Below are 43,044 nucleotides of genomic sequence, written 5' to 3'. Positions count from 1 at the left end.
GCCCCACCTTCTCGCCGGCCCAGCAGCGGAGCAGGACCGCGGCGAGGCCGGCGAGAAGGTGGGGCTGTTCCAGTCGCACGCCTGGATGACCCCGGTGGTCGTGGTCGTCTCCATCGTCGTGCTGTTCGTGGCGATGGTGGTGCTGACCTGGGTCGCCGGCGGCGGGAACCTCTTCGGCTGACCCACCCGAGAAGCCGTGTCCGGACCGCCGCCACGGCCGTCGTCCGCGAGTAGCGTCCCCGCCAGAGCTGAGCACAGGCCCTGGCCCGGCCGTCCTCCGCGGGAGGCACGCGATGAGCACCCCCACCTCTGCCCGAGACACCGACCGCGTCGGGACGGCGGTCGTCCCGCGCCCACGGCGCCCGTCCGAGCCGCCGCTCCCGGCGACGGTCGACCGGCCTGCGGCGGCCGGCCCCGAGCCGGACGGGCCGGTCGGCCTGTTCGGCAGGTACTCCTGGCTGACCGCAGCGGCGGGGATCGCGTGCACCGTCGCCGTCTTCGTCGCGATGATCGTGCTGACCTGGGCAGCCGGCGGCCTCACGCCGTTCAACGACTGACCCTCAGGCGGGCGACCTCACTGCACGGTGTCGCGGTTCTGCGCGTGCTCGCTGAGCTGCGGGAACTCCAGCACCTCCACCCGGCTGGCGTGCACGGCGGCGGTGGTCCGTGCCCAGCAGACCCGGCACAGGTGGTGGGGCTCGGGCGGCAGCAGCGGCCGGCCGGCCAGCTCGCGCACCTCCACCCAGCCCACGGCGGAGGCCGGCTCGGCCACCTCGGCACACTCGTCGCAGCGGTAGAGCACGCTCATCGCACGGCCTCCCGGCATGAGGGACGTCGTCGGCCCTCGGCACCCAGGGTGCCCCCTGGACGGCTGACCCGCAGCGGGGTCAGGCCAGTGCCATCAGTGCGCCCGGCTCGGCCCCGGACCACGCGCGGCCAGCTCCCGCACGAGCTCAGGCGCCGCGGTCGACCTCGGCCTGGACCACGCCGAGCAGGCTGGTCTGCAGCGTCTGGTCGGAGTGCTCGCCGCGCTCCAGCGCCTCGCGGGCGGGGCCGGGCAGCGCGCTGACCTCGATGTCGTCCAGCCAGACGGTGTCCCCACCGACCTGCCGGCCCAGCCGCAGCGCGTCCCCCTCCCGCTGCACCAGGTACTCCTCGCCACCGAGCTCGATCGTCGTCGATTCGCTCATGGGCGGTGCCTTACCCTCGGTACCGGCCCGTTCACACGCTGGGGAAGCAGACCCGGCGGGCGGCCGGGCCTGCGCCTGTGACGTCCCACCCGATCCGGTCGCACCGGCGTGGCGGACGTGTCAGGAGCGCGACCGGTGCCGATGGTCACGGGGCACCGTCGGTGCCACCGAGGTCAGCGTCGAGAGGGGGAGCACGCGTGTCGCGAACGGTGGCGGGCCCCCAGCTCCCGCTCGACGTCAGCCACCGGGACGGCGGCGACCGGGAGAACGCCGACCTCGTCGCCGGGGTGCTCGACGCCCTGCCCTCGCCCACGGTGCTGATCGATGCCGACGGCACGATGCTGCTGGTCAACTCGGCCTGGGCCGCCGCGGCCGACCTGCTCGGCGACGACCGGCTCCGCGTCGGCGTCGGCGCCAACTACTACTCCGTGATCCTCAGCCTCTCCGCCGGGGCGGCCAACCACGAGCGCATCGCCGCGCTGCGGGAGCTCGCCGAGGGGAGGCGGGAGGCGGTGTCGGTCGACTACGCGCTGACCACCGCGCTCGGGCTGCGCTGGTTCCACCTGCAGGCCTCCCGCGCCGACCGGTCGGGCCGGGTCGTCGTCACCCACACCGACGTGACCTCCCGGGTCGAGGCCGAGCAGGCCTCCGCCTGGCAGGCCCGGCACGACCACCTCACCGACCTGCCCAACCGGGTGCACCTGCACGAGCTGATCGACGCCGAGCTGCGCCGCCGCGACCGCGGGGCGATGAGCGTGCTCTTCCTGGACGCCGACGGCTTCAAGGACGTCAACGACACCCTCGGCCACGACGTCGGGGACGCCCTGCTGCGGGAGCTGGCGTCCCGGCTGAGCAGCTGCACCCGGGCCGAGGACACCGTCGGCCGGCTGGGCGGCGACGAGTTCGTCGTGCTGTGCCGCAACTGCGACGTCGGCGGCGCCCTCCGGCTGGCCGAGCGCTTCCAGCGGACCTTCGACGAGCCCTTCGTCCTCGGCGACCGCCGCACCCAGCTGACGGTCAGCATCGGCGTCGCCACCGCGGCCGCCGACGACGACGAGACCCGCTCGACCGACCTGGTCCGGGACGCCGACCTGGCCATGTACGCGGCCAAGGGTGCTGGGCGCAACCGCGTCCGGGTGTTCCACCCCGACCTGCGCTGGGCCGTCGAGCAGAAGGTGCTCGTCGCCGGCGAGCTGCACGAGGCCATCGACTCCGGGCAGCTGGTGCTGCACTACCAGCCGATCCAGCACCTGCTCACCGGCGAGGTCTCCGGCGTCGAGGCACTGGTCCGCTGGCAGCACCCCGAGCGGGGGCTGCTCATGCCGGGTGACTTCATCCCCATCGCCGAGCAGAACGGTCTCGTCGTCCCGCTCACCCGGTGGGTGCTGCAGGAGGCCACCCGGCAGACCGCCGCCTGGGAGCGGGACGGCGTCCCGATGGTGACCGCGGTCAACATCAGCGCCGCCCACTTCGGCACCGGCACCCTGGTCGCCGACGTGCACGACGCCCTGGACGCCAGCGGTCTCGCGCCCGAGCGGCTGGTCCTCGAGCTCACCGAGACCAGCGTGGCAGAGGACCCGGTGCGGGCCGCGGCGCAGTTCGCCCGGCTGCGGGTCTCCGGGGTCGAGGTCTCCATCGACGACTTCGGCAGCGGCTTCTCCTCGCTCAGCCAGCTCGTCTCCATCCCCGCCGGGATCCTCAAGCTCGACCGCAGCCTGGTCGCCGGCACCGAGACGCGGCGCAGCGAGTCCGCTGCGGCGATCGCCGCGGTCGTCGGCCTGGCCACCGCCTGCGGGATGCGCAGCCTGGCCGAGGGGGTGGAGACCGCCGACCAGCTGACCCTGGTCCGGGAGCTCGGCTGCACCTTCGCCCAGGGGCACCACATCGCCCGGCCGATGCCGGCCGCCGACCTGCTCACCTTCCTCGAGGGACGGCGGCTCACCGGACGACGGCCGGCGCGCCGGCGGACGGGCTGAGCGACTCCCCGGTTTGCTGTCGACCGCCGGGGGGACGAGGGTCACCGGTCGTGCGCTCCCGACGCCCCCTGCTGCTGTCCGTGACCGCCGCCGTCCTGCTGGTCACCGGCTGCGGCACGGAGTCCGCCGCGGCGCCCGCCGTCAGCGATCCGCCGGCCCCGTCGGCCTCGACAGCGGAGGAGACGACGGCACCGCCCACCCCGACGCAGCAGGAGCTGCCCGGCGGCGGTACCCAGGTCTTCCCCGGCCATCGGCTGGTCGGCTTCTCCGGCGCCCCCGGCTCACCCGCGCTGGGGCCGATGACCGGTGACCTCGCCGCGGCCACCGAGCAGCTGCGCCAGCAGTCCGCCGCCTACGGTGCCGACCGCCCGGTGCTGCCGATCGTCGAGCTCATCGCCACCGTCGTGCAGTCCGTGCCCGGGCCCAACGGCGACTGGTCGATCGCCGCGGACGACGCCACCGTGCAGCAGTACCTGGACGCCGCCCGCGCGGCCGGCGGCATCCTGCTGCTGGGCATCCAGCCGGGCAGCGGGGACTTCCTGCCCGCCGTCCAGTACTACGAGAAGTGGCTGACCCAGCCCGACGTCGGCGTCGCCCTGGACCCCGAGTGGGCGATCGAGGCCGGCGAGGTGCCCGGCGACGTGTTCGGCTCCACCACCGGCGCCGAGCTGGACGGTGTCTCGGCCTACCTCGACGGGCTGGTCACCGCCGGGCACCTGCCGCAGAAGGTGATGCTCTACCACCAGCTGCACGCCGACATCGTCTCCGGCCAAGAGGCCCTGGTCGACCGGCCCGGGGTGGCCGTGGTGAAGAGCGTCGACGGCATCGGCGCCGCGGCCGACAAGATCGGCACCTACCTGCGGGTGATGGCCGGGACGCCGCCGTTCGTCCACGCCGGCTTCAAGCTCTTCTACGAGGAGGACACCCGCTCCGGGCCGCTGATGACCCCGGAGGAGGTCCTCGCGCTCGTCCCGCAGCCGGAGTACGTGCTCTACGAGTGACCGGTCAGCCCGGTTCGCCGCGCAGCTTCCGCCGGGCCACCACGACCAGGTCCACCAGGGCGATCGCGGCCAGCACGAACAGGACGAGCGGGAACACCAGCGGGACGTCCGCGCCCAGGGCGAGCACCCCGAGCACGGTGCACAGGACCAGCCCGAAGGCGGCCAGCACCAGCCGCAGGGTCAGCGCGCTGCGGGCGGCGGCGGCGCCACCCTCGGGCAGGGAGCGCGCGGAGGCGGGGACACCGTGCGGGAAGTCGGCGCGCTCGTACTCGGTGAGGTCGTCCGGCGTGGGTCGGTCGTCCGGCGGTGGCGTGCTCATGCTGCAGTGCGGTACCCCGGCGCCAGGCGCACTATCCTCGATCGCTGTGGCCGCTGACTTCTCCGTCGTCCTGGACGAACTCGACACGACCCTGAAGTCCATCGAGGCCGTGATGCGGGTCGACGACCTGCGCCGCGAGGTCGCCGAGCTGGAGCAGAAGGCCGCCGCGCCCGACCTCTGGAACGACGTCGAGGCCGCGCAGGCGCTCACCTCCCGGCTGTCCTACCTGCAGGGGGACCTGCGCCGGGTGGAGGAGCTGCGCAGCCGGCTCGACGACGTCGGGCTGATGCACGAGATGGCCGCGGAGGAGGGCGACGAGGCCACCACCGCCGAGACCGAGCGCGAGCTGGTGAGCATCCGCACGGTCCTCGACGAGCTCGAGGTGCGCACCCTGCTCTCCGGTGAGTACGACTCCCGCGAGGCGCTGGTGACCATCCGCTCGGAGGCCGGTGGCGTCGACGCCGCGGACTTCGCCGAGATGCTCATGCGGATGTACCTGCGCTGGGCCGAGCGGCACAAGTACCCGACCGAGGTCTACGACGTCTCCTACGCCGAGGAGGCCGGGATCAAGTCGGCCACCTTCGCCGTCAAGCAGCCCTACGCCTACGGCACCCTGTCGGTGGAGCAGGGCACCCACCGGCTGGTGCGGATCTCGCCGTTCGACAACCAGGGCCGCCGGCAGACCTCCTTCGCCGGGGTCGAGGTGCTGCCCGTCGTCGAGCAGACCGACCACGTCGACATCCCGGAGAACGAGATCCGGGTCGACGTCTTCCGCTCGTCGGGTCCCGGTGGGCAGAGCGTCAACACCACCGACTCCGCCGTCCGGATGACCCACCTCCCGACCGGCATCGTCGTCTCCTGCCAGAACGAGAAGTCGCAGATCCAGAACCGGGCCGCGGCGCTGCGGGTGCTGCAGGCCCGGCTGCTCGTGGTCCGGCAGGCCGAGCAGCGGGCCGAGATGGACGCGCTCAAGGGGGAGGGCAGCAGCTGGGGCAACCAGATGCGGTCCTACGTGCTGCACCCGTACCAGATGGTCAAGGACCTGCGGACCGAGACCGAGAGCGGCAACCCCTCCAACGTCCTCGACGGCGACATCGACGCCTTCATCGAGGCCGGGATCCGCTGGCGCCGCCAGCAGGAGAACGCCGAGCTGAACTGAGGGAGGACCTCGGTGCCCCCACGACTCGCACCCTCGTCGAGGGACCCTGCACCGAGGCCGAACGAGGTCCTCCTGTCGCGTGGCGCGGGGCATGATGACGCGGCGGGGAGGTACCGTCGTCCCTCGTGATCGAATTGCAACACGTCACCAAGGTCTATCCGTCGAGCCCTCGGCCGGCCCTGGACGACGTCTCGATGCAGATCGACAAGGGTGAGTTCGTCTTCCTCATCGGCTCCTCGGGTTCGGGCAAGTCGACCTTCCTCCGGCTGCTGCTGAAGGAGGACAGCCCCACCAAGGGCGTCATCAAGGTCAACGACAAGACCCTGAACACGATGAGCAAGTGGCAGGTGCCCAAGCTCCGCCGCACGATGGGCTGCGTCTTCCAGGACTTCCGGCTGCTGACCAACAAGACGGTGGCCGAGAACGTGGCCTTCGCCCTCGAGGTGATCAACAAGCCGCAGCGGACGATCAAGCGCGTCGTCCCCGAGGTGCTGGAGATGGTCGGCCTCGACGGCAAGGAGAACCGGCTGCCCGGTGAGCTCTCCGGTGGTGAGCAGCAGCGGGTGGCGATCGCCCGGGCGTTCGTCAACCGCCCGCTGGTCCTGCTGGCCGACGAGCCCACCGGCAACCTGGACCCGGAGACGAGCCAGGACATCATGCTGCTGCTGGAGCGGATCAACCGCACCGGCACCACCGTCGTGATGGCCACGCACGACTACCACATCGTCGACTCGATGCGGCGGCGCGTGATCGAGCTGAACGACGGCATCCTCAGCCGTGACCAGAGCCGTGGCGTCTACGGGCTCGGGCGCTGAGATGCCCCGCCCGCTGATCCACATGACAGGGAACTGATGCGCGTCAACTTCGTCCTCTCCGAGGTGGCCGCTGGGCTGCGTCGGAACCTGACCATGACGGTCGCGATGATCCTGACCACCGGGATCTCGCTGGGCCTCATGGGCACCGGTCTGCTGATCGCCAACATGATCGGCGACATGCGCGAGATCTACTACGACAAGATCCAGGTCTCGATCTACCTCGCCGACGGCATCACCGACCCGCAGCGGGACGCCATCGCCGCGCAGCTGGACTCCTCGCCGGAGGTCAAGGACTACCTCTACGAGTCCAAGGCCGACGCCTACGCCCGCTTCACCCAGCAGTTCCAGGAGCAGCCGGCGCTGATCGCCAACACCCCGCAGGACGCGCTCCCGGAGAGCTTCCGGGTGGAGCTGGTCAACCCGCAGCGCTACCCGGTGATCGCCGAGCAGTTCCCGAACGGGCAGAACGGCGTCGACGAGGTGCGCGACGAGGGCGACTTCCTCGACCGGCTGTTCAGCCTGCTGAACGGTGCGCGGAACGCCACCATCGCGGTGGCCGTCGTCCAGGCCCTGGCCGCGCTGCTGCTGATCTCCAACACCATCCAGCTCGCGGCCTTCAACAGACGCAACGAGACCAACATCATGCGGCTGGTCGGCGCCTCCCGCTGGTACACGCAGCTGCCGTTCATCCTCGAGGCTGCGCTGGCCGGGTTGATCGGTGCGCTGCTCGCGATCGGCGGGCTGGTGCTCACCAAGATCTTGTTCGTCGACAAGACGCTGGCCGGGCCGATCAAGGCGGGGATCATCCCGCCGGTCGACTGGTCGGCGATCGCGGCGATCAGCCCGGTCATCGCCGCGGCCGGCGTCGGGCTCGCCGCCGTCGCCGCCTACGTGACGCTGCGGCTCTACGTCCGCCTGTAGCCGCCGCTGAGTTCTGCGGTCTCGGGGCTTCCTCGTCGGGGGGAGCCCGAGACCGCAGAACTCACAGCCCGAGAGCGCGGCGCACGGCGGCGATCACCTCGTCCGGCCGGCCCAGGACGTCGGCCGAGCTGAACCGCAGGACGATCCAGCCCTCCAACACGAGCCGGTTCTGCCGCCGGTCGACCTGACTCCTTCGGCCCGCCTGCAGGGGCCCGCGGCGAGCCTGCGAGGCGTGGGGGCAGGCGGGCAGCGCGGCCGGCTCCAACACAGCGGCCAAGTCGCGCCACGTGCGGGCGGGGGTGGTCACCGGCATGCCCCAGCGCCGCTCGACGTCCTGCTGAGACAACTGAGCCCGGTGCAACCGCCGGTCGGCACGGTTGCGGGCCTTCGACGCGGCCGGGACGGTCAGATGGGCGAGCGGGTCGGGGGCGGCGAGCGGGATCTCCACCCGCCACAGCGCCGCCGCCGTCTGGTGGCTGACCACGGCACCGGGTGGCGCAGTCATCAGCACCGCCGGCAAGCGGGTGCGCAGGTCGGCGTCCTGAGCCCGGGGGAGGTAGGTGTCCCGGGACAGCCGGACGACGTCGGGATGACGGAGTTGCCAGTCCGAGATGTCTCCGGCCAGGGCGGCGGGGCGGGTCGCCGGACCAGTGAGTTGGGACGGCGCACGACGGCGGGGCACCGGGGGAGGGTGCCGTCCCGGGGTCCGTGTGCGCTGCGGCCGTCCACAGGCGCCGTGACTGCTGCGATCTCGGGGCTCCTCCGCGTGGGAAGCCGCGAGATCGCAGTTGTCGCGGGCGGTTAACCTGGGGGCATGCCGCGGGAACAGGGGCGCAAGTTCATCGCCCAGAACAAGAAGGCGCGGCACGACTACTCGATCCTGGACACCTACGAGGTGGGCCTGGTGCTCACCGGCACCGAGGTGAAGAGCCTGCGTGCCGGTCGCGCCTCGCTCGTCGACGGGTTCGCCACCGTCGACGACGGTGAGGTCTGGCTGCAGCACGTGCACATCCCGGAGTACACCGAGGGCACATGGAACAACCACACCCCGCGGCGCAAGCGGAAGATCCTGATGCACCGCAGCGAGATCGAGAAGCTGATCGGGAAGACGAAGGAGGGCGGGCTGACCCTGGTCCCGCTCGACCTCTACTTCAAGGACGGCAAGGTCAAGGCCACCCTGGCGCTCGCCAAGGGCAAGAAGACCTACGACAAGCGGCAGGACCTCGCCGAGCGCGACTCCCGGCGGGAGATGGAGCGCGCCTTCGGCCGCTACGTCAAGGGTCGCCGCTGATGCGGGGCATCGCCTACGACCGGTTCGGCGACGAGTCGGTCCTGCAGCTGCGCGACGACCTGCCCGAGCCACCCGTCGGACCCGACGCCGTGCTCGTCCGGGTGCGGGCTGCCGGGGTCAACCCGGTCGACATCGGCATCCGTGAGGGTCACCTCGCCGGCGCCTTCCCGCACCACTTCCCGATCGTCCCGGGCTGGGACCTCGCCGGCGTCGTCGAGCAGGTCGGTCCCGCGGTGGTCGACTTCGCCCCGGGGGACGAGGTGTTCGGCTACCTGCGCCGGGACGACGTCCAGTGGGGGACGGCGGCCGAGCTCGTCCCCGCCCCGCAGCGCTGCATCGCGCACAAGCCCGAGTCGCTGGGGTTCGCCGAGGCCGGCGCGCTGCCGCTGGCCGGGCTGACCGCGTACCAGGCGCTCACCGAGGTGCTGGACGTCGGCGAGGGCGACCGGGTGCTGGTGCACCGCGCGGCCGGCGGGGTCGGCTTCTTCGCCGTCCAGATCGCCGCCGCGCTGGGCGCCCACGTCATCGGCACCGCCAGCCCGCGCAACCACGGCTTCCTGACCGACGCCGGGGCCGCCGAGGTGCTGGACTACAGCGCCGGCCCGATCAGCGGGCAGCTGTCCGAGCCGGTGGACGCCGTCCTGGACCTGATCGGGGGGCCGGCGCTGGGCGACGCCCCCGACCAGGTGCGCGACCCGGCCCGGATCGCCAGCATCGTCGACCCGGTGGTGCGTGACCTGGGCGGCCGGTACGTGTTCGTCCGGCCCGACCAGCACGACCTCGAGGAGCTCGGCCGGATGGCCGACGCGGGCCAGCTGCGGGTGGCGATCGCCAAGGCGTTCCCGCTGGCCCAGGTCGCGGACGCGCAGCGGCTGGTCGCCGAGGGGCACGTCCGCGGCAAGGTCGTCGTCACGCTGTGACGGCGACGCCAGCGGTCCTCCCGCCGGTCGACGACGCCGACGTCCCGCGGTACTGGCGGGAGCTGGGGCTGCCCGGGCTGGTCGACGTGCACGTGCACTTCCTGCCCGAGCGGGTGCAGGCCAAGGTCTGGCAGTACTTCGCCGATGCCGAGTCCCACTACGGCGCGCCGTGGCCGGTCACCTACGCGCTCCCGGTGGAGGAGCGGCTCGCCGTCCTGGCCGGCCTCGGGGTGCGCGCCTTCCCGACCCTGCCGTACCCGCACAAGGCCGGGATGGCCGCCTGGCTCAACGACCAGGCCGCGGACTTCGCGCGGGCGCACCCGCAGGTGCTGCAGTCGGCCACCTTCTACCCCGAGCCGGGGGCGCCGGTCTACGTGGCCGAGGCCCTGGCCGCCGGGGCGCGGGTGTTCAAGGTGCACGTGCAGGTCGGGGACTTCGACCCGCGCGACGAGCTGTTGCTGCCGGTCTGGGAGCGGCTGGAGCAGACCGGGACCCCGGTGGTCATCCACTGCGGTTCCGGCCCGCTGCGCGGGGAGCACACCGGCCCGGCGCCGATGGCCGGCCTGCTCGAGCGGTTCCCCCGGCTGCAGCTGGTCATCGCCCACCTCGGGATGCCGGAGTACGGGGCATTCCTGGAGCTGGCCGAGACCTACGAGCGGGTGCACCTGGACACCACCATGTTCGCCACCGACTTCACCGAGCGGCTGATGCCCTTCGACCGCGCGCTGCTGCCCCGGCTGGCCGCGCTCCGGGACAAGGTCGTGCTCGGCAGCGACTTCCCGGCCATCCCGTACCCCTACGCCCACCAGCTCGCCGCGCTGCACCGGCTGGAGCTGGGGGAGGACTGGCTGCGCGCCGTCCTGTGGGAGAACGGCGCGCGGCTGTTCGAGGTGACCGCTTAGCCTCGGGTGCTGTGTCCCCGCTACCCGAAGGCCTGACCGCTCGCCCCATGCGCCCGGACGACGTCGTCGCCATCGTCGATCTGGAGGCCCTCGCGGAGCCCGTCGACCAGACCGGTGACCTCGCCAGCCCCGAGGACCTCACCGCCTGGTTCGTCAACGACCTGGTCGACCTGGAGCGCGACACCCGGGTGGTCTGCTCCGGCGACGAGCTGGTCGCCTGGGCCAGCGCGATCGCGCCGCCCACCTTCCGAGACGCCTACGGCGTGCACCTGGAGGGACGGGTCCGGCCGGACTGGCGCGGGCGCGGCATCGGCCGCTCGCTGCTGGCCTGGCAGCTCGAGCGCGGCCGCGAGCTGCACGCCGAGCGGCACCCCGAGGCGCCGGCCCGGTTGACGGCGACGGTCTGCACGACGATGCCCTCGCTGGAGGCGCTGGTTCGCCGGGCGGGGCTGCAGCCGGTCCGCTGGTTCTTCCACATGGAGCGCCCGCTCACCGACCTCCCGCCGCGCCGCCGCGTGGAGGACGTCGAGCTGGTCCCCTTCAGCTGGGACCGGGACGACGAGGTGCGCCGCGCGCACAATGCCGCGTTCACCGAGCACTACGGCTCCAGCGAGCGGGACGTCGCCTCGTGGCAGGTCATGTTCACCGGCCAGCCGTCCTTCCGCCCCGACCTGTCGGTGCTGGCCGTCTCCGACGGGGCGGTCGTGGGGTACGCGCTGTCCTACGTCTCCGAGGCGACCGCCGCCGCCACCGGGTCCCGGGAGAGCTACTTCGGCCAGATCGGCGTCGTCCCCGCCGCCCGGGGGCGCGGGCTGTCCAAGGCCGTGATCATCGAGGCGCTGCACGCCGCGGCGGCCGCCGACTGCCAGACCGCCGGGCTCGAGGTGGACAGCGAGAACGTCACCGGGGCGCTGGGCCTGTACGAGAGCCTGGGCTTCCACACCCACCGCACTCAGGTGTCCTGGTCGCACCAGCTGGCGCCGCTGACCTGACACCCCCGAGGGGCCATGCTGGCCAACATGGCCCCTCGGGGGCGGTGACGGGCGAGGTCAGACGGCCATCGCGGCGTCGGCGGGCAGGTCGTCCTTCTTCGCCGAGATGAGCACCGCGGCGATCACCAGGGCGACGGCGAGGAAGACGGCGCCCCAGAGGAAGGCCACGTGGTACCCGTGCACGAAGGCCTCACCGGGCGCCTCGCCGGGGTTGTCGGCCAGGTGACCGGTGACCGCCGAGGCGTAGAAGGTGCTCAGCAGGGCCAGGCCCAGCGAGCCACCGACCTGCTGGGAGGTGTTCAGCACCGCGGAGGCGATGCCGGCGTCGTGCTCGGCCACGCCGACCAGTGCGGTGCTGGACGCCGGGACGAAGACCGCCGCCATGCCGAAGCTGATCGCGATCTCGGCGGGGAGCACCTCGGTGACGTACGCGCTGGTCGACTCGATCTGGGTCAGCCAGAGCATCCCGAGCACCCCCAGGGCCAGGCCGGCGATGATCAGCGGACGCGGCCCGACGCGGGGGAGGAGCTGGGACACGATCCCGGCGCCCACGATGATGCCGCCGCTGAAGGGCAGGAACGCGAACCCGGACTCCAGCGGGCTGTAGCCCAGGGTCTGCTGGAAGTAAAAGGTCAGGAACAGGAAGATCGCGAAGATCCCGGCGCCGACGAGCAGGAAGACCAGGTACGAGCCACCCCGGATGCGGTCCAGGACGACGCGGAGCGGCAGCAGCGGGTGGCTGGCGCGGCGCTCGTAGAGCACGAACGACACGAGCAGCACGGCGGCGACGGCGAGCAGGCCGAGGGTGACCGGGTCGGACCAGCCCACGCCCTCCTCGGCGGCCTTGCTGAACCCGTAGACCAGGCTGACCAGGCCCAGGGTGGACAGCAGCACCCCGGGGACGTCGTAGCGCCGGTCACCGGTGGCCCGGCTCTCCTTCACCAGCACGACGGCGAGCACCATGGTGAGGGCGGCGATCGGCACGTTGATGCCCAGCGTCCAGCGCCAGGACGCGTACTCGGTGAGCACGCCACCGAGGATCAGGCCGATCGCGGCGCCACCGCCGGAGATCGCCCCGAAGACGGCGAACGCCCGGGCCCGCTCCTTGGCGTCGGTGAAGGTGACGGCGAGCAGCGACAGCGCGGCCGGCGCGAGCAGTGCGGCGAAGGCGCCCTGCAGACCGCGGGCGGCGAAGAGCAGCTCCTGGTTCGGGGCGATGCCGCCGAGCGCGGAGGCGCCGGCGAAGCCGGCCAGGCCGATCAGGAAGGCGCGCTTGCGGCCGATGAAGTCGGCGATCCGGCCGCCGAGCAGCAGCAGGCCACCGAAGGCGAGGGTGTAGGCGGTCACCACCCACTGGATGTTGGCGGCGCTGATGCCCAGGTCGATCCCGGCGTCGGGGAGGGCGATGTTCACGACGGAGACGTCGAGCACGATCATCAGCTGGGCGACGGCGATGACCGCCAGCGCCAGCCAGCGGCGGGGGTCGGGTCCGGTGTCGACGACCGGGGTGGCGTCGGACGACGTCGTCCCCGGTGGGGTGGTGAGGTTGTCTGCGGGCATGGCAGAGCTGTCCTTCCTGCGCGCAGCGCAGTGGAGAGGGGTGAGGGCGTGCGGGCACGGACGACCGGCGGCACAGCGCGGTCATCGGGCGGAGGAGCAGGAGGGCCGGCGGATCAGCGCCGGTCGGGGGTGGTGCGGGTCAGCTCACGGGGTGGGCGAGTCCTGCGCCGGCCCAGCGCAGGCAGTCTCGGACCGTGTCCAGGAGCTGGTCGAAGGAGTCGTCCGGTTCCCATGCCTCGACCGCGGTGATGAACGCGGCCATGGCGGTGTTGAAGACCAACGTGGTCCTCAGGTCGTCGCCGTCGGGGAGACGGCGGGCGATCCAGGCCTTCAGGTCGGGCGCGAAGCTGTCGCACGTGCCCCGGGCGGTGTGGACCAGCCAGGGGCACTGCTCGAGCACCCGCTTCTGCACGGGCAGCCACTCGGGCAGCAGCTTCGCCATGTCGACGACGAGGTCGGTCAGCGCCTCCCACAGCGGGGCGTCCCTCGAGTCGTCCTCCAGCAGCGCGCGCCACTGCGCGAGCTCCTCGGGGTCGAGGTCGAAGGCGACGGCCTCCTTGCTGGGGAAGTAGCTGAAGAACGTGGTGCGGGAGACCCCGGCCTCGGCGGCGATGTCCTCGACGCTGACGGCGTCGAAGCCGCGCTCACTGATCAGGCGCAGCGCGGTGGAGCGGATGGTGCGCCAGGCGGCGAGCTTCTTGCGCTCCCGCAGCCCCATGACGGAGTTCACGGCACAGCGCGGAACGCTCGCTGCCTTGGCTCTCCCCATCACGCGATCACCGTAGACCGAAAGCTGAACTGAGTACAAGTTCTTACTGCGTCAAGTTCTTGCACAGTTCACACCCCGGCTACGGTCTGCTCATGGTCAGCGTCGATCAGCCCTCTCCTGCCCTGCGGCTCGTGGCCCGAACCCACCGCCGGCTGGAGCCACTGCACTCGCACGTCTACTTCGCGCCGGAGACCGACGAGCAGCTGACGGCGATCGGCATCCGGCCCGGCCGGATGGTCTACTTCGCCGGCCGCGCGGCGGCGATGGGCGCGGTCGGCCCCGGCGTCGTGACCGCCACGTTCGGCAACTACGCGCCCGGCATCGTGGCCCGGCACATCCCGCGCGCCTGGACGCTGGCGGCACCCGAGCAGGTGCTCGCCGCACGGTCGGCTGCGGCGCGGGCGTCGCTCACCCGGCTGCTCGCCGACCCGCCGGCCGAGGACGTCGCCGAGCTCGCCGACCTGCTCCGCGAGGCGTGCACCGTGCTGACCCCCGAGGGGCGACCGCTGTACGCCGGGCACGCCGACCAGCCGTGGCCGGAGGACCCGCTGCTGCAGGTGTGGCACGGGGTCACCCTGCTCCGCGAGCACCGCGGCGACGGGCACGTGCTGACCCTGGTGCGGCACGGGCTCAGCGGCCTGGAGGCGCTGGTCACCCACACCCTCACCGGCCGCGGGTTCACCGAGCAGGCCGCCCAGGCCACCCGGGGGTGGTCGGCCGAGGAGTGGGCGGCGGCGGTCGCCGGGCTGACCGACCGCGGCCTGGTCGCCGACGGCGCGCTCACCGCGGACGGCGTCGCCCTGCGCGCGGCGGTCGAGCAGGAGACCGACGAGCTCTCCGCCGCGCCCTTCGTGCACCTGGGGGCCGAGCGGTCCGAGCGGGTGGCCGACCTCGGGGGCCGGCTGTCCGCGCGGCTGGTCGCCAACGGCGCCTATCCGGCCGGCGTCTTCGCCTCCCGCTGACCTCCGGTCGTCCAGCGCTCGCCGGGCCGGCCGCCTCTCACGCCCCGGGCCGGTGCAGGCGCAGGGAGTCGAGCTCTGCCTCCACCTGGGGGCAGAGCTCGACTGTGCCCAGACCTCACCGTCGGCGGCGGACTCCCGGCGGGTGCTGCCCGGGCGGACGGTCACCCGGCGTTCATCCCCCGGTCGGGTGGTCGGGATGCCCCGGCCCGCACTGCCATGTCACGATGGTCGACGGCCCCGCGGCGCTCCGCCGGGCATCCAGGGACGTGGGGAGGTGACCGGGCAGATGCGTGCCGAGCCCCCCAGTCACAGTCCCGAGGTCCCCTCCTGCTGACGCGCCCGGTCGACGCCTGACCCGCGGCGGTGCGGCGTGCGGGGACCGCTCCGGCGTCCCCGTCCCCGCGTCCTCCGGGAGTCCGTCGTGTCCGACCGCCGTCGCAGCGCGCCTCGCGCCGCTCTGTCCACCCTCACCCGCCGCCCCCGCGCGGCCGCTGCCGTGCCGCGGCTGCCCGACCGGCCGGCGACGCCGCTGACCTCGGTGGACCGCCCTGCCCGGATGGTGGACAACGCCGTCTACGCCGGCGGCCGGCGGATCGCCACGCCGGCGTCACCCGCCGAGAGCCACGAGTGGCTGACCGAGGGCTACGAGGACCGGATGGTGTGGCTGGGCCTCTACCGGCCGGACCCGGCCGCTCTCGGTGAGCTGGCCGAGCAGTACGACCTGCCCGAGCTGGCGGTCGAGGACGCGATCAAGGCGCACCAGCGGCCGAAGTTCGAGCGGTACGGCGACACGCTCTTCGTCGTCCTGAAGGCCGCCCGGTACCTCGACGACGCCGAGGAGGTCGACTTCGGCGAGCTGCACCTGTTCCTCGGCCGGGACTTCGTCATCACCGTCCGGCACAGCGAGTCGCCCGACCTCTCCCGGGTGCGCCGCCGGCTGGAGAGCGACCCGGGGCTGCTGGCGCAGGGCAGCGAGGCGGTGCTGTACGCGATCCTGGACGCCGTCGTCGACGGGTACGCGCCGGTCGTCGCCGGCCTGGAGAACGACATCGACGAGATCGAGGTCGAGGTCTTCCGCGGCGACCCGCAGGTGTCCCGGCGCATCTACGAGCTGTCCCAGGAGGTGGTGGACTTCCAGCGGGCCGCCCAGCCGCTCACCGGCATCTTGGCCGCCATCACCGCCGGGTTCGAGAAGTACGGCGTCGACGAGGAGCTGCGCAGCTACCTGCGGGACGTCGCCGACCACGTCACGCAGGTCACCGAGCGGGTGGAGGGCTTCCGGCTGCAGCTGCGGGACATCCTCACCGTGAACGCCACGCTGGTCGCGCAGCGGCAGAACGAGGAGATCCGCGAGCTCACCGAGACGTCGCTGGCGCAGGGCGAGGAGGTCAAGAAGATCTCCGCCTGGGCCGCGATCCTGTTCGCCCCGACCCTGGTCGGCACCGTCTACGGGATGAACTTCACGCACATGCCCGAGCTGGACTGGCGGCTGGGCTACCCGCTCGCCCTGGTGCTGATGCTCATGGTCAGCGTCGTGCTGTACCTGGTGTTCAAGCGGCGCGACTGGATCTGAGGACGCCGGTGGAACACTCCGGGTCCACCTGCCGTTACAGTCCTCGTACAACTCAACAGGGGGGCGATTGGTCTCGACTGCGGTCGGGTGACCAGGGGAAGCGAGCCGAGGAAGGCAACGATGAGCTCGTTAACCACGCGTTGCAAAAAACACAAGCGCCGACTCCAGTCAGCGCGACTTCGCTCTCGCTGCCTAACAGCAGCTAGGCGAGTCTGTCAGCCCGGGTTCGTCATCGATCCGGTTCCTGGCATCAGCTAGATGACTCACTGCACGCACCGGTCGCGGGTGCGTGTGGGACACCAAACAGTGACTGGGCCCGTCACACCGACTTGTTCGTGGGATCGGTGGGGTCGAGCAGAGACAGAGCGGACTGCGCTCGGAGAAGCCCTGGTGATGCGTCGCAGGACGCGGGTTCGATTCCCGCCGCCTCCACTCCACGTCAATCCCCCCGTTCCACCACGTAGGGCCCGGTCTGGAGACCGGGCCCTACGTGCGTTCCGAGGACTCACATGTCGCGGTAGCGCACTGCAGCGGCCAGCTTCTCCTGCAACGTCGCCCGGGTCACCTGCTGGCCGGGGCCGTTGGGGGCGTCGGGGCCGGGGACGGCGTAGATCATCACGTAGGCCGCGGTGTCCCGCTGGAAGCGCCAGCCCTCCGCGAGCGGGCCGACGTCGTGGGCGTCGTACCCGATCGAGTCGAGGAACCCGGTCACCGTCTGCTTGGCCGCCTCGTCGTCGCCGGCGATCGGGAGCACGGAGCGTTCCGGGTCACCCGCGGGCCGCTGCAGGGTGCCGAGCTGGGTGACGTAGATGCTGTTGAAGGCCTTCACGACCTGGGACTCGGGGAGGTGGGCCTGGAGCAGCTCGCCGGTCGTCGTCGACTCGTCGTCGAGTTCGGCGACGTGCCCGTCGCGCTCGGGGTAGTAGTTGTTGGTGTCGATGACGACCTTGCCGCGCAGCGGCTCGACCGGTACCTCGCGGTAGTTCTTCAGCGGCACGGTCACCACCACGATGTCGCCGGCCGCGGCGGCCTCCGCTGCGGTGGCGGCCCGCGCCCTCGGGCCGAGCTCGGCCACGAGCTCGGAGAGGGTCTCCGGTCCACGGCTGTTGCTGATCACCACGTCGTGGCCGGCGTCGACCGCCAGCCGCGCCACGGTGCTGCCGATGTTGCCACTGCCGATGAGTCCGATGGTCGTCACGTACCCGGCAAGTGCCGCCCCGCCTGCGGCATTCCCAGCCCGGAGTCGCGCGCCCGGGCCACCGCGGCCGCGCGGTCGGGCACCTGCAGCTTGGTGAGCACCGCCGACACGTGGTTGCGGACCGTCTTCTCCGACAGCTGGAGCCGGCGGGCCACCTCGTGGTTGCCCAGTCCGGCGGCGAGCAGCTCCAGCACCTCCCGTTCCCGGCCGGTCAGCTCGGGGAAGGTCTGTGCGCGGTAGTCCCGGGCGGCGCCGGTGTAGAAGTCCACGATCCGTCGCGCCACCGCGGGTCCGTACACGGCCTCACCCGCGGCGACCGAGAGCACCGCACGGACGATCTCGGTCCGGTCGGCGCCCTTGAGCAGGTAGCCGCGCACCCCGGCGCGCAGCGCGGCGAACAGCGACGCGTCGTCCTCGTGCATGGTCAGGACCAGGACGGCGACCTGCGGGTGCCGGACCGCGAGCTCCAGCGCGGCGGCGGTCCCGGTCATCCGCGGCATCGACAGATCGGTGAGGACGACGTCGGGGGAGTGCCGGCCGACCAGGGCGACCAGCTCGTCGCCGTCCCCGGCCTCGCCCACCACCTCCACCTCCGGGGAGGTCTCCAGCGCCGCCCGCAGACCGAACCGGTACATCGGGTGGTCGTCGGCCAGCGCCACGCGCACGGTCACCGGACGCCCTCCAGCGGCAGCAGCGCCTCCACCCGGGTCCCGCGCCGGTCGCTCTCCACCCGCAGGCTGCCGCCGAGCTCCTCCGCGCGGCGGGTCATCGAGGTCAGCCCCAGCCCGCCGGCGGGGGAGCCGTCCCCGGACGGCTCCGCCGAGCGGGGGGCGGCCAGACCGCAACCGTCGTCAGTCACCGCCACGGTGAGCCGGTCACCGCGCACGCCGAGGGACACGTCGGCCCGGCTCGCTCCGGCATGGCGCGCCACGTTGGTCAGCGCCTCGGCCGCGATGCGGTAGGCGGCGGCCTCGACGTCCGGGCGCAGCGGCGGCAGGTCGGCGGCGCGCACCCGCACCGGCACCGAGACCCGCAGCGCGTCGGCGTGCCGTCGGAGCGCCGGCAGCAGGCCGAGCTCGTCGACCGGTCCCGGCCGCAGGCCGTCGATGATCCGGCGGACCTCGTCGACGGCCGAGTCGGTCTCCTGACGCAGCCGGGGCAGCATGCCGGCCACGGCCGGTCCGGCGGTGCCGTCGAGCTGGGCCTGCACCGCCTGCACCCCGAGGCTGATCCCGGCGAGGGAGGGCCCCAGCCCGTCGTGCAGCTCCCGGCGGATCCGGTCCCGCTCGGCGTGGGTGGCGGCGAGCACGCGGTCGCGCTCCTGCTCCAGGGACCGCGCCAGCTGCAGCGCCCGCACGACCACGGCCACCTGCGGCGCCAGCGCCGCGAGCAACCGTTCGTCGCCGGCGGTGAACGCCTCACCGGGTGCCCGCGCGCCCACCTGGAGGTGGCCTACGTCGCGCCCGGCCACCCGCAGGGGGACCGGCGCCACCGGGGCGACGTCCCTGTCCCCCGCGGTGGCCAGCACCCGGCCGTCCAGGTCGGTGACCCATGCCCTGGGGGCCCGGAGCGCAGCGGTCACCGTGCTCAGCACGGCGGGGAGGAGGTCGGCCTCGTCGGCCTCGGCGACTCGGTCGCCCAACCGAGCGACCGCGGCCACCGGGTCTCGGCGCTCGCCGTAGACCAGCCGGTCGGCGGCGGCCTGCAGGCGGCTACGGGCCGGGCTCAGGCTGACCGCGATCAGCGCCGCGGCGACCGCACCAGGCACCGGGGAGATCGACCGGCCGAGCGCTGCGCCGGCCAGCACGGCGACGGTGAGGCAGCCGCCGACGACGGCCACGGTCAGCGTGGCGTAGACCAGCCCGCGGCTGACCACGATGCCCAGCATCCGGTAGCGCAGGACGCCGACGGCCACCGCGGCGGGCACCAGCAGCGCCAGCACGAAGCCGACCGCGGGCGCGTCCGGCAGCAGGAAGATGGCGACCGTCAGCGGCAGGACGACGCAGACCAGCCAGGCCAGCTGCTGGCGCTCCGGAAGCCGGGCCCGGAGCAGCCGGACGACGGTGCCGGCCCAGATCGTCAGGCCACCGAGGACCAGCGCGACGGCCCAGACGGCGCCCAGCGCGATGGTCCACCAGCCGGTGGGGAGCACGAGTGGCGCGCGGCCGGAGGCGATGTCGTCGTAGGCGCCCTGGCTGAGGGTCGAGCCGACGGTGAGCCCGGCCAGGCCGACGCAGACCGCTCCGACGGGCCACCGCCAGGCCCGTGACGGCAGCCGACCGGAGGGGTACACGGCCATCAGCACGGTGACCGGGAGGACCACGGAGGAGAACCACAGCATCGACCCGAGCTGCGCGGCCCAGGCCGCGAGCGGCCACGGCGGGACGGCGGAGTCCACGCCGTAGCCGCCGTAGGCCCCCGAACCGACGCTCGCGCCCTGCAGCAGCCCGCTGAGCACGAGGAGCCAGCCGATGGCGTTGCGCGGCCGCAGGTGGACCAGCAGTGCGCCGGTCAGCGCGTAGCCGACCGCGATCACGCCGCCGCTGACCGACCCGTCCGAGTCCTCCCCGATCCGGGAGCGCACCCAGATCGCCAGTCCCAGCGCCGCAGCACACAGCACCGTCGCCGCGACGGCGACGCCGGTGCCGATCAGGCGGGAGCGCACCGGCCCAGTGTGCGGCCGGTCGTGTCCCGGTGGACCCCGCTCGGGTCCCGGTCCGACCGGGAGCTCCTCCCGGTCGGAGCGGCCCGTGGGCTCATGCGGTGGGCCGGCCGGGACCGGCACGGTGGTCGGCGCCGGGACAGCCGGCGACCACCGACACGTGGAGGACCTGATGACCACGACCCGCGCCGAGCACCGGACCGGTGACCGGCGGACCCTGCTCACCCCCGACCCGTTCGTCGTCACCGGGGCGCTCGTGGCGCTCGGCTGCACGTTCGTGGGTCAGTTCGTCGACACCCCCTGGAGGCCCGGCAGCCCGGACTGGGGGTTCGACTTCGCCGACGGCGGGGGGCTCGGGGCCCTCGCCGTCCTGCTGGCCTTCGTGCTCGTCGCCGCCGTCGTGGTCAGCCTGGTGACCGCTGCGGCGCGGGCCGCGGGACCTGCGGCCGCCGGTCGGCGGGCGCTGTGGCTCGCGGCCATCGGCGTGCTCAGCCTCGGCGTCTTCTGGACCGGCGTCCCCGCGGTGGTCGCCGGCGGCGCGGCCGGGCTCGCCACCTCCGCACGCCGGTCCGGTGGACGGTCCATGGCCGCCGGGATCGCCGTCGTCCTCGCCGTGCTGACCGTGGCCGGCGCCGTCTACCTGGCCGTCGCCGGCTGATCGGAGGAGCACGCGATGACCACCCGCCGCACCCGCCGGGCCGCCACGACCGCCACCCTGGTCGCCGTCCTCGGCGGCTGCATCACCCTCGCCGCCACCACGGCGGCCGACGCCGACGACACCCTCCGGCTGACGACGGTCGTCGGCACGAACACCGACCTCGACCTCGGTGACGCCGGTCCGAGCGCCGGCGACGTGCAGGCCTTCCGTGACGACGTCCTGCGCAACGGACAGGTCGTCGGGTACACCACCGGGTCCTGCCAGGTCACCGAGTTCGGGGAGACCCGCCTGGTGGTGGCCTGCACCGCGACCGTCGTCTTCGCCGACGGGTCGATGATCACGACCCAGGGGGCCTCGCAGGAGGACCCGGCCGTCGGCCCGCGCGGCTTCGAGTGGGCCGTCACCGGCGGCACCGGCCGCTACACCGGCGTCGGCGGCACGGTCACCGGTGAGTTCGTGCCGGACACCGACCGCGTCGACCTGACGATCCGGCTGCGCTGACCGAGGACGACGGCGCCCCCCGCACCCGGCCGGGTGCGGGAGGCGCCGTCGCGTTCCCGCCTACAGCTCGGTGCGGAGCACCGCCGCCGCCTCGGCCAGGGCGCGCATCTTGCCCGCGGCCGACTCCCGCGGCAGGTACTTCAGCCCGCAGTCGCTGGACAGCACCAGCCGGTCGACGTCGACGTGGTCCAGCGCCCGCCGCACCCGGTCGGCGATCACCTCGGGCGTCTCGACCTCCGGCGTCGACAGGTCCAGCACGCCCAGCGCGACGCCCTTCCCGCGCAGCGGCCGCAGGGTCGCGGGGTCCAGGTGCGACTGCGCCGTCTCGACCGAGATCGCCGCGGCCGGCAGGTCGGCGAGCTCGGGCAGCACCGAGTAGCCCTCGGGACGCTCGGCGACCATCGCCGCGTAGCCGAAGCAGACGTGCACGTGCACCGGTCCCGGGGCATCGGCCAGGGCACGGGTCAGGACCTCGACGCCGTAGCGGCGGGCCACCTCCGGGCGGGCCTGCAGCCAGGGCTCGTCCAGCTGCACGATGTCCGCGCCGGCGGCGAACAGGTCGGCGATCTCGGCCCGGACGACGTCGGCGTAGGCCAGCGCGAGGACGCGGTCGTCGCCGTAGTGGTCGTCCTGCGCCTGCTGGGTCATCGTGAACGGCCCGGGGACGGTCATCTTGACCGCGCGGTCGGTGTGCGCCCGCAGGAACCGCACGTCCTGCACCTGCACCGGCTCCGGACGCCGGATCTCCCCGGTCACCCGCGGCACGGGGATGTCGATCCCGGACCGGTTCCGCACGGTGCCCGGGGAGTCGAGGTCGAGGCCCTCCAGCGCGGTGGCGAAGTGGTTGGAGTAGGACTCCCGGCGGATCTCGCCGTCCCCGACGATGTCCAGCCCGGCCAGCTCCTGCGCCCGGACGGCGGCCAGGGTGGCGTCGTCCTGGGCCTCCTGCAGGAACTCCGGCGGGACCCGCCAGAGCTCGCGCGCCCGGACCCGCGGCGGGAACTGGTGCCCGAGCCGGTCGCGGTCGATGAGCCAGTCCGGCTGGGGCAGGCTTCCGACGACGGTCGTGGGCAGCGGGGGGAGCGGTGACGCCATGGGTTCCTCCTGGAGGTGCGCGCCCGCATGATCCTCCACCACCCCGCCTGCGCCAGCGCCGCGGCGGGCTCCGTGCGCAGCGCGCGGCGGGTGGGCAGCTCGGTGGTCAGGACGCGATCAGCGCGACCGTGAGCGCGGTGGCCGGGACCAGCCACCACGGGGCCGCGGGCACCGGGCGGTGCTGCTGCTGGACGGCGTCGGGTCGGTGCGGTGGTCCGTCGGCGTCGGCGTGAGGGAGTGCTCCGGAGACGCCCGAGGTGGTCACGGCAGGCGGTCGTCCGGCGTGGTGGCCGCCGCCCGGGCCTGGGCCGGGGTGATCCGCGGCAGCTCGCTGGTCAGCCAGCGCACCGGACGACGCTGCGCCGGGCGCCGGGCGGCCAGGAAGTCCAGCGCGATCGCCGCCGTCCAGGACTGGTCGCGGCTGCCCAGCGTCTGACCGGTCACCGGCTGGTAGTACTCCGCGAAGTCGCAGTCGACGAGCTGGGACAACCCGGCCAGCCGCAGCTGGTTGGCCGCCTCCTGCTCCCCGGAGCGGTTCAGCGCCCAGGCCATCAGCCAGTTCAGCACCGGCCACTGCGGTCCACGCCAGTAGGTGTGCTCCCGGAACGCGGGGGACGCCGGGGACACCGACGGGACCACCGGCCAGCGCAGCCGGGAGTGCCCGCACCACCGCGGGCCGAGCAGCAGGTCCCGCTGCCGCCGGGTGAGCGCGTCGTCGCCGCCGCACAGCAACGGCGCGAAGCCCGCCGCGCTCTCCACCTCCGACCACTCGCCGGTGCGCAGGTCCAGGTCGCGGGCCAGCCCGGTCCGCGGGCTCACCGAGCGGAGCACGCCGGTGCGGAAGCGGCGGGCGATCGCCCGGGACTGCTCGACCCCGCCGGCGGCACCCAGGCCGATGCCGAGCTCCTCGCCCATGTCGGCGAGCAGGTCGCTGGCCGCGGCGAGCAGGGCGGACACCAGGACGTCGCCCATCACGAAGTCACCGCTGGCCCGGTACACCGCGTCGTCGTAGCGGGCCCGGACCTTCTGCTCCAGCAGCCACAGGTACTTCGTGTACTCGGCGTCGGTCGGGCGCTGCGAGGGGTCGGCGACGTGCGCGAGGTCGGCCCGGACGAACGGCGGCATGTCCGGCTGCGGGTGCACGCGGGCGTAGGGGGAGTCCCAGCGCGGGGAGTCGTCCATCCCGGACTCCCAGCCGTGGTGGATCTCCACCAGGCCGTAGGAGTACGGGTCGCGGGCGGTGGCCAGGTAGGAGTGCCAGGCCAGCCACTGGTCGAAGGTCTCCCGGACGAAGTCCTCGGCCAGCTCCTGGTCCGCACCGCCCTTGCGGCGGGCGTCGTGCAGGATCCGGGAGAGCGCGATGACGTGGATCGGCGGCTGGCAGATGCCCGAGGTCTGCACCCCGGCCGGGCGCGCGGCGGCGACCTGGGTGCGCCAGCGCTCCGGTCCGGGGAAGTAGTCGCTGGGCTGGTGGAACAGGATGTGCGGGATCATCCCGGTCGCCCACTGCCCGGACAGCAGGCTGCGCAGCTCGGTCAGCGCGCGGGGCACCGACACGGTGGCGATGCCCAGGGCGACGAACCCGGCGTCCCAGCTCCACATGTGCGGGTAGAGGGTCGGCGAGGCGACGGTGAACGCACCCCGGTCATTGGCCCGGAGCACGTAGCCGGCCCGGCCGGACATCAGCCCGATCTCCACGGCGCTGGGTTGGGACACGGTCATCTGCAGGGTCAGCTCCTCTCGCGGTCCCTGCATCCTCACCCGGTCACCGGCGCTGCGACCTCCTGTTCACCCAATCGTCATCGGGCCGTCCTTGACGCAGGCCCACCCGCGGCCGGCCGGGACCGGTCGCCCCGCCACCACGGCGCCTGGGCGAGCAGGTACAGCGCGACGCCGACCAGCAGCATCAGCCCCGAGCGCAGCCAGGTGGTGGCCTCCTGCTGCCACAGCAGCAGGCCGCAGGAGGCGATGGCCAGCACCGGCAGGACGACGGGCGCGGTGAAGTGGTCGGCCTCGACCCGGTCCCGGCGCAGCACCAGCACGGACACGTTGGTGCTCAGGAAGACCAGCAGGAGCAGCAGGACGACGATGTTGGCCAGCTCGCCGAGGTCGCCGACCGTGGTGAGCGCCATGGCGACGGCCGTGGTCAGCACGATCGCCACCCACGGGGTGCGGCGTCCCGGCAGCACCGCGCCCAGCGCCGGGGGCAGCAGCCGCTGCTCGGCCAGCCCGAACACCATCCGGCTGGCCATGATCATCGTCAGCAGCGCGCCGTTGGCCACCGCGATCAGCGCGATCGCGCTGAACAGCCGGTCCGGCACGCCGATGCCGGTGGCCTGCACGACGGTGAGCAGCGGGCCGGTCGAGGAGGCCAGCTCGCCGGAGGGCAGGACGATCGAGGCGACCAGCCCGATCAGCACGTACACCGCCCCCGCGGTGAGCAGCGCCCCGAACAGCGCCCGCGGGTAGACCCGGCGCACGTCCCGGACCTCCTCGGCGACGTTGGCCGAGGTCTCGAACCCGACGAAGGAGTAGTAGGCGAGGACCGCGGCGGCCAGCACCGCCGACCCGGCGGAGACCCCCTCCGGGAACTCCACCACCCGGCCCACGTCCCCGTCGCCCCGGCCGAGCACGACGGCGCCGAGCACCACCACCAGCAGCAGCCCGGACACCTCGATCACGGTCATCACCACGTTGGCCCGGACCGACTCCTTGATGCCGCGGGCGTTGACCAGGGCGACCACGAGCAGGAACACCACGGCAGCGGGGACGGCGGGCACGTCGAGGAAGACCGACAGGTAGTCGCCGGCGAAGGCCAGGGCCAGCCCGGCCGCGCTGGTGACACCGGCGGCGAGCATGCAGAAGCCGACGAGGAAGGACACCACCGGCCGGCCGAAGGCCCGTTCGGCGAACACCGCCGACCCACCGGCCCGGGGGTACTTGGTGACCAGCTCGGCGTAGGAGGCGGCGGTCAGCAGGGCCAGGAGCAGCGCGACCAGCATGGGAACCCAGATCGCGCCGCCCACCTCCCCGGCGATCTCGCCGACCAGGGCGTAGATGCCGGCCCCCAGGACGTCGCCCAGGATGAAGACGTACAACAGCTTCCCGCTGACCGCCCGGCGCAGGGCGGTGTCCTCGGAGTCGGGACCGGAGTCGGCGGTGGTGGGCTGCGGAGCCTTTGCTTGGCGCACCGACCGAGTCTGGGCGGGTGGTCGGGTGGCGGCAAACCGGACCCCGCCCGGTCACCCGGTCGGGTCAGTTCAGCTCGGGTGCCCGGTGGGCCTTGACGACGACGAGCACGTCACCGCTCTGCAGGGTGCCGATCAGCGGGTCGTCGAACCTCAGGTGACGGCCGCTGCGCTCCACGGACAGCACGACGTCCCGCAGCTGCCGGGCGCCGAGGCCGACCTCGGAGGGGGTGACCGTGCGCTGCTGCAGGTCCAGCCCCCGGCCGGCGGTGAGCAGGTCCTCCACGACGTGCACGACGCCGGGCTGGTCGGGGGAGAGCCCCAGCAGCCGCCCGGAGGTGGCCGAGGTGGTGATCACCGAGTCGGCGCCGGACTGCCGGAGCAGGCTGGCGTTCTCCTCCTCACGCACGCTGGCGGTGATAGGCACGCTGGGGTTCAGCTGCCGCACGGTGAGCACGATGAGCACCGCGGCGTCGTCCCGGTTGGCCGCGACCACGACCGCCCGGGCCTTCTCCACCGACGTCCGGCGCAGCACCTCCATCCGCCCGGCGTCGCCGAGCACCCCGGTGAGCCCGGCCGAGGTCGCCTCCTCGATCGCCCGCGGGTCGGGGTCGACGACCACGATGTGGGCGGCATCAGTGCCGGTGCTCAGCAGTGCTCGGATGGCGCTGCGGCCCTTGGTGCCGTAGCCGCACACGACGACGTGCTGGCGCACGCGAGACCTCCAGCGTCGGACCCGGAACTCCTCCCGCGAGCGCGCGGTGAGCGCCTCGAGGGTGGTGCCGATGAGGATGAGCAGGAACGCGATCCGCATGGGCGTGATCACGAGGATGTTGACCAGCCGGGCGCCGGGTGTCACCGGGGTGATGTCGCCGTAGCCGGTCGTGGAGAGGGTGACGGTGGCGTAGTAGGTGGCGTCCAGGACGCTGATCTCGCCGCCGCTGTTGTCCCGGTACCCGTCCCGGTCCAGGTAGACGATGAGCACGGTCAGCACCAGCACGACCGAGGCGATGACGACCCGCCGCCCGACCTGGCGGGCGGGGGACTCCTCGGTGTGCGCGAGGTGCACCCCGCTGTGGTCGTCGCTCAGCATCCCGACCGCGCTCCCGTCACCGACCGGACGATAGCGAGCGCCGGGGGCCGGGGTGCGCTCACCGCGCCCGGACCAGCAGCGGCTGGGCCACCTCGCCGAGGGTGCCGCCGGGGTCGGACAGCACGCCGGAGCACAGCCCCAGCCCGTCCTCGGCCAGCTGGGTGCGGCAGTCCAGGTGCACCCACTCGCCGACCGGTTCGCGCAGCAGCGTGGTCGCCATCCCCGGCGGGATGGACAGCCACCGGTCCAGCGGCAGCTCGGCGGACAGGCCGTTGGCCGCGTCGGCGGCGACCAGCGTGCGTGCCAGCGGGGTGATCGGCTGGCCGGCCACCAGCGGGATGCGCACCCGGGTCCACACCGCCGCCGGACCGGGCCGGTCGGCGGAGCCGGCGGTGTACCGCCAGTCCAGCGCCTGCCCGTACCCCCAGTCGGCCAGGTGCGGCAGGAAGACCGAGTCGCGCTCGGGCACCGGCGGCGGGAGGACGGCGGGCGTGCGCGCGGGCGGGGTGGGGCCGGTGGCCAGGTACCAGACCCGGGCGACGGCGACGGCGCGCCCGTCGACGGTCATCCGGGCCTCGCTCAGCGAGATCCGCCGCCCGGGCCGGACCACGGAGACCTCCACGGTCAGCTCCCGGCGCGGGATGGCGCCGAGGAAGTCCACCGACACCCGGGCGGCGCGCTGGTCAGGCTCGGCGGAGGCCCCGGCCAGGTGGGCCAGCAGCGCCGACGGTGGGCCGCCGTGCTGGGACTCCGCGTCCCAGGGGCTCTCGGTGGCCTTGGTGGGGGCGAACCGGCCCTCGCCCAGCGGCAGGTAGAAGGCCTCGGCGATCTCGGTCACGACGTCGTCCTCGGTCGGTCGGGGGTGTCCACGGTGGCCAGCACGCGCCCGAGCAGGGCGTGCAGGGTGTCCGCCTCCTCGGCGGTGAGGCCCATCGTCTCCGGGCGGCCGAGCTCGGCGAGCACCGGACCGGCATCGGCCAGCACCCGCCGGCCGGCCGCGGTGAGCCGGACGTCGATGCGTTGGCCGCGCCGCGCGCCCGACGGCCGCTCCACCCAGCCGGCGTCGACCAGGCCGGCCAGCAGCGCGCTCATGCTCTGCGGCGTCACGTCCAGCCGGCGGGCGAGCTCGGCGGAGGTGAGCGCGGGTTCGCGGGCGAGGTGCACCAGCACGGAGAGGGTGTGCGGCCGCAGGCCCACGGTGGCCAGCCGGCGGGTGAAGGCGGCGGTCATGGCGGCACCGGCGCGGGCCAGGGCGTAGGCCGGGATGCTCTCAGGACCCGCGGCGACCCAGCCGGGCACCGCCGGTCCCCGGTCGCATCCACCAGCTGGCTGCTCCACGAAGGGACACCGTAGGTTGTCGGCAGAGCATCAGTCTCCTGATGCTCGCTCGCGAGGGGGAGACGATGGGCCGACTGACCGACTGGGTGCTCGCCCACCGACGCCTGGTGGTGCTGGCCTGGCTGGCCGTGGCGCTGACCGGCGGGGCGTTCGCCCCGACGACGATCGACCGGCTCGGCTTCGACTTCTCCACCCCCGGCCAGCTCGCCTACGAGGCCAACGAGGCGATCACCGGGCAGTTCGGCAACGGCGGCGGCAACGACCCGCTGCTGGTCACCGTCGCGCTGCCCGAGGGCAGCACCGTCGAGGGCGCCCGACCGGAGCTCTCCGCGGTGTTCGACCGGTTCCGCCAGCCGGGCTGGCGGGTCGCCACGCCGTTCGACGGGACCCCCGGTGCCGAGGCGCTCGGCGCGGGGGAGGACCGCAGTGCCGTCGCGCTGGTCTGGCCGCCCGCGGTCGAGGGCCCGGCGCCCTACGTCGCCGCCCTGCCCCAGCTGGAGGGTGCGCTGTCCGGCGCCACCGTCGCGGGCGCCGCCCCGGTCGTCACCGGCACGACGGTGCTCGCCGAGGGCGGTGGCGACGAGCGGCCGATCATCGTCGAGATCGCCTTCGGCGCCGGCGGTGCGGTCGTCGTCCTGGTGCTGGTGTTCGGCTCGCTGCTGGCGCTGGTACCGCTGCTGGTCGCCGCCGTGGCGATCACCACCACGTTCCTGCTGGTGCTCGGGCTGACCGCGCTCACCGACGTCAGCTTCATCGTCCAGTACCTGGTCGGGCTGATCGGGCTGGGCGTGGCCATCGACTACTCGCTGCTGGTGGTGATGCGCTGGCGGGAGGAGCGGGCCGCCGGCGCCGACGACCGCACCGCCGTCCGGACGGCGATGACCACGGCCGGCCGCGCGGTGGTCTTCAGCGGCGTCACGGTCGCCGTCTCGCTGCTGTCGCTGGTGGTGCTCCCGCTGCCGTTCCTGCGCACCGTCGGCTTCGGGGGGCTGCTCATCCCACTGGTCAGCGTGCTGGTCGCGCTCACCCTGCTGCCGGTGGTGCTGTTCTCGGTCGGGCGCCGGCTGGAGTGGCCGCGCCGCCGGCCGCCGAGCGCGGAGAGCCGCACCTGGCACCGGATCGGGACGACGGTCGTCCGGCACCGCTGGGTCTCCGCGCTGCTGGCCACCGTCGTGCTGCTGCTGCTCGCCCTGCCGGTGCTCGGCATCCGGCTGGGCAGCCCGGAGGTGTCGGCCACCGCCACCGGGTCGACCCCGGCCGCGGCCGCGTTCCGGCAGCTCACCGCCGACGGGCTGCCCGCCGGGGCGGCTCGCCCGGTCGAGGTGCTCACCGCCGACCGGGCCGCCGCGGTGCAGACGTTGTCCGCGGTCGAGGGCGTCGCCGGCGTGCTGGCGCCGGCGGGGGAGACCTGGGAGGCCGACGGCACCGGGCTGGTCGACGTCGTCCTCGCCGACGACCCGTCGTCCACCGCCGGCCGGGACGCGCTGACCGCGGTCCGCGACGCGGCCGCCGGCCTGGACGGCGCCCGGGTGGGCGGCACCGCGGCCGGGGACGCGGACTCGGTGCGCGCGATCTACGGCAACGCCTGGTGGGTGCTGCCGCTGGTCTGCCTGATCACCTTCGCGCTGCTGGCGCGGGCCCTGCACTCGGTCTGGCTGCCGGTCAAGGCGCTGCTGCTCAACGTCGTCTCGATCGCCGCCGCGTACGGCATCACGGTGTGGATCTGGCAGGAGGGGCACCTGACCGAGGCGCTGTTCGGCGCGACGGCCACCGGCACGATCACCTTCTGGGTGCCGGTCGCGGCCTTCTCGTTCCTGTTCGGGCTGTCGATGGACTACGAGGTGTTCATCCTCAGCCGGATCCAGGAGGGCCACGACCAGGGCATGGGCACCGACGCGGCGACCGTGCACGGCGTGGCGTACACCGGCCGGCTGGTGACCTCCGCGGCGCTGATCCTCTTCCTCGCCTTCGTCGCGCTGTCGACGGTGCCGGTGGTGGACGTGAAGATCTTCGCCACCACGCTGGCCATCGGCATCCTGCTGGACGCCACGGTGGTCCGCGGCGTGCTCACCCCGGCGCTGGTGGCGGCGCTGGGCCGGGTCAACTGGTGGTGGCCTGCGCGGCTCTCTCGCGGGCGCTGAGCTCGCGCTTGAGCACCTTGCCGGCCGGGGACACCGGCAGCGCGTCGACGAAGACGACGTCGCGCAGCCGCTTGTACGGCGTCACCTGCTCGTTGATCGTCGCCATCACCCCCTGCGCGGTCAGCGCCCTGCCGGCGTCGTCCGGGCGGCGGACCACGTAGGCCACCGGCAGCTCGCCGGCCTCCGGGTCGGGTCGGCCGACCACCGCGGCCGCCACCACGCCGGGCGTGGCGAACAGCAGCTCCTCCAGCTCGCGGGGGAACACGTTGTAGCCCTTGTAGAGCAGCATGTCCTTGGTCCGGTCCACGATCGACAGGTAGCCGTCGGCGTCCAGCACCCCGATGTCACCGCTGTGGAACCAGCCGTCGGCGTCGATCGCCTCCGCCGTGGCGTCGGGGCGCCCGGCGTAGCCGCGCATCACCTGCGGGCCGCGGATGCACACCTCGCCGCGTTCCCCGACCGGCAGCGGGTCGCCCCCGCCCAGCGGGCGGATGCTGATCTCGGTGTCGGGCAGCGGGACGCCGACCGTGCCGGCCTTGCGCACGCCGCTGGTGTGCGGGGGGTTCCCGGTGGCCTGCATGGTGACCTCGGTGAGGCCGTACCCCTCGCCGATCACGGCGCCCGGCACCAGCGCGCTCAGCCGCTCGATGAGCGGCACCGGCAGCGGAGCCGCGCCGCTGGAGATGTCGCGCACGCTGGACAGGTCGGCGTCGGCGATGCCCGGGACCTGGAGCAGCGCGACGAAGACCGGCGGTGCTCCGCCGATGCGCGTCACCCGGAACCGGACCGCGTCGGCCACGTAGCGCGCCGGGTCGAAGCGGTCGTGGAGGATGACGGTCGCCCCGACCATCACCTGGCCGTTGAGGTAGCCGATGACGCCCATCGCGTGGAACCACGGGGTGAGGTTGATCAACCGCGCGCCGCCCAGCCGGATGGGGTGTTCCGTCTCGCTGCCCACCTGGTCGAGCGTCACGTCGCCCTCGTGGTCGAGCACCGGGACCGAGCCGCTGCTCAAGCACGACGACTGCAGCACGTTGGCGACCACGGCCCGGTGCGGCAGCTCCACGCCCTTGCTCACCCCGGTCGTGCCACCGGTGTACGCCAGGTGGGCCAGGTCGGTGACCGGATCGAGGGCGGCGTCCCGGTGCGCGTCGGTGGGGTCGGCGGCCAGCAGGTCGGCGAGGGAGACCGCGCCGGGGAGCCCGTCGAGGTCCACCGGCGCCTGCGGGTCGGCGATCTGCTGCGGCCCGGTGACGACGACGGTCTGCACCCCGGTCCCGGCCAGCGCGGCCCGCACCACCGGCAGCACCGGCTCCCAGGTGACCAGCGCGCGGGCGCCGGTGTCGGCGAGCTGGTGCGCCAGCCCGGCCGGCGGCAGCAGCGGGTTGGTGGGGGAGAAGACGGCGCCGGCCAGCAGGACGCCGTAGTAGACCGCCGGGTACTGCAGGCAGTTGGGCAGGTGGACCGCGACGACGTCCCCCCGGCCGATGCCCCGCTCGGCCAGCCCGGCGGCGACCGCGTGCGCGCGGCGGCCGAGCTCGGTGAAGGAGAGCTCCACGTCGTGGTGCACGAACGCCGTCCGGTCGCCCCAGCGGCGCACCGCGGCCCGCAGCACCGAGCCGACCGGCACCAGCGGGTACTCCAGCGAGCGCGGCAGCCCCGGCGGCCAGGTCGTCGGCGCCGTCGTCCTGATGGGGTCCTGCGTTGCCGTCATCCGTCGTCCTCCCGGCAGCGTCGTTGCTGGACCTCAGAGTGGCCCACGTCACCCGCTGAGTCGACACCGACCCCGTGCGTCAGGATGGCCCGATGAGCGAGCAGCGCACGGCCCTGGTCCTGGGAGGCGGCGGCATCACCGGCATCGCCTGGGAGATCGGCGTCCTGGCCGGTCTGGCCGACGCCGGGGTCGACCTGAGCAGCGCGGACCTGGTGATCGGCACCTCGGCCGGGTCGGTCGTCGGCGCCCAGCTGCGCAGCGGGGTCGACCTGGCCACGCTGTACGAGCGGCAGCTGGAGCCGGCCGGCACCGAGCAGGTCGCCCGGCTCGGCCGGGGCACGCTCGCCCGGTACGGCATGGCGATGCTGCTCGCCCGCCGCGACGACACCGCCTTCCGCCGCCGGGTCGGCGCGGTCGCGCGTGCCGCCGCCGACAGCGGGCGCACCCCTCCCGAGGCGGAGCGCCGGGCCGCGATCGCCTCCCGGCTGCCGGACCCCGAGTGGTCCGACCGGCCGCTGCTGGTCACCGCGGTCGACGCCGGGAGCGGGGAGTTCACCACGTTCACCCGGGAGTCCGGCGTGGAGCTGGTGGCCGCGGTCGGCGCCAGCTGCGCCGTGCCCGGCGTCTACCCACCGGTCACCATCGCCGGGCGCCGCTACATGGACGGCGGGATGCGGTCGCCGGCCAACGCCGACCTGGCCGCCGCCTCCGACCGGATCGTGGTGATCGCGCCGCTGCCGCGCGGCATCGGTCCGATGACCAGCGTCGACGCGCAGGTCACCGGGCTGGTCAGCCGGGTGGCCGTGGTCAGCCCGGACCAGGCCAGCCTGTCCGCGATCGGGAAGAACGTGCTCGACCCGGCCGCCCGTCCGCCGTCTGCCCGGGCCGGCCGGGCGCAGGCTGCCGCCGTGGCCGCCCGGGTCGCCGAGGTCTGGCAGGGCTGATCGGAGTCCCAGCGCTCGGTTCCCGATGCGCTGGGACTCCACTCGACGAGGAGGACGCGAGATGACGGAACCGGTGCTCACCGAGGTGGCCGACGGGGTCGGCGTGCTGACCCTGAACCGGCCGGCGGCGAGGAACGCGGTCGACCTGGCGACCACCGAGGCGCTGGCCGCCGCGCTGGACGACCTCGAGGCCCGGGACGACGTCGCCGTCCTGGTGCTCACCGGCGCCGGGGGCACGTTCTGCGCCGGGATGGACCTCAAGGCCTTCGCCCGCGGCGAGCGTCCGCGGATCGAGGGTCGCGGGTTCGCCGGGCTCACCGAGGCGCCGCCGGCCAAGCCGCTGATCGCCGCCGTCGAGGGCTGGGCGCTCGCCGGGGGCTGCGAGCTGGCGTTGAGCGCGGACCTGATCGTCGCCGCCCGCGACGCCCGGTTCGGCATCCCGGAGGTCAAGCGCGGGCTGTTCGCGGCCGGCGGCGGGGTGCTGCGGCTGGCCAAGGCACTGCCCTACCAGCGGGCGATGGAGATGGCGCTCACCGGGGACCCGCTGCCGGCGGAGGAGGCGCACCGGTTCGGGCTGGTCAACGTGCTCACCGAGCCCGGCGGCGCGCTGGCCGGCGCCCGCCAGCTGGCCAGCCGGGTCGCCGCGAACGGACCGCTGGCGGTGCGGGCCAGCAAGGCCCTGATCGCTGCCTCGGTGGCCTGGACCGACCGTGCGGCACTGGACGCGCAGCAGGCGCTGGCCGACCAGGTGTTCGCCTCCGCCGACGCCCTCGAGGGCGCCCGGGCCTTCGCGGAGAAGCGCACTCCCGTCTGGCGGGGCGTCTGATCCGCGTCGAGTGACAGCTCAACGTGGACGGGAGGCCCGTCCGTCCACGCGGAGCTGTCACTCGGCGAGCGCCGCGGAGATCCGGGCCAGCAGCGCGCCGGGGGAGCGCAGGTCGGCGGCGGTCACGAACAGCACCCGCCACCCGGCTGCCTGCAGCGCCTCGATCCGCCGCCGGTCCTCGCCGATGCGCGTGGTGTGCCAGGCGCCCTCGTACTCCAACCCGACCCGGCGCTCGGGCCACGCGAAGTCGAGCCGGGCCACGAACCGGCCCTGCTGCCGGACGACGTGCTGGGGTACCGGCGTCGGCAGGGGCGAGCGGTGCAGCAGCAGTCGCAGCCGGGTCTCCTGTGGTGAGGCGGCCAGCCCGTCGGCGAGCGCGGCCGCCTGCCGGGCTCGGCGGCAGCCCCGACCGGTGAGCTCGGCCGCGTCCATCCGCAGCGTCGTCAGCGTGGTGAGCTTCGCCGCGACGAAGCGGTCCAGCAGGACGACGCCGTCGTCGAGCGGGAGCCGCGCGGCCAGCTCCAGCGCGGTGGTGGCCGGCGCGGTCGCCCGCACCCCTGTCACGGGGCGAAGGCAGTCGCCGGGCAGCACCCGCCGGCGGACCAGCACCCCGGGCGCTGCGCCGCGGTGAGCGCCGGGCGGCACGGTCAGCTCCACGTCGTCCGCGGGGCCGGCGAGGTCGTCCAGCCCCCAGAGGACGGCGGCGCTCGCCCCGGAGACGACGGCGTGCGGCAGCAGCAGCCGGGCCGCGGTCCGGGCGCGCAGCAGGTGGGTGACCTCGAGGGCGGAGTCGGCGTAGACGTCGGGGAAGAGCCGTTGCCAGCCGGGTCCGCGCAGCTGGTTCGCGGTCAGCCACCCCCGGCGGACGGCGGTGCTGCCGCGGAACACCCGGCCGCGGAGCTGCTCAGGACGGCGCACCGGGGGCACCGCGACACTCTGGCGGCTCCGGCACTGTCGCTGCTGGCGCCGTCCACAGGCCGCCGAATGGCAGCTGAGCGTGGTCGCAGCTGCCCGCCGACCACGCTGAGCTGTCAGTCGACGGTCAGACCGCTGGGTCGGAGACCAGGGCGCCGGCCGAGTGCAGGGTGCGCAGCTCGGTCTTGAGCACCTTGCCGCTCGGGTTGCGCGGCAGCGCGTCGCTGATCGACCACTCCCGCGGGCACTTGTAGTGCGCCAGCCGCTCCCGGCACCAGGCGGTCAGCTCGGCCGGCGTCGGGGGCGCGGCGGGGTCGCGCGGGGTGACGACGGCCAGCGGCGCCTCGCCGTAGCGGGTGTCCGGCACGCCGATCAGCGCGACCTCCGCAACGCCGGGGTGGGCGGCCAGCACGTCCTCGACCTCGGCGCAGTACACGTTCTCACCGCCGGTGATGATCATGTCCTTCTTGCGGTCGACGACGTAGAAGTAGCCCTCGGGGTCCTGTCGCACCAGGTCCCCGGAGTGGAACCAGCCCCCGGCGAAGGCCTCCTCGGTCGCCTCGGGCTTGCCCCAGTACTCCGTCATGACCATCGGCGAGCGGTAGACGATCTCACCCACCTCGCCCCGCGGGACGTCGTCCATCGCGTCGTCGACCACCCGGACCTCGACGTTGAGCATCGGGGTGCCGACCGAGCCGATCTTGCGCACCGAGTCCTCGCCGCGCAGCAGGCAGGTGACCGGTGAGCACTCGGTCTGGCCGAACGCGGAGACCACCTCGGCCTGCGGGAAGGTGGCCATCATCGTGCGCAGCAGCGTCGTCGACGCCGGTGCGGCTCCCCAGACGATCCGGCGCAGCGGGGACAGGTCTCGGTCGGCGATCCCGGGGACGGCGCAGATGGCCTGCCACTGCGCGGGCACGAAGAAGGCGTTGGAGACCCGCTCCCGCTCGAGTTCGTCGACCGTCGCCACCGGGTCGAACGCGCCGGACCGGGTGAGCACGAACGTGCCTCCGACAGTCAGCGTCGTGACCATCCCGGAGACCGCGGCGATGTGGAACAGCGGCGCCCCGCTCAGGCCCACCCGGTCGTCGGGGGCCACGCCCAGGTGAGTCACCTGGCTCAACGTGTGGACCAACAGGTTGCGGTGCGACAGCACCGCGCCCTTCGGCTTGCCCGTCGTCCCGGAGGTGTACATCAGGAACACCGGGTCGTCATCGTCGACCGCGTGGTCTACCTGGGCAGGCGAGGCGGCGGCCAGCGACTCCTCGTACTCCGGGCCGACGGTCAGCACGATCTGCAGTTCGGGCGCGGCGTCCCGGGCCTTCGCCGCGGTGTCGGCCAGCACCGGGTCGACGACGAGCGCCGCCGCGCCGCTGTCGGAGAGCGCGTAGCCGACCTCGTCGGCGACCAGCCGGAAGTTCAACGGGACGGCGATCGCGCCGAGCCGGGCCGCGGCCAGGAACGTCTCGACGCCCTCCAACCCGTTGAGGGTCAGCACCGCCACCCGGTCACCGCGCCGCACACCGCGCTCGACCAGCGCTGCGGTCAGCCGGGTCACCCGTTCGTCGAGCTCGGCACAGCTGCGGCCGGTCCCGGCGAACCGCAGCGCGGTCGCGTCGGGGGTCGACCGGGCATGCCGGGCCACCTGGTCGGCGATCGTCATGCCGCGCCACCGGGCGGTGCGCTGGTCGGTCATGGGACTCCCCCCGACACTTCATGTGACCTGGGTCATGCTGTTCGTGACGGCCCGACCGGTCAACGGGTTCCGCCGAGGAGAGGCGCACGCATGGACTTCGACGACACCCCCGACGAGGCGGCCTTTCGCGCCCGGGTGCGTGCCCTGCTGGAGGAGCACGCCGCGGAGCTGGTGCACCTGGACGCCGGGGAGGAGGCCGCCGACGCGGGCGAGCAGGAGCAGGCGCTGCGCCGCACCCAGCGGGTGCTCGCCGACGCCGGCCTGGTCGGGGTCAGCTGGGCCAGGGAGCACGGCGGGCAGAGCGGCACCCTGGCCCAGCAGGCCATCGTCAACCAGGAGCTGGCCCGTGCGCGGGTGCCCACGCTGATCAACCACATCGGCCTGGGCATGTGCGGGCCGACGGTGGTCGCGCACGGCACCCCCGAGCAGCACGAGCGGTACCTCGCCCGGCTGCTGCGCGCCGAGGACGTCTGGTGCCAGCTGTTCAGCGAGCCGGGGTCCGGCTCCGACCTCGCCGCGCTGCGCACCACCGCCGTCCGGCACGGCGACGAGTGGGTGGTCAACGGCCAGAAGGTGTGGACGACGCTGGCCCACGTCGCCGACCACGGCATCCTGCTCACCCGCACCGACGCCGACCGGCCCAAGCACGCCGGGCTGACCATGTTCATCGTCGACATGCACGCCCCCGGCGTCACCGTGCGGCCGCTCAAGCAGCTCGGGGGCCAGTCGGACTTCAACGAGGTCTTCTTCGACGACGTGCACGTCCCGGACAGCGACCGGCTCGGCGAGCCGGGGGAGGGCTGGCGGGTCGCGCTGACCACGCTGCTCAACGAGCGGGTCGCCGTCGGTGGCGGCGGCAACGACCTGGGCCTGTCGGTCGAGTCCCTCGCCGCGCTGGCCGCCGAGCGGGTGCCGCAGCTGAGCGCCGAGCGGCAGGTGCTGGCCCGGCAGGCGCTCGGCCGGGCCGCGGTCGCCGCGCTGGCCAACCGGTACACCGGCTACCGGCGCTACACCGCGATCAGCAAGGGCGGCCTGCCAGGACCCGAGGCAAGCGCCGGCAAGCTGGCCGGCACCACCGCCGCGAAGCTCGTCGCCGACGCCGGGGTGCGGCTGCTCGGCGACGACGCCGTCTACGGCCGCGGACCCGACGGCGACGATGGCCGCTGGCAGCGCAACCAGGCGTGGCTGCCCGGCATCGCCATCGCCGGCGGCACCAACGAGGTGCTGCGCAACATCATCGGTGAACGCGTGCTGGGGCTGCCGCCGGAGCCGCGGGAGGACAAGACCGCGCCGTTCGACGGAGTTCGTAGGTGAACTCCGTGGAGGGGGTCCGGTCATGAACTTCGAGTTGGACGACGACCAGCGGGCCGCGGCCGCCGGCGCCCGCGACTTCTTCACCGGCTCGGCATCGGCCGCCGACGCCCGCCGCGCGCTGGACGGCGGCCCGGTCACCCCCGGCCGCAAGGCCTTGGCCGACATCGGCTTCCTGGGCATCACGGTGCCGGAGGACGCCGGTGGTGCGGGCAGCAACGTGCTGGACCTGGCCGTCGTCGCCGAGCAGGCCGGAGCGGTGCTCGCCGGTCCGTCGCTGGTGACCGCCGCCCGCGCCGCCGTCCTGCTCGCCGACCACCCGGACCTCCTCGCGGCGCTGGCAGACGGTTCCACCGGCTACGCGGTGCTCGACGGGGCGGCGCCCTCCATCGACGCTGCCGCGGCCGACACCTTCCTGGCCCTGGAGGACGGTGCGTTGGTGCTCGGGTCCGGCGAGGTCACCGCCGGCACGCCGATGGACGCCACTCGCGGGCTGGCCTCGGTCCGGCTCACCTCGCGCAGGGTGCTGGCCGAGGGCGCCCAGGCGCTGTGGGCCCGGGCACGGGACGTCGCCCTGGTGGCCCTGGCCGCCGAGGACCTCGGCGCAGCCGGCCGGGCCGTGCAGCTGGGCGTCGAGTACGCGGGGGTCCGCACGGCGTTCGGCCGGCAGATCGGCTCCTACCAGGCGGTCAAGCACGCCCTCGTCGACGCCTGGGTCGGGGTCGAGCAGCTGCGCTCGCTGGTCTGGTGGGCGGCATGGGCTGCCGACTCCGCACCGGACGAGCTGCCGCTGGCCGCCGCGTCGGCGAAGGCGTTCGCGGCCGAGACGCTGGAGCGGGCCGCCGAGACCTGCATCCAGGTGCACGGCGGGATCGGGTTCACCTGGGAGCACGACGCGCACCTGTACTGGCGGCGGGCGAAGGTCGACCGATTCCTGCTCGGCGACGAGGCCGAGCACCTCGACACCGTGGCGGGGCTCGTGCTCGCCGGGGCGCTGAGCCGGTGAGCTGGACCCAGGTCCGCTACGAGGTCGCCGACGGGATCGGCACGCTGACCCTGCACCGACCCGACCGGCTCAACGCCTTCACCGCGGAGATGGCCCGGGAGCTCGCCGAGGTCTGCGGACAGGTGGACGCCGACGACGCCGTCCGGGTGCTGGTGGTGACCGGCGCCGGCCGGGCGTTCTGCGCCGGGGCCGATCTCTCCGGCGGATCGACGTTCGACCCGGACCGTCCCGACCGGCCGACCGCGCCCGAGACCATCGGCGGGGTGCCCCGCGACTGGGGCGGGGTTGCCTCGCTGCCGTTCGCGGCGCTGCGCAAGCCGGTGATCGCCGCGGTGAACGGCCCGGCGGTCGGCATCGGGGCGACGTTGACGCTCCCGATGGACGTCCGGATCGCCGCCGAGTCGGCCCGGTTCGGGTTCGTCTTGACCCGGCGCGGGATCGTCCAGGAGGCGGCGTCGAGCTGGTTCCTGCCGCGGGTGGTGGGGATCAGCCAGGCGATGGAGTGGGTCGCCACCGGGCGGGTCCTCGACGCGGCGGAGGCGCTCTGCGGGCGGCTGGTGTCCCGCGTGGTGCCGGACGACGAGCTGCTGCCGACGGCCTACGCGCTGGCGCGGGAGATCGCCGACCACACCTCCGGGTCGGCTGTCGCCGCCGCCCGGCAGCTGATGTGGTCGATGCTCGGCGCCGCGTCGCCGTGGGACGCGCACCGCGCCGAGTCCGCCGCGCTGGCCGCCCTGGGCGCGGGGGAGGACGCCGCGGAAGGGGTCCGGTCGTTCCTGGAGAAGCGCCCCGCGCGGTTCCGGGCGCCGGTGACCGAGGTCCCCGGCGTCCCGCCCTGGCCGGGCAGGCCGGACGACCTGCGCTGAGCCGGCTGCCTGCGCGCGCAGGCAGCCGGCTGCCCACAGCCGGCACCCAGCTGTTGCTCAGCCGACTGCGCTGGGTCACCGACCCGCGAGGCCAGACCTCCGTTCACCAGGTGTTCGGCCGCCGGCCGTCGTCGGAGGGCCTTCGGGGGGTTGAGATCGCCTCGGGCCGACGGCGAGGGTCGTCGTCCGGGCCCGTGGGGGAACCGTGCACACCGTCCTCCGGCCGCGTGCGGCCGCCACCGTCCTCGTCCTGCTGCTGTCACTGCTCGTGCCGGGGTCGCTGGCCGCGACCGCCTCCGCGTCGTCCGGGCAGGACGAGGAGCGGCTGCTGGTGATCGGCCACCGGGGGGCGTCGGGCTACCGGCCCGAGCACACCCTCGCCTCCTACGCGCTCGCCGCCCGGATGGGGGCGGACTACATCGAGTGCGACGTGGTGAGCACCTCCGACGGCGAGCTGGTGTGCCGGCACGAGAACGAGATCTCCGGGACGACCGACGTCGCCGACCACCCGGAGTTCGCCGACCGGCGCACGACCAAGACCGTGGACGGCGTCGAGCTGACCGGCTGGTTCACCGAGGACTTCACGCTGGCCGAGCTGGAGACGCTGCGCGCCGTCGAGCGGCTGCCCGAGGTGCGGCAGGAGAACACCCTCTACGACGGGCTGTTCCAGATCCCCACCGTCGACGAGTACCTGGAGCTGCGGGCGCAGCTCAGCGACGAGCTCGACCGGGAGGTCGGGGCCTACATCGAGACCAAGCACCCCACCTACTTCGAGTCGGTGGGCCTGCCGCTGGAGGGAGCGCTGCTGGCCGACCTGCGCCAGGCGGACCTGACCCACCGCGGTGACCCGGTCTTCCTGCAGTCGTTCGAGACGACGAACCTGCGCGTGCTGGACGCCGCCGGGGTGCAGCTGCCGCTCGTCCAGCTCCTCGGCGCCACGGGCGCGCCGGCCGACCTGGTCGCCGCCGGTGACCCGCGCACCTACGCCGACCTGTCCACCGCCGCCGGCCTGGCCTGGGTGGCCGGCTACGCCGACGGCGTCGGCCCGGACAAGACCCAGGTGATCCCCACTGCCCCCGACGGGACGCTGGGGCAGCCGACGTCCTTCGTCGCGGACGCCCACGCGGTCGGTCTGCTGGTGCACCCCTACACGTTCCGCAACGAGAACACCTTCCTGCCGCCGGCGCTGCAGAAGGGGGACGACCCGGCCGACTACGGCGACGCGATCACCGAGCAGCTGCGCTTCTGGGAGGCCGGTGTCGACGGGCTGTTCACCGACAACCCGGACACCGGTGTGCTCACCCGCGACCTGTTCCTCACCGAGGACGCCGACGTCGCCGCCTGACCCGCTCGGGCCCTCCGCGCCGGGGAGCGCGGAGGGTCAGTCGGAGTCGGCGAGGTGGTGCAGGAGAGTCTCGCCGATGTCGCGCAGCGCCTCGACCTGCTCGGGGCTCAGCTGGTCGAACAGGTGCGTGCGCACGCTGTCCACGTGGACCGGCGCTGCCGCCTCGAGCGCGGTGAAGCCCGCGTCGGTGAGGACGGCGAGCTGCCCGCGGCCGTCCTCGGCGCAGACCTGGCGGCGCACCCAGCCGCGCTCCTCCAGCCGGGACACCGCGTGGGAGAGCCGGCTGCGGGAGGACAGGCAGCGGTCGGCGAGCTCGCTCATCCGCAGCGACCGGCCCTCGGTCTCCGACAGCTGGACCAGGATCTCGTAGTAGGCGTGCGAGATGCCGGTCTCCCGGACCAGCTCGCGGTCCAGCCGGTCCTCCAGCAGCATCCAGCCGTACATGGCGGCCCGCCAGGTGCGCTGCTCGTCGGCGTCCAGCCACCGGGTCGTCCCCTGCGCTCCCGACGACGACCGCGGGGCAGCACCACCCAGGGGCCCGGGACACGCGTCACTGCTCATGTCGGCGAGGGTACTAGCGGAATACTCAAGCCTTCAACTACGCTACGGCCCAGCGAAGCAGTCAAACGCTCAACCAGATGGAGGGTCACCATGACCAGCACCACCCAGATCCCCGGCTACGTCGTCGGCACATGGGACATCGACGCCTCGCACTCGACCGTCGGCTTCTCGGTCCGCCACATGATGGTCAGCAAGGTCCGTGGCTACTTCCGTGAGTTCTCCGGCGAGATCGTCACCGCCACCGACCCGGCGGCCTCCACCGTGCACGCCACCGTCGACATGGACTCGATCGACACCCGGCAGGAGCAGCGGGACGCGCACATCAAGTCCGCTGACTTCTTCGACGTCGGCAACCACACCGTCATGGAGTTCCGCTCGACCGCCGTGCGCGCCCACGGCGAGGACTGGGTCGTCGAGGGCAACCTGACGATCAAGGGCATCACCAAGCCGGTCACCCTGGCCCTGGAGCTCAACGGCTTCGGCCCGGACGCCTACGGCGGCACGCGCGCCGGCTTCTCCGGCAAGACCGACATCTCCCGCAAGGAGTTCGGCGTGGACATCGACATGCCGATGGACGGCGGCGGCGTCGTGGTCGGCGACAAGATCTCCGTCGAGCTCGAGATCGAGGCCGTGCTCCGCGCGGCGTAACAGCCCGCTCAGCCCAGCAGAGCCCCCGCCCTCCTCGGGTGGGGGCTCTGCTGCGTCCGGGGTCCTCAGCGCGGGGGGAGCCGCTGGTGGCCGGTCAGCCGCCGGCCCTCGGCGAGCAGCGCCGCGAAGCGGTCGGCCGGCAGCGGTGGGGAGAGGTGGTGCCCCTGCCCGTACTCGCAGCCCACGGCGCGCACCCGCGCCAGCTGTTCCGGTGTCTCGATGCCCTCGGCGAGCACCCGCATGTCGAGGGCGGTCCCGAGCGCGGTGACCGCGGCGAGCACCGCGTCGGGCGCGGCCGAGCGCGCCGGCAGCGGCCCGGCCACCAGGGTGCGGTCGACCTTCAGCACGTCGGCCGGCAGCGAGGCCACCGCGGACAGCGAGCTGTACCCGCTGCCGAAGTCGTCGATCGCCAGCCGCACGCCCTGCGAGCGGAGCGCCGCGAACTGCTCCGCGGCGCGGTCGGAGTCGCGGGCGAGCGCGGTCTCGGTCAGCTCCAGCACCAGCCGCCGGGGTGGGACCCCGGTCCGCGCGACCGTCCCGAGGACGTCGTCCACGAGTGTGCCGGTCGACAGGTGCACCGCGCTGATGTTGACCGCGATGACCAGCTCGAGCCCGGCCCCGGCCCAGGCCGCTGCCTGGCTGAGCGTGGTCTCCAGCAGCCACCGGGTGACCGGCACGATCAGCCCGTCCTCCTCGGCGACCGGGATGAACTCCTCCGGCCCGACCAGGCCCCGCTGGGGGTGCTGCCACCGCAGCAACGCCTCGCAGCCGCGGACGTCCCCGGTGGCCAGGTGCACCACCGGCTGCCAGTGCACCACCAGCTGGTCGAGCGCGGCCGCGTCGCGCAACCGGCTGGCGATCTGCCACCGGTCCTCCAGCGTCGCGCGCAGGGCCGGGGTGAAGACCAGGTGCTGGTTGCGCCCCTTGGCCTTGGCCGCGTACATCGCGGCATCGGCGTCGCGGAGCAGCTCGTCGGGGCGGGTGGGGA

The 43,044-nt window shown here is 73.9% G+C and carries 44 protein-coding genes and 1 other RNA gene; 24 read left to right on the top strand and 21 right to left on the bottom strand.

Annotation, left to right across the window (positions count from 1 at the left end; genetic code table 11):
- Both FHL79_RS25150 and FHL79_RS15565 read left to right on the top strand, forming a co-directional pair.
- Window positions 1–181, top strand: a 181-nt coding sequence (locus tag FHL79_RS25150) for a hypothetical protein (RefSeq protein WP_171058181.1), incomplete at its 5' end; no start/stop codon positions are given.
- Between the two features lie 112 nt (window positions 182–293).
- A complete protein-coding gene (locus FHL79_RS15565; protein WP_138759496.1) occupies window positions 294–557 on the top strand; it encodes a hypothetical protein in 264 nt (87 codons plus the stop codon).
- 17 nt (window positions 558–574) lie between these two features.
- On the opposite strand, the gene FHL79_RS15560 is transcribed toward FHL79_RS15565, so the two are convergent.
- Together FHL79_RS15560 and FHL79_RS15555 are read right to left on the bottom strand one after the other, a co-directional pair.
- Window positions 575–808, bottom strand: a complete 234-nt coding sequence (locus tag FHL79_RS15560; protein ID WP_138759495.1) for a hypothetical protein — start codon at window positions 806–808, stop codon at window positions 575–577.
- 145 nt (window positions 809–953) lie between these two features.
- Window positions 954–1,190, bottom strand: coding sequence for a hypothetical protein (locus FHL79_RS15555; protein ID WP_138759494.1), 237 nt, complete (start codon window positions 1,188–1,190; stop codon window positions 954–956).
- A 197-nt stretch (window positions 1,191–1,387) separates the two neighbouring features.
- On the opposite strand from FHL79_RS15555, the gene FHL79_RS15550 reads away from it, so the two are divergent.
- Both FHL79_RS15550 and FHL79_RS15545 read left to right on the top strand, forming a co-directional pair.
- Window positions 1,388–3,166: a putative bifunctional diguanylate cyclase/phosphodiesterase gene (locus tag FHL79_RS15550; protein ID WP_138759493.1), complete on the top strand. Its 1,779-nt coding sequence runs from the start codon at window positions 1,388–1,390 to the stop codon at window positions 3,164–3,166.
- Window positions 3,167–3,216: 50 nt separating this feature from the next.
- Window positions 3,217–4,167, top strand: coding sequence for a hypothetical protein (locus FHL79_RS15545; RefSeq protein WP_138759492.1), 951 nt, complete (start codon window positions 3,217–3,219; stop codon window positions 4,165–4,167).
- A 4-nt stretch (window positions 4,168–4,171) separates the two neighbouring features.
- On the opposite strand, the gene FHL79_RS15540 is transcribed toward FHL79_RS15545, so the two are convergent.
- Window positions 4,172–4,486 (bottom strand): DUF6343 family protein, encoded by a 315-nt coding sequence (locus FHL79_RS15540; protein WP_138759491.1) that lies wholly within the window; start codon window positions 4,484–4,486, stop codon window positions 4,172–4,174.
- A gap of 46 nt (window positions 4,487–4,532) precedes the next feature.
- Between FHL79_RS15540 and prfB the strand changes: the two genes are divergently transcribed.
- The 3 genes from prfB (at window position 4,533) to ftsX (ending at window position 7,381) form a co-directional block, all read left to right on the top strand.
- The gene (gene prfB, locus FHL79_RS15535) at window positions 4,533–5,645 is read left to right on the top strand and encodes a peptide chain release factor 2 (RefSeq protein WP_138759490.1); all 1,113 of its coding nucleotides are present in this window, start codon (window positions 4,533–4,535) and stop codon (window positions 5,643–5,645) included.
- Between the two features lie 125 nt (window positions 5,646–5,770).
- The gene (gene ftsE / locus FHL79_RS15530) at window positions 5,771–6,460 is read left to right on the top strand and encodes a cell division ATP-binding protein FtsE (protein ID WP_138759489.1); all 690 of its coding nucleotides are present in this window, start codon (window positions 5,771–5,773) and stop codon (window positions 6,458–6,460) included.
- A gap of 36 nt (window positions 6,461–6,496) precedes the next feature.
- Entirely contained in the window at window positions 6,497–7,381 is an 885-nt protein-coding gene (ftsX, locus tag FHL79_RS15525) for a permease-like cell division protein FtsX (RefSeq protein WP_138759488.1), read from the top strand.
- Between the two features lie 61 nt (window positions 7,382–7,442).
- Here the strand turns inward: ftsX and FHL79_RS15520 are convergent, their stop codons facing one another.
- Complete coding sequence (locus tag FHL79_RS15520; protein WP_138759487.1) at window positions 7,443–8,063, bottom strand: putative endonuclease domain-containing protein; 621 nt, start codon at window positions 8,061–8,063, stop codon at window positions 7,443–7,445.
- Window positions 8,064–8,195: 132 nt separating this feature from the next.
- On the opposite strand from FHL79_RS15520, the gene smpB reads away from it, so the two are divergent.
- Genes smpB through FHL79_RS15500 form a run of 4 tightly spaced genes read left to right on the top strand, consistent with a single transcriptional unit; the run spans window position 8,196 to window position 11,486 of the window.
- Window positions 8,196–8,672 carry an SsrA-binding protein SmpB gene (gene smpB, locus FHL79_RS15515; RefSeq protein ID WP_014739293.1) on the top strand — a complete coding sequence of 159 codons (477 nt, stop codon included), beginning with the start codon at window positions 8,196–8,198 and terminating at the stop codon, window positions 8,670–8,672.
- Window positions 8,672–9,592: an NADP-dependent oxidoreductase gene (locus FHL79_RS15510; RefSeq protein WP_138759486.1), complete on the top strand. Its 921-nt coding sequence runs from the start codon at window positions 8,672–8,674 to the stop codon at window positions 9,590–9,592. Before smpB ends, FHL79_RS15510 begins: the two co-directional genes overlap by 1 nt.
- Window positions 9,589–10,494: an amidohydrolase family protein gene (locus FHL79_RS15505; protein ID WP_138759485.1), complete on the top strand. Its 906-nt coding sequence runs from the start codon at window positions 9,589–9,591 to the stop codon at window positions 10,492–10,494. Before FHL79_RS15510 ends, FHL79_RS15505 begins: the two co-directional genes overlap by 4 nt.
- Before the next feature lie 47 nt (window positions 10,495–10,541).
- Window positions 10,542–11,486 carry a GNAT family N-acetyltransferase gene (locus tag FHL79_RS15500; RefSeq protein WP_138759484.1) on the top strand — a complete coding sequence of 315 codons (945 nt, stop codon included), beginning with the start codon at window positions 10,542–10,544 and terminating at the stop codon, window positions 11,484–11,486.
- 57 nt (window positions 11,487–11,543) lie between these two features.
- Here FHL79_RS15500 and FHL79_RS15495 read toward each other — a convergent pair whose 3' ends face one another.
- Both FHL79_RS15495 and FHL79_RS15490 read right to left on the bottom strand, forming a co-directional pair.
- The gene (locus FHL79_RS15495; protein WP_138759483.1) at window positions 11,544–13,046 is read right to left on the bottom strand and encodes an MFS transporter; all 1,503 of its coding nucleotides are present in this window, start codon (window positions 13,044–13,046) and stop codon (window positions 11,544–11,546) included.
- 139 nt (window positions 13,047–13,185) lie between these two features.
- On the bottom strand, window positions 13,186–13,776 hold the full coding sequence (locus FHL79_RS15490) for a TetR family transcriptional regulator (protein WP_171058180.1): 591 nt from the start codon (window positions 13,774–13,776) through the stop codon (window positions 13,186–13,188).
- A gap of 131 nt (window positions 13,777–13,907) precedes the next feature.
- Here FHL79_RS15490 and FHL79_RS15485 point away from each other — a divergent pair, with 131 nt between their 5' ends.
- The 3 genes from FHL79_RS15485 to ssrA all read left to right on the top strand — a co-directional run bounded on the left by FHL79_RS15485 (window position 13,908) and on the right by ssrA (window position 16,785).
- Window positions 13,908–14,777: an SCO6745 family protein gene (locus FHL79_RS15485; protein ID WP_138759481.1), complete on the top strand. Its 870-nt coding sequence runs from the start codon at window positions 13,908–13,910 to the stop codon at window positions 14,775–14,777.
- A 421-nt stretch (window positions 14,778–15,198) separates the two neighbouring features.
- Entirely contained in the window at window positions 15,199–16,350 is a 1,152-nt protein-coding gene (locus FHL79_RS15480; protein ID WP_138759480.1) for a magnesium and cobalt transport protein CorA, read from the top strand.
- 59 nt (window positions 16,351–16,409) lie between these two features.
- Window positions 16,410–16,785: a transfer-messenger RNA gene (ssrA, locus tag FHL79_RS15475) on the top strand.
- 70 nt (window positions 16,786–16,855) lie between these two features.
- Here the strand turns inward: ssrA and FHL79_RS15470 are convergent.
- From FHL79_RS15470 to FHL79_RS15460, 3 genes are read right to left on the bottom strand one after another with little or no spacing between them, the layout of a single operon-like run.
- A complete protein-coding gene (locus tag FHL79_RS15470; RefSeq protein WP_138759479.1) occupies window positions 16,856–17,548 on the bottom strand; it encodes an NADPH-dependent F420 reductase in 693 nt (230 codons plus the stop codon).
- Complete coding sequence (locus FHL79_RS15465; protein WP_246080842.1) at window positions 17,545–18,219, bottom strand: response regulator transcription factor; 675 nt, start codon at window positions 18,217–18,219, stop codon at window positions 17,545–17,547. Before FHL79_RS15465 ends, FHL79_RS15470 begins: the two co-directional genes overlap by 4 nt.
- The gene (locus tag FHL79_RS15460) at window positions 18,216–20,213 is read right to left on the bottom strand and encodes a sensor histidine kinase (RefSeq protein WP_138759478.1); all 1,998 of its coding nucleotides are present in this window, start codon (window positions 20,211–20,213) and stop codon (window positions 18,216–18,218) included. The genes FHL79_RS15465 and FHL79_RS15460 overlap by 4 nt, the downstream gene beginning before the upstream one ends.
- Window positions 20,214–20,382: 169 nt before the next feature.
- Between FHL79_RS15460 and FHL79_RS15455 the strand changes: the two genes are divergently transcribed.
- Window positions 20,383–20,868 (top strand): hypothetical protein, encoded by a 486-nt coding sequence (locus FHL79_RS15455; protein WP_138759477.1) that lies wholly within the window; start codon window positions 20,383–20,385, stop codon window positions 20,866–20,868.
- Window positions 20,869–20,883: 15 nt separating this feature from the next.
- Window positions 20,884–21,369, top strand: a complete 486-nt coding sequence (locus FHL79_RS15450; protein WP_138759476.1) for an allene oxide cyclase barrel-like domain-containing protein — start codon at window positions 20,884–20,886, stop codon at window positions 21,367–21,369.
- Window positions 21,370–21,429: 60 nt separating this feature from the next.
- Here FHL79_RS15450 and FHL79_RS15445 read toward each other — a convergent pair whose 3' ends face one another.
- The 7 genes from FHL79_RS15445 to FHL79_RS15420 form a co-directional block, all read right to left on the bottom strand.
- A complete protein-coding gene (locus tag FHL79_RS15445) occupies window positions 21,430–22,464 on the bottom strand; it encodes a uroporphyrinogen decarboxylase family protein (protein WP_138759475.1) in 1,035 nt (344 codons plus the stop codon).
- 106 nt (window positions 22,465–22,570) lie between these two features.
- Window positions 22,571–22,729, bottom strand: coding sequence for a hypothetical protein (locus tag FHL79_RS25145; RefSeq protein ID WP_171058179.1), 159 nt, complete (start codon window positions 22,727–22,729; stop codon window positions 22,571–22,573).
- Window positions 22,726–24,186 carry a glucosylglycerate hydrolase gene (gene ggh, locus FHL79_RS26175; RefSeq protein ID WP_138759474.1) on the bottom strand — a complete coding sequence of 487 codons (1,461 nt, stop codon included), beginning with the start codon at window positions 24,184–24,186 and terminating at the stop codon, window positions 22,726–22,728. The genes FHL79_RS25145 and ggh overlap by 4 nt, the downstream gene beginning before the upstream one ends.
- Window positions 24,187–24,263: 77 nt before the next feature.
- The gene (locus tag FHL79_RS15435; protein WP_138759473.1) at window positions 24,264–25,655 is read right to left on the bottom strand and encodes an APC family permease; all 1,392 of its coding nucleotides are present in this window, start codon (window positions 25,653–25,655) and stop codon (window positions 24,264–24,266) included.
- A 64-nt stretch (window positions 25,656–25,719) separates the two neighbouring features.
- Entirely contained in the window at window positions 25,720–26,745 is a 1,026-nt protein-coding gene (locus tag FHL79_RS15430; RefSeq protein ID WP_138759472.1) for a potassium channel family protein, read from the bottom strand.
- A 58-nt stretch (window positions 26,746–26,803) separates the two neighbouring features.
- Complete coding sequence (locus FHL79_RS15425; RefSeq protein ID WP_138759471.1) at window positions 26,804–27,583, bottom strand: thioesterase family protein; 780 nt, start codon at window positions 27,581–27,583, stop codon at window positions 26,804–26,806.
- Complete coding sequence (locus tag FHL79_RS15420; RefSeq protein WP_138759470.1) at window positions 27,580–28,044, bottom strand: MarR family winged helix-turn-helix transcriptional regulator; 465 nt, start codon at window positions 28,042–28,044, stop codon at window positions 27,580–27,582. The genes FHL79_RS15425 and FHL79_RS15420 overlap by 4 nt, the downstream gene beginning before the upstream one ends.
- 80 nt (window positions 28,045–28,124) lie before the next feature.
- On the opposite strand from FHL79_RS15420, the gene FHL79_RS15415 reads away from it, so the two are divergent.
- Window positions 28,125–30,224 (top strand): MMPL family transporter, encoded by a 2,100-nt coding sequence (locus tag FHL79_RS15415; protein ID WP_246080840.1) that lies wholly within the window; start codon window positions 28,125–28,127, stop codon window positions 30,222–30,224.
- Here FHL79_RS15415 and FHL79_RS15410 read toward each other — a convergent pair.
- Window positions 30,184–31,938, bottom strand: a complete 1,755-nt coding sequence (locus FHL79_RS15410; protein WP_138759469.1) for a class I adenylate-forming enzyme family protein — start codon at window positions 31,936–31,938, stop codon at window positions 30,184–30,186. The two genes, FHL79_RS15415 and FHL79_RS15410, sit on opposite strands and share 41 nt — an antisense overlap.
- Window positions 31,939–32,030: 92 nt before the next feature.
- On the opposite strand from FHL79_RS15410, the gene FHL79_RS15405 reads away from it, so the two are divergent.
- Both FHL79_RS15405 and FHL79_RS15400 read left to right on the top strand, forming a co-directional pair.
- The gene (locus FHL79_RS15405) at window positions 32,031–32,882 is read left to right on the top strand and encodes a patatin-like phospholipase family protein (protein ID WP_138759468.1); all 852 of its coding nucleotides are present in this window, start codon (window positions 32,031–32,033) and stop codon (window positions 32,880–32,882) included.
- A 61-nt stretch (window positions 32,883–32,943) separates the two neighbouring features.
- A complete protein-coding gene (locus tag FHL79_RS15400) occupies window positions 32,944–33,708 on the top strand; it encodes a crotonase/enoyl-CoA hydratase family protein (RefSeq protein WP_138759467.1) in 765 nt (254 codons plus the stop codon).
- Window positions 33,709–33,765: 57 nt separating this feature from the next.
- Here the strand turns inward: FHL79_RS15400 and FHL79_RS15395 are convergent, their stop codons facing one another.
- Together FHL79_RS15395 and FHL79_RS15390 are read right to left on the bottom strand one after the other, a co-directional pair.
- Window positions 33,766–34,626, bottom strand: a complete 861-nt coding sequence (locus FHL79_RS15395; protein ID WP_246080838.1) for an endonuclease domain-containing protein — start codon at window positions 34,624–34,626, stop codon at window positions 33,766–33,768.
- 124 nt (window positions 34,627–34,750) lie between these two features.
- Window positions 34,751–36,319, bottom strand: coding sequence for a long-chain-fatty-acid--CoA ligase (locus FHL79_RS15390; protein ID WP_138759466.1), 1,569 nt, complete (start codon window positions 36,317–36,319; stop codon window positions 34,751–34,753).
- Window positions 36,320–36,409: 90 nt separating this feature from the next.
- Here FHL79_RS15390 and FHL79_RS15385 point away from each other — a divergent pair, with 90 nt between their 5' ends.
- The 4 genes from FHL79_RS15385 (at window position 36,410) to FHL79_RS15370 (ending at window position 40,847) form a co-directional block, all read left to right on the top strand.
- Window positions 36,410–37,633 carry an acyl-CoA dehydrogenase family protein gene (locus FHL79_RS15385; RefSeq protein WP_138759465.1) on the top strand — a complete coding sequence of 408 codons (1,224 nt, stop codon included), beginning with the start codon at window positions 36,410–36,412 and terminating at the stop codon, window positions 37,631–37,633.
- 22 nt (window positions 37,634–37,655) lie between these two features.
- On the top strand, window positions 37,656–38,636 hold the full coding sequence (locus FHL79_RS15380) for an acyl-CoA dehydrogenase family protein (protein WP_138759464.1): 981 nt from the start codon (window positions 37,656–37,658) through the stop codon (window positions 38,634–38,636).
- Window positions 38,633–39,502: an enoyl-CoA hydratase-related protein gene (locus FHL79_RS15375; RefSeq protein WP_138759463.1), complete on the top strand. Its 870-nt coding sequence runs from the start codon at window positions 38,633–38,635 to the stop codon at window positions 39,500–39,502. Before FHL79_RS15380 ends, FHL79_RS15375 begins: the two co-directional genes overlap by 4 nt.
- Before the next feature lie 205 nt (window positions 39,503–39,707).
- Window positions 39,708–40,847, top strand: a complete 1,140-nt coding sequence (locus tag FHL79_RS15370) for a glycerophosphodiester phosphodiesterase (protein ID WP_138759462.1) — start codon at window positions 39,708–39,710, stop codon at window positions 40,845–40,847.
- A gap of 36 nt (window positions 40,848–40,883) precedes the next feature.
- Here FHL79_RS15370 and FHL79_RS15365 read toward each other — a convergent pair whose 3' ends face one another.
- Window positions 40,884–41,408 carry a MarR family winged helix-turn-helix transcriptional regulator gene (locus FHL79_RS15365; protein WP_246080836.1) on the bottom strand — a complete coding sequence of 175 codons (525 nt, stop codon included), beginning with the start codon at window positions 41,406–41,408 and terminating at the stop codon, window positions 40,884–40,886.
- A gap of 90 nt (window positions 41,409–41,498) precedes the next feature.
- Between FHL79_RS15365 and FHL79_RS15360 the strand changes: the two genes are divergently transcribed.
- On the top strand, window positions 41,499–42,056 hold the full coding sequence (locus FHL79_RS15360) for a YceI family protein (protein ID WP_138759461.1): 558 nt from the start codon (window positions 41,499–41,501) through the stop codon (window positions 42,054–42,056).
- A 65-nt stretch (window positions 42,057–42,121) separates the two neighbouring features.
- On the opposite strand, the gene FHL79_RS15355 is transcribed toward FHL79_RS15360, so the two are convergent.
- Window positions 42,122–43,044: putative bifunctional diguanylate cyclase/phosphodiesterase (locus tag FHL79_RS15355; RefSeq protein ID WP_138759460.1), on the bottom strand; the 923-nt coding region annotated here is incomplete at its 5' end.

The organism is Modestobacter altitudinis, assembly GCF_005930475.1.
In the GTDB taxonomy this organism is placed as follows: domain Bacteria; phylum Actinomycetota; class Actinomycetes; order Mycobacteriales; family Geodermatophilaceae; genus Modestobacter; species Modestobacter altitudinis.
The sequence above is the reverse complement of the archived record's forward strand: the minus strand, read 5'-3'. Positions and strand labels throughout refer to the sequence as shown.

What these genes read in the sequence shown, in the direction of transcription:
- FHL79_RS15565 (WP_138759496.1), top strand. Translation starts at nt 294, where the DNA reads ATGAGCACCCCCACCTCTGCCCGAGACACCGACCGCGTCGGGACGGCG.
- FHL79_RS15560 (WP_138759495.1), bottom strand. Translation starts at nt 808, where the DNA reads ATGAGCGTGCTCTACCGCTGCGACGAGTGTGCCGAGGTGGCCGAGCCG.
- FHL79_RS15555 (WP_138759494.1), bottom strand. Translation starts at nt 1,190, where the DNA reads ATGAGCGAATCGACGACGATCGAGCTCGGTGGCGAGGAGTACCTGGTG.
- FHL79_RS15540 (WP_138759491.1), bottom strand. Translation starts at nt 4,486, where the DNA reads ATGAGCACGCCACCGCCGGACGACCGACCCACGCCGGACGACCTCACC.
- ftsX (WP_138759488.1), top strand. Translation starts at nt 6,497, where the DNA reads ATGCGCGTCAACTTCGTCCTCTCCGAGGTGGCCGCTGGGCTGCGTCGG.
- smpB (WP_014739293.1), top strand. Translation starts at nt 8,196, where the DNA reads ATGCCGCGGGAACAGGGGCGCAAGTTCATCGCCCAGAACAAGAAGGCG.
- FHL79_RS15510 (WP_138759486.1), top strand. Translation starts at nt 8,672, where the DNA reads ATGCGGGGCATCGCCTACGACCGGTTCGGCGACGAGTCGGTCCTGCAG.
- FHL79_RS15500 (WP_138759484.1), top strand. Translation starts at nt 10,542, where the DNA reads ATGCGCCCGGACGACGTCGTCGCCATCGTCGATCTGGAGGCCCTCGCG.
- FHL79_RS15495 (WP_138759483.1), bottom strand. Translation starts at nt 13,046, where the DNA reads ATGCCCGCAGACAACCTCACCACCCCACCGGGGACGACGTCGTCCGAC.
- FHL79_RS15485 (WP_138759481.1), top strand. Translation starts at nt 13,908, where the DNA reads ATGGTCAGCGTCGATCAGCCCTCTCCTGCCCTGCGGCTCGTGGCCCGA.
- FHL79_RS15455 (WP_138759477.1), top strand. Translation starts at nt 20,383, where the DNA reads ATGACCACGACCCGCGCCGAGCACCGGACCGGTGACCGGCGGACCCTG.
- FHL79_RS15450 (WP_138759476.1), top strand. Translation starts at nt 20,884, where the DNA reads ATGACCACCCGCCGCACCCGCCGGGCCGCCACGACCGCCACCCTGGTC.
- FHL79_RS15445 (WP_138759475.1), bottom strand. Translation starts at nt 22,464, where the DNA reads ATGGCGTCACCGCTCCCCCCGCTGCCCACGACCGTCGTCGGAAGCCTG.
- ggh (WP_138759474.1), bottom strand. Translation starts at nt 24,186, where the DNA reads ATGACCGTGTCCCAACCCAGCGCCGTGGAGATCGGGCTGATGTCCGGC.
- FHL79_RS15430 (WP_138759472.1), bottom strand. Translation starts at nt 26,745, where the DNA reads ATGCTGAGCGACGACCACAGCGGGGTGCACCTCGCGCACACCGAGGAG.
- FHL79_RS15415 (WP_246080840.1), top strand. Translation starts at nt 28,125, where the DNA reads ATGCTCGCTCGCGAGGGGGAGACGATGGGCCGACTGACCGACTGGGTG.
- FHL79_RS15410 (WP_138759469.1), bottom strand. Translation starts at nt 31,938, where the DNA reads ATGACGGCAACGCAGGACCCCATCAGGACGACGGCGCCGACGACCTGG.
- FHL79_RS15405 (WP_138759468.1), top strand. Translation starts at nt 32,031, where the DNA reads ATGAGCGAGCAGCGCACGGCCCTGGTCCTGGGAGGCGGCGGCATCACC.
- FHL79_RS15400 (WP_138759467.1), top strand. Translation starts at nt 32,944, where the DNA reads ATGACGGAACCGGTGCTCACCGAGGTGGCCGACGGGGTCGGCGTGCTG.
- FHL79_RS15390 (WP_138759466.1), bottom strand. Translation starts at nt 36,319, where the DNA reads ATGACCGACCAGCGCACCGCCCGGTGGCGCGGCATGACGATCGCCGAC.
- FHL79_RS15385 (WP_138759465.1), top strand. Translation starts at nt 36,410, where the DNA reads ATGGACTTCGACGACACCCCCGACGAGGCGGCCTTTCGCGCCCGGGTG.
- FHL79_RS15380 (WP_138759464.1), top strand. Translation starts at nt 37,656, where the DNA reads ATGAACTTCGAGTTGGACGACGACCAGCGGGCCGCGGCCGCCGGCGCC.
- FHL79_RS15365 (WP_246080836.1), bottom strand. Translation starts at nt 41,408, where the DNA reads ATGAGCAGTGACGCGTGTCCCGGGCCCCTGGGTGGTGCTGCCCCGCGG.
- FHL79_RS15360 (WP_138759461.1), top strand. Translation starts at nt 41,499, where the DNA reads ATGACCAGCACCACCCAGATCCCCGGCTACGTCGTCGGCACATGGGAC.